Below are 56246 nucleotides of genomic sequence, written 5' to 3' on the forward strand. Positions count from 1 at the left end.
GCCCATGAACGCCTCTTCCGACGGCAAGCCCAGGTACCGCGCGCTGGCGCCGGTGGCGATGATCAGCGCGTCGCAGGTGTAGGTTGCGCTGTCACCCGTCAAGGTGAACGGCTGGGCAGCGAGGTCAACGGCATTGATGTGGTCGAAGACGATTTCGGTTTCAAAGCGCTCGGCGTGCTCGCGCATGCGCTCCATCAGGGCCGGGCCGGTCAGGCCATGGGGGTCGCCCGGCCAGTTGTCGACTTCGGTAGTGGTGGTCAACTGACCGCCTGCCTGCATGCCGGTAATCAGCAGCGGCTTGAGGTTGGCGCGCGCAGCGTACACGGCAGCGCTGTAACCGGCAGGGCCGGAGCCCAGGATGATCACGCGGGAATGACGGGTTTGAGACATGACTAACTCCTGACTGCCGGACGTTGGCGCCGATCCGGTGCGGCTGGAATAAAAAGGACTGGCAAGGCACCTTGGGGAAGGTTCAACGCCGCCAGCCCAGAAACTTGCCCGTGAAATCCAGGCAGGGTCAGCGCTTACAGGCTCTTGGCATTTCCAGCCAGGTAGTCGGCGACGCCCTGGGCATCGGCCTTCATGCCTTTCTGGCCCGGACGCCAGCCGGCCGGGCAGACTTCACCGTGCTGTTCGGTGAACTGCAGCGCTTCGACCAGCCGTACCATGTCGTCGACATCGCGACCCAGCGGCAGGTTGTTCACCACCTGGTGCTGCACGACACCTTGCTGGTCGATCAGGAACGAGGCACGCAGAGCCACGCCATCTTCGTGCTCGACGCCGTAGGCGCGGACGATCTCGTGCTTGACGTCGGCGACCATGGTGAATTCGACCTCACCGATACCGCCCTTCTCCACCGGCGTGCTGCGCCAGGCGTGGTGAGTGAACTGAGAATCGATGGACACCCCGACCACTTCGACACCCAGTTCGCGGAACTTGGCGATGCGGTTGTTGTGGGCGATGATTTCCGATGGGCACACGAAAGTGAAATCCAACGGCCAGAAGAACAGCACCACATACTTGCCACGCAGGGACGACAACTTGAAGCTGTCGACGATCGAGCCGTCGCCCAGTACGGCAGCGGCGTCGAAGTCAGGGGCTTGGCGGTTGACCAGAATGCTCATGAAGAACTCCTTGGAAGCGAAGATGGGAAAGGGTTGAAATTCGATGTGTCCAAGCTTAACGAGGTGGGCCCGATTAGGGAAATACCCTTTGGCAATCCAACCCATAGCCCTCGTCTATACGCGAAGGGCCATTCGTGCAGAGCACGCAAGGTTGTTACCGGCCATTGCCGTGGTTCCCGAGCGTCGGCAAAGCCGGTACTGTCAGCACGTTTCCCCTGTCTCGGAGTTGTCCATGCCTGTCCCTGCACTGTCCGGCCCGCAATACCTGCGCGAGGGCCTGAAAATGGTCTTGTCTCCCGGGCTGCGGCTGTTTGTACTGCTGCCATTGAGCATCAACCTGGTGCTGTTCGTTGGCCTGATCTACTTTGCCGGCCACCTGTTCAGCGGGTGGGTCGACCACTTGATCCAGAGCCTGCCCAACTGGCTTGGTTTCCTCAGCTTCATACTCTGGCCGCTGTTTGCGGTGCTCGTAGCCTTCATGGTGTTCTTCAGCTTCACCATGCTGGCCAACATCATCGCCGCCCCTTTCAACGGTTTTCTCTCCGAGAAGGTCGAGGTGGTCGCGCGGGGCAAGGACGACTTCCCTGCCTTCCGCTGGACCGAACTGTTTGAAATGATCCCGCGTACGCTGGCCCGCGAAGCGCGCAAGCTCGGCTATTTCCTGCCGCGCGCCCTGGCGCTGTTCGTGCTGTCGTTCATCCCGATGCTCAATATCATTGCCGCCCCTCTGTGGTTGCTGTTCGGGGTCTGGATGATGGCTATACAATACATCGACTACCCCGCCGACAACCACAAGATGAGTTGGCAGGACATGCTCGCCTGGCTGCGCCAGAAGCGCTGGCGCAGCCTCAGTTTCGGCGGCATCGTTTACCTGGCACTGCTGATCCCGGGGGTAAACGTTTTGATGATGCCTGCAGCGGTGGCAGGCGCGACATTGTTCTGGGTGCGCGAGCGAGGGTGAGTCCTGGCGGTGCGGCCGACTGCGGCTCGACACGCACTTCACTTGGAACGTAGGTTAACCACGAAAATTTTGCCCTTTCCCAGCCAACTGATACACAAGGCTGGTACACATGGCATTAATTGCACAACCATTCAGGCACCCCGATTCGGGCATCTACTACCTCCGACGCAGGGTGCCGGATGATCTCAGGCACATCATTGGCAAGACCGAGATTCGCCGCTCACTGAATACGCGAAATCACCAGCAAGCAAAGTCGGCGTTTGCTGTTGCATACGCGGAATCAGAACAGCTTTTTCACGATGCCCGCCTTGGACTCTACGTTCCACAACACCAGACGAAGGCTCTGACGTCCCGCCTGCCTATGGTTTCGCAACCGGAGGAAAAAGAAAAACGTTCACTCCTTTCAGAAATACTTACCGTTATATGACACCTGATAAAACCGCCGAAGATCGCATCATAAATCCAGCGTTTACTAATTAATGATACCTTGTTATATTGATACCACCTTAAGTGATACCACGGATCATCCGCCATGTCCCGCACCTTCCTGTATTGCCGTGTCAGCACCTCAAGCCAGTTCACCGAGAACCAGGTTCGAGAAGTGAAAGCCGCAGGCTTCGATGTACAGGCTACTCGGGTAATAGAGGAAACCATTTCAGGGAGCATCGCCGCTAAAGAGCGTGCGGGCTTCCAGAAGCTGCTTGATCGAATGAAATCGGGTGATGTATTGATCGTTACGAAGCTGGACCGTCTAGGCCGCAACGCTATGGATGTCCGTCAGACAGTCGAGCATCTTGCAGCAACAAGTATTCGCGTTCACTGCCTCGCCCTTGGTGGGGTAGACCTCACGAGTGCAGCCGGGAAGATTACAATGCAGGTTCTGGGGGCTGTAGCCGAGTTCGAGAGGGATCTGTTGATAGAGCGTACGCAGTCGGGGCTGAAGCGTGCGAAAGCAGAAGGCAAGAAGCTAGGCAGGCCAGCGGCAAAGGACACAACTAAAGCAGTGCTAGAGCAGAAGGCGCTTAACAAAACACAAGCAGAAGTCGCCAAGGTGCTTGAGATTGGTATCGCAACCGTCAAGCGGCACTGGAACAAGGCCTAACACTTCGTAAAATGAATCAGCCGCCCTCGGGCGGCTTTTTCGTGGGCGTGATATTTTGAAATCTGCCGCTCGGTAGACAGTCTGGCACGGGAATGGCCCTTAACACCGCCCCACATTTTCGGGGTTTCAGCAAACTTCCAGATACCCGCTCTGATATTCCATCGAGGATGCACCGCAGGATATTCTGCATGGTCGATATTTGATTTTGCATATCTTGGCCCGCTGGCGTTTGGTAAAAAGACTTTACCTGCGGCCACGCAGAAAGTGTAGCTGCCCGGAGAGTTGCTACTCCTTGATCCGGTTCACGAACTCCTCCAGACTCTTGAAGGACATGCAGTTGACGCTATGAACCACTAAAGTACCCTCAGCTCAATCTCGACGGAGTTTGAAGCAGTTTCGCCGGATGAGGATGATAAATCACCGCCCCCATCGTTCCCCTACTCTACTTACGCTACAGCGAATCCGACCAACGGATCACTGTCCATTCAGCCAGAATCTTAGATCGCTGCGCAATCGACTTTGGCCCCCAGCTTGACCATTTACTAGCTAAGTCTCTAGGAGTGGTAAACATTGACTCCTTCTGATACCGTTCTTTTTTAACAGCATATGACGAATCCTGAAGTGAAGAGTTCAGCGGGGAAGATAAAGGTATAACATTGGCCAAAAGATCTTTCATATGCTTATGTTGTTCTCTGCTGAATTTTTTTGCCCACTCTGAATGGTCATCGAACGTCTGCGGGAGGATATGCTCTATAGTAGGCACTAACGGCGGATTATCGCCTTTCATGTCACGATCATATTCAACCAGAAGATAACCACATATGTTAGCCCGCGCGAGCGCCCGCTTTTCAACCGCCGCTACAACCTCCCCATCGCTTGGCCATTGAATAGTGGGCCTGACCTTAATTTGCCGCTTGAATTCAGCTACATCGTGCTTCTTCATCTGCATCCAAAGGCCTTTGAATATTGCATGCAAACCTGTCGGCTCCAGCCCCACGATAGCTCTACGAACCAAAAAAGACTCTAATGCATCTAACAGACTCACAACCGTTTTCTCTGCTACGGAAGAACTTTCATACGCAAGCAGCATGGACATAACATATGGGTAAACCGACGCAGGCCGCCGCATTCTGACAAGACGTTCCAGACGTTTCGAGATTTCCTTGCTCTTGGGTTGGTGCCCGGTTTGGTCAATTGCCAAGAATGGCCCTTGAAGCGGCTTCATATCACTAATCATTTGCTCCGGCGTACGGCCTCGCCAAGACGCCCGAAGCTGCATAAACAGCTCTGACTTTTTCGTATTGCTATCTTGTATTAAACAGTAGGGAAAGAAGAAAGCCTCAGCCCTGTCGCCGAATGCCTCTTCAAAAGGTCTCCAAACGTGGTCAAACACACGCTGAGCTTTAGCGGGATCTTCTGCCAAGCTAGAAAAGATCTCATTTCTAACTAAGTCTACTACCCCAACCTTTACTCCTCTGAAATTTAATCTTTCAAAAATCTTTGTTGCGGCAGAAGCATCAGTAAGTTTGAGGTGCACGAACGAGAGGTTACGAGTTACGATGCCAACAGTTTCACGAAAATACTCCGACGCCTCGTCAGGATCAACTTGCGACTCGGCTTTTAAGTGCCTAAGTATACGGTAGTATTGCCCTACTAAATCACCATCCGCCTCGCCACTAGGAGGAGGCAGATGCAGTTGCAATTCCGCCAGTTCGTCTTGCAAAACTGAGGGGCTATTAATCCGGTCCCAGATAACTCTGAATTGACTTCGATCAGCAAACGCAGGCACAATCCTGGTGTTGATGTCGAGACCTCGACGCGGTGAAAGCAACAAATACTCCTGCACTAGCTCGAATGCTTCCTCTTTGTCAAACTGCGCGATGCACTCAACGACTGCCATTACAAAAACATATAATGTAAGCAAGCGTTGCTGCCCATCCACCACCTCCAAGGCACGCATGCGTCCAACAGTGTTCCCTCTTCGTGGTTTCTCATAGGCGACTATGGCACCCATGAACTGTGTTTCCTCGACCTCGGACCTAACCTGATCAATATCAGCCAGAAGTTCTGAGAGCTGCTTACTTTTCCAGACGTAGCTTCGTTGAAATATCGGAATATGTATTTGATCAGCATCTCTTAAGAGACTTTCAAAGTTCTGCTCATCCTGGCTATCCGTTATCCATTCAGACATAAAAAAACCTCATATTAGAATACGTATCACAGTCAATCACCGTAACATTAACCAATTCGTCGGGGCGTCTGCAAGCCGCAAACGGGACAGTTGAGAAGATAGAGAAGCGTCTGAACACTTAGTCCCTCGCGGCATCGAGTATGTCGTGCAGATTCGCCCGAGGCGAGGTTCTGGCATCGTTGATATTGCTGCGACCCGGACCGTGGTCGAAAAGCTGACTGCTCCCCCTCAGAATTTGCCTTCGCTGGCAGTCGCTATAAACAACCTCTCCTGCCATTATCACCCAGCGTATATCCAGGGATATCAGTGATTGGTCTGCATCCATGGTATGGCCTCCCAAGTAAATCAGAAGCGTAACATTGGAACGACGTGGTTGATACGCTCATAACGAAGCACTCGATCAAGGATGGAAAGAGTAAAAATCTGAACCCAATCCAGTCAATCCCAAATCGTAGGCCACAATGGCATGACCCAACAAACAATGTTGGCCCGAGGCAGCCACGGCTATCTCTACGCGAAAAGTCTATCTCAGGCGGTGCTCTCCCTAGACAGCTCGACATCGAGCTCAACATAGGTCAACACACGATAACCCTCGACATAAAACTTAACTATTGAAGGATATCTCGTAACCATTAATGGTACAATCTCAACATTGGCCAAATCAATCTCACTCCGTGAGAATGCTTTATACCGAGCGATTTCAGCAAGATTTTCAGACACCCATTTAATCTTCGATAAGAACTTATCATGATATTTTTTCTGGATGAAGTGATCCTTGAACTGTTGAAACTGACCGCGAGAATCTGTGGCAGGAGCTGAGGCCTTGCACTCCACCACATAAAAAATTTTATTTACTTCATCAAAGGCAATAATATCGATCTCACCACAAGGCAGCGCTACAGACCCTCCATTGTTACTAGTCCACTTTTTCAAACCTTTGATTCCATCATGACTGCACTTAGCAAAAATGTCAAAAACAACAGATTCAAATATGTTCCTCCGATGATATTGCTCTATCTCCTCTAGAGACCTATTGAGAACTGCATCTCCTTTCAAATCGAGTCTTTGGCCAATAGCTGAGCGATGCTTAAATATATCATGCCATTCCGCCACCATAAAGATGTTAACAATCACATGCCAAGACGCTTTTTTAATATGAGGCTTACTTACTGAAGCCTTTGGATAGATTGATGTAAGGTACTTAAGACGATCAAGCCTTATACCCGCAAAATTTATCATTCGGATAGGATCTTTCTTATCCAAAAAATCTCCTCCGACCCTCATGAAGTCTTTGGAGGATAACAGTATGAAGTTTAAGATTTTTACTACCACCGGCTTTGGTATATCACTCTCATCGACCAACCAGTCAACTAGATACTCTCCGGGAATTATCAATACCGCTCCTGAGGAAAGCACCTCTCGGAGCATGACATCAATGAGTTTCTCGATATCTTCCAAAGTAAAACCCTTTGCGACCTGTAACGCGTTACTCAGCTTCTTGTTTAGATACAATTCGTCAGCAGCTCGGCGAGAGGCGCTAAGCCGATTCCAGTGATCATCGTCGGCCATCCGCATATATTCAGCACGTTCTTGCATCGCAACTTTTGACTTCGGCGGCAGTTTCGGCATCAGCATTCCAAACGGGTCCGTTAGATCAAACTCTACATCTCCATACACATCTGGAAAAAAGTGGATAAGGTTGGACCATTCTGCCGCCATCATCATTACTGACAGTATAGTAAAAACTTTGGACACCTCTTCGTAACTTGGCTGTCGTCGCTGTAGGCTATCACCAGCCCCTCCAGACAATATATGTTCTATTACAAACCGCCAGCCAAACCTCCCTACAGGCGCCATCTCTTTCGGGCTGTGAAATGGTTGAGCGAACCCCCCTCTGTATACAGAAGTCCACATAAAAATTTGCTTGTACGCTTCTAGCATCCAGCTGGCAGAGTTACCCTTCAGAATACTGGTACGGAGTTTATCTTGAGCAACCTCAAACATTGAGTTTACAATCGACTTTGCATCCGCATTAGTTTTCCCAGACGGCATGTACGTCTGCTTGAGCGATCTTAAAATCGAGAGCATTGTCTCTTCATGAAATTCCGACACTGGTTCATCTATGGGGGTTCGTTGCTCGTTAATATCCATAACCAACTCTCTGCACAAATTTAACGGATAATCTCACTGTACGACACATCAGCTCAGCGATTAAACAACCTAAGCTGATGGAGCATTCTTTGCGTCACCGGCCCGAAACAATCCCAACTATAAGAATCATGTGTTATTAGAAAGGCACATCATCAAATGAGTCAAAGCCCGGTATGGGTTCGGATTTATAACGCGCCACTGAGTCGAGTTTGGAATAAATATTAGCTTCGATGACATTTCTTTTTTCCTTTCCACATTTTCCTAAAAGGCTCAAGAAATCCTTGATCACCTTCACGCTCATTTTACTTCCTTTACTGTAGTAGTATTCTCCATTCAAAAAGCATCGACCAATTGCCGCATTAGAAGGAACGGACTGTTCGAGCATGACGCCTTGATAGACTTTATGCAAACGCACAGAAAACTCATCCACCTCAAAATACTTTGCATCAGATACAATTTTTGAGACTATTAGAGCAAGCTCTTTTGAAAAGTTTTGATAGATCACTATTTCAGAACCTGAAAACACCACACTGTCAGTGGTATTTGTTAATGCACTTTCTTTGACCTGCGCGAATGATGCAATACGCTCATACGGAGATCGTTTCGCCATGACCTCAAGCAAACCTAAGTACTTGAAAGAAGCGATATCGTTTTCTACAACAATTTTCTCAAATAACTTCCCTACAAAATACACCTCTGTTGCATGTGTATAGATTTTTCTATCAAACTCTGCAGGGCGATCGCACCACCAGTTCAAGGAGATACTTTTATCAAAATCTACATCTTCGAGGATCTTTTTTCCAAAACCAAAATCAATTACTTTTACAACGCCGTCGTTCGTCACCATCACATTGGATGGGCGTACGTCGCGATGGAGAATATTACACGACTCCAAATAAGCAAACGCATCAACTACCTGGATAAATACTTCGTTTACACTTTCAGGATACCGTATCAGGTACTCTTCAATATCGACACCTTCTACATACTCCATAAAAATGTAGCCGCTATATTTTTGCGGATATAACAGATAGTTGAAAACGCGAACAATATTGAAATGGTGCAGCGAATAAAGGAGCTTTATCTCACTTACAAAGCCCTTGTATAGAATCTCCTTCCACTCATCTAGCAGCGGAGAGTATTTCTTACAGACGAAAAGCTCATCTATCATATCATCATGCAAGAGCACTGTTTTCCCACATGCCCCTTGCCCGAGCTCTGACCGAAGTACAAAACTTCTACCTAATGAAAAGTGTATTTTCTTGTCAATTTCCATTCAGCATCCTCGCCAACCAACACATGAGACTAGGTGATGAGCGCTGAATCAAGCCGCCCAAAGTACACCAACTACGCTACCATCAAACTGATGATTCTGGAACGCCACTATGGTGTATATGTTCGTGAGCCACTCAGAAGATTGCCTAAGGTCCAGCAGCGGCTCATCACCTGGTAGCCTCGGCGATGTTAGGGGTCTGTTGAAATGGATGGTGCACTACCTCACCTGCGGTCTTTTCACGATGCCCACTAACCTGATACATTTCCCGCCCACTCCCTTGGGAAAGGGCGTTGATTTACGTTGCCTTCAGACGATGTATCGCGCTTTTGCAGTACATCGACTACCCTGCCGACAACCACAAGATGAGTTGGCAGGACATGCTCGCCTGGCTGCGCCAGAAGCGCTGGCGCAGCCTCAGTTTCGGCGGCATCGTTTACCTGGCACTGCTGATCCCGGGGGTAAACGTTTTGATGATGCCTGCAGCGGTGGCAGGCGCGACACTGTTCTGGGTGCGCGAGCGACAATAGCCTTTGCGGTAGAACCACTGGTCGTTAATGACTGCGACCAGTCCGACATCTACTACTCTCTTTCTACCCAAGCGCTTTCACGGCAGCGACTTTCGTAAAGAAATATTCTTCAACTCTCGCCAACTTTACCCCACACCGCCGTTGATCAAGCCATACCAAAAGACCTTACATCGCTTCTTGAAGATGTAACCTGTGCATTCCAGTAGTCAGGTTGATTTGAAACTATCACCTTGAAATACTGGAGCAATACAACTATGAATCGGAAATTGGCAGCGGAGTTTCTCGGCACATTCTGGTTGGTGTTCGGCGGTTGTGGAAGCGCGATATTCGCTGCCAAATTTCCAGAGCTGGGAATCGGATTTGCTGGCGTATCGCTGGCTTTTGGTTTGACCGTCCTCACCATGGCTTATGCCGTCGGCCCCATTTCAGGTGGACATTTCAATCCTGCCGTTACAATCGGGCTATGGGCGGGCGGCCGGATCTCACCCAGTGAAGTCATGCCCTACGTGGTGGCCCAGGTTGTCGGCGCTGTCGCCGCGGCCGCAGCGCTCTACACGATTGCCTCCGGAGTTCCCCTGTTCGAAACGGGTGGATTCGCCGCGAACGGGTACGGCGATTTGAGTCCCGGCAACTATTCCCTGGCTTCCTGCCTGTTCGCCGAAGCTTTGCTGACATTCTTCTTTTTACTGATCATCATGAAGGTCACCAGCACCAATGCGCCGGCAGGCTTCGCTCCACTGGCCATCGGCCTTGCCCTGACGCTCATCCATCTTGTGTCCATCCCCATCACCAACACCTCTGTAAACCCTGCACGAAGTACCGGGCCAGCCCTGTTCGCCGGCGGGCCGTATATCGCTCAACTTTGGCTGTTCTGGCTTGCCCCCGTGGTCGGTGGGTTGCTGGGTGGATGGGTCGGGCGGGCGATGGGCGAAAAAAATGATCTGAAGATCCCTGCTCATGTATAGGCCTGGTCGGTTGCTCATAAAAATTTGCCAGGCAGCCGTGAACTTGCTTCCACGTCGCAATTGCAACCATCGCGAGGCTGTGATGATTCCGACTCTTTCCGCTGATAAACGATTGAAACACTGGCATGTATCGTGGCACATCCGAGAACGCGAAATCTTCTGTGTGGAATGCGGGGGCCTGCAGACGTATTCAACATCTTCCCAGCCTTTCAATTCGAATCATTTGGCGAAATGCCGCAATGACAGCTGCGAACCTCAACATCCATGGCAAGAATTGCGCGAGATATTGTTCGACTGGAAACTTGAAGTCATAAAAACCTCATGAAAGCGCCACACCTGTGCAATACATGGCGTCGAAAATGAGCCTATGACAGCTCCCTCTCTGCATATCACCCTGGTTACGGAAACCTTTGCCCCCGAGATCAACGGGGTCGCCAGTACGCTCGAATATCTGTGCGAAGGGTTGCGCCGTCGCGGACACCGAGTGGATGTAGTGCGTCCGCGACAGGCGCAGGACACAGGCCTGGCTGACGATCTGATGCTGTGTCGCGGCTGGCCGATTCCCGGGTATCCGGGTCTGCAGTGGGGCGAGTCGTCCAGGCGGCGGTTGGTGCGGCTCTGGCGCTCGAGGCGACCCGACGTGGTGTATGTCGCCACGCCGGGGCCTTTGGGCTTGAGCGCACTGCGCGCGGCACGGCTGCTGGGTATCGCGGTGGTCAGCGGTTTTCATACCAACTTCCAGCAATACGCCGCACAAAGCGGGTTGGGGCTGTTGACGCGTGTGGTGACGCATTATCTGCGCTGGTTTCACAACCGTACGCAGATGACCCTGGTGCCCAGCCACGGCCAACGCCTCGAGTTGCAGCGACGTGGCTTCGAGCGATTGCAGCTACTGGCGCGTGGCGTCGATGCTCAGCTGTTCCATCCTGCGCGGCGCAGGGCCGAGTTGCGCCAACGCTGGGGGCTGGCGGAGGGTGACCTGGCGGTGATCCATGTCGGACGCCTGGCATGGGAAAAGAATCTGGACCTGCTCGCGCGTACCTTCAGCCATCTGCAGGCGCGGCATCCGCAGCGGGTGATGAAGTTGATCGTGGTAGGTGACGGCGGGCGGCGAAGCAACCTGCAGCAGAAGATGCCCGAGGCGATCTTCTGCGGGGCATTGCGCGGCGAGGTGCTGGCTGAACACTATGCCAGCGGTGATATCTTCGTCTTTCCCAGCCTCACTGAAACCTTCGGCAATGTGGTGCTGGAAGCGCAGGCATCAGGGCTGGCCGTGGTGGCCTACGATGAGGCCGCCGCCGCGCAGCACATTCGCCACGGGCACAGCGGCGCGCTGGCCATGCCGGGCGACGAAGCGGCGTTTCTCGACGCAGCGGGCTGGCTGCTGGAAAACGAAGAAAATTTGCGGCGGGTCCGCCTCAATGCGCGTCGACATGCCAACCGTCAGGGCTGGGAGGCCATCGTCGAGCAGTTCGAGAAGCAACTGACGAGTGCGTGCGTCCTGAGGTCTTCTGCGGATCTCGCAAACACCGCGGCACCTCTTCGCGGCCAATGACCGCTCCAACGGATGCTTCGCGCCCATGAGCCTGATCAGTGTGGGAGCGGCCCGTGGCCGCGAAAAGCGCGCCGCGCAGTGCCAGCAGATAACGCATCAACCCTTCGCGGCCGCTGACCGCTCCTACAGGGGTAGCGATGTGGCGGGGCAAAAAAAGGGGCACGTCGCTGACGTGCCCCTTTTTTGCATCTGCGCCTGGCCGCTCGCAAGAGCGCCTTGCTCAGATCAGTGGTGATGACCACCCTCGCCGTGCACGTGGCCGTGCGCGATTTCTTCCTGGCTGGCGTCGCGGATGTCGACGACCTTGACCTTGAAGTGCAGGCGCTGACCGGCCAACGGGTGATTGCCGTCGACGGTGACGTCGTCGCCATCCAGATCGCGGATGGTCACGATCTGCATCTGGCCATCCGGCGCGGACGCGTGGAACTGCATGCCCACTTCCAGCTCGTCGACGCCTTCGAACATGCTGCGCGACAAGGTGCTGACCAGCTCGGCCGCGTACTCGCCATAGGCATCTTCAGGCTCGATGGCCACGTCCAGGTCGTCGCCGACCTGCTTGCCGTCCAGAGCCTTTTCCAGGCCGGGGATGATGTTACCAGCGCCCTGCAGATAGACCAGCGGCGCGCCGCCGGCGGAACTGTCGATAACCTCACCGGCGTCGTTGGTCAGGGTGTATTCGATGGAGACAGCCTTGTTGGCGGCGATCAGCATGAGGTAAGACCTTTTGCATTAAGAATGTAGAACGACCAAGTGTAACCAAGGGTTGGCTTGAAAGCGAACCCACTCGGCCAGTGGTCGACCGGACACAATGCGCGCGGCCTTTAGGCCTGCTGCACGCATCTTGAGGTTATGACTGCCCACGGCGCGATTCGTTTCTACTTGCGGGCTGTGGCGTGATGCTTGTAGCGTGCAGCCCGAAGCTCACCCGAGAAGCTCGCATGCAAACATTTTTCATCGCGCCGACCGATTTTGGCGTCGGCCTGACCTCCATCAGCCTGGGGCTGGTGCGCACCCTGGAACGCGCCGGCCTGAAGGTCGGCTTCCTCAAGCCCATTGCCCAGCCACACCCCGGCGATCAGGGCCCGGAGCGCTCGACCGAACTGGTGGCCCGTACCCATGGCCTGCAACCACCCAAGCCCCTGGGCCTGGCCCATGTGGAACGCATGCTGGGCGATGGCCAGCTCGACGAGTTGCTCGAAGAGATCCTGACGCTGTATCAGCAGGCCTGCGTCGGCAACGACGTGGTCATCGTCGAAGGCATGGTGCCCACCCGCCACGCCAGCTATGCCGCCAGGGTCAACCAGCACCTGGCGAAAAGCCTGGATGCCGACGTGATTCTGGTGTCGAGTGCCGAGAACGAAGTGCTCGCCGAGCTTTCCGGCCGGGTCGAGTTGCAGGCGCAACTGTTCGGGGGCCCGCGTGATCCCAAGGTGCTGGGCGTCATCCTCAACAAGGTCCGCACCGATGAAGGCATGGACGTCTTCGCCGCCCGTCTCAAGGAACACTCGCCCCTGCTGCGTGGCGGCGATTTTCGCCTGCTCGGCTGCATTCCCTATCAGGCCGACCTCAACGCCCCGCGCACGCGCGACGTGGCCGAGCTGCTCGGCGCCCAGGTGATCAACGCCGGTGACTACGAGCAGCGGCGCATGAACAAGATCATCATCTGCGCGCGCACGGTGCTCAATACCGTGCAGCTGCTCAAACCGGGGGTTCTGGTGGTCACCCCAGGCGACCGTGACGACATCATTCTGGCAGTGAGCCTGGCCGCCATGAACGGCATGCCCCTGGCCGGGCTGCTGCTGACCAGCGACACCCTGCCCGACCCGCGCATTCTCGAGCTGTGTCGGGGCGCCTTGCAGGCCGGCCTGCCGGTGCTGTCGGTGAGCACGGGATCCTATGACACCGCCACGCGCCTGAACCAGCTGAACAAGGAAATCCCCATTGATGACCGCGAGCGCGCGGAGATCATCACCGATTTCGTCGCTGGCCATCTGGATGCCCAATGGTTGCACCAGCGCTGTGGTACCCCGCGCGAACTGCGCCTGTCACCGGCGGTATTCCGCTATCAGCTGATCCAACGCGCGCAACAGGCCGACAAGCGCATCGTGCTGCCCGAAGGTCACGACCCCCTGACCATCCAGGCGGCCGCCATCTGCCAGACGCGCGGCATTGCACGCTGTGTGCTGCTGGCCAAGCCAGACGAGGTGCAGGCGGTCGCCAGCGCCCACGGCATCGCACTGCCCGAAGGGCTCGAGATACTCGACCCCGACCTGATCCGCGGTCGCTACGTGGAGCCGATGGTTGCCCTGCGCAAGAGCAAAAGCCTGAACGCGCCCATGGCCGAGCAGCAGTTGGAAGACAACGTGGTGATCGGCACCATGATGCTGGCCCTGGATGAAGTGGATGGCCTGGTGTCGGGCATCGTCCACTCCACTGCCAACACCATCCGCCCGGCCCTGCAGTTGATCAAGACCGCGCCCGGCTGCAGCCTGGTGTCCTCGGTGTTCTTCATGCTGTTCCCCGATCAGGTGCTGGTGTATGGCGACTGCGTGATGAACCCGCACCCCAGCGCTGCGGAACTGGCAGAGATCGCCCTGCAGAGCGCCGACTCCGCCGAAGCCTTCGGCATTGCCGCGCGAGTGGCGATGATCAGCTATTCGAGTGGCAACTCGGCCAGTGGCGAAGAAGTCGAGAAGGTGCGTGAGGCCACCCAGTTGGCCCAGGAGATCCAGCGCGATCTGCTGATCGACGGCCCGCTGCAATACGACGCGGCCGCCAATGAAAACGTGGCGCGCCAACTGGCCCCGGACAGCCGGGTCGCCGGTCGCGCGACGGTGTTCGTGTTTCCCGACCTGAACACCGGCAACACCACGTACAAAGCGGTCCAGCGCAGCGCCGATTGCGTGAGCCTGGGGCCGATGCTGCAAGGACTGCGCAAACCGGTCAACGACCTGCCGCGTGGCGCTCAAGTCGATGACATCGTCTACACCATTGCCCTGACTGCCATCCAGGCCAACCGCACCATCGACCTCTAGGACCCTTCTCTTGAAAACGCTTACCGGCCTGTGCGCCGCGCTGCTGCTGGCGCTGAACACCCTCGTTTGCTGCACGCCGCTGTTCATCGTCAGCCTGATCAAGCTGTGCCTGCCGTTCGCGGCGGCGCAGCGTGTGACCGACGAACTGATGCGCCACATCCACGAAGCCTGGATCAGCAACAACAAGGCCTGGATGAACCTGCTCGGCGGTATCGGCTGGAAAGTCGAGGGCTTGCAAGGCCTGGACTACCAGCACTCCTACCTGGTGACCAGCAACCACCAGAGCTGGGTCGATATCCTGGTGCTGCAATACGTGCTGAACCGGCGCATTCGCCCGCTGAAGTTCTTCCTCAAGCGCGAGCTCATCTGGGTGCCGGTCATTGGCCTGGCCTGGTGGGCGCTCGGCTTCCCGTTCATGAAACGCTACTCCAAGGCCTATCTGGCCAGGCATCCGGAAAAGAAAGGCGAAGACCTGCTCACGACGCGCCGCGCCTGCGCCAAGTTTCGCGGCAAGCCGACCGCCATCTTCAACTTCGCCGAAGGCACGCGCTTCACCCCGGCCAAGCACGCGGCCCAGGCATCACCGTTTCGCCATCTGCTCAAGCCCAAGGCCGGTGGCATTGCTTTCGTGCTCGATGCCATGGGCGAGCAACTGCAGTCGATGGTCGACGTGACGGTGTTCTATCCCAAGGGCGCCCCCGGGTTCTGGGATCTACTGTGCGGTCGGGTAGGCGAGATCCATGTGCTGTTCGAAGAGCTGCCGATTCCGGCGCAATTCATCGGTCACAGCTACGATCAGGACGACGAGTACCGGGCTCGTTTTCAGGCATGGGTCAACGCGCTGTGGACGCAGAAGGACGCGACGCTCGAGCGACTCGAGACACACTGATCACCCATGAAAAATCCCGCTGCCAGAGCGGGATTTTTCATGGCCGAAGCAGTGATTACTGCTGCGGGTATTGCTGGCCTGGAATCGGCTTGAGGTTGACTTCGACACGGCGGTTCTGGGCGCGGCCGTTGGCGTCGGCATTGCTGGCGATCGGCTGGTCGGGACCTGCGCCGCGGACCGACAGGCGCGAGCCATCGACACCCTGTGAGGTCAGGTAGTTGCTGACCGCCTGGGCGCGTTGCAGCGACAGGTCCATGTTGTGCTGGCGGCTGCCGGTGCTGTCGGTGTAGCCGACGATCTCGATGTTGTTCTCGTTGAACTGCTTGAACGAATTGCCCAGGTTGTTCAATGGCGAGTAGAAGCTGCTGGAGATGTTCGACGAGTCGGTGGCGAAGGTGATGTTGCCCGGCATGATCAGTTTGATCTGATCGCCCTGGCGCTGCACTTCGACCCCGGTGTTGGCCATGCTTTCACGCAGCGCGGCTTCCTGGCGGTCGGCGTAGTAGCCATAGCCTGCCGAAGCGGCACCCGCCACGGCAGCGCCGATCAAGGCACCCTTGCCGCGGTTGTTGTGGTCGATGGCGGCACCGGCCACGGCACCGGCCAGTGCACCCAGCCCGCCATACTTGGCGGTCTTGCTGATGCCCGACGAACCCTGGGCCTGGCCCTGGTTTTCATACGGATTCTGCGACGCGCACCCGGACAACAGGGCGATGGCAGCGGCGGCAGTGATCAAGCGACGCGAGGTAAACATGGGCAACTCCTACTACAAGGCGGAAATCTGCAAAACAGAATGCGGCGGGTCATGGACCTCTGACTGCTTTGGACGGCAAAACCCGGGAAAGATTCCCCAGACCGGGCCGACCAGGCTCGACGCCAGCGGCTTGCACAGTGCCGCTTAAAAATGCACGCCGAAGCTGAGTTCGACGAAGTCGCGGTCATCCACCGTGGTGTACTTGCCGTCGAAGAAGTTGGTGTACGACAGGCTCGCCGTGTAGGTGTTCTGGTACTCGGCGTCGAGCCCGAGGCTGACCGCCTTGCGACCTTCCTCGAAATTGCCGCCGGGGCTTGGCGAATAGCCGGACACATCGTGCGACCACGCCACGCTGGGGCGCAGGTCGATCCCAGGGAGCACACTGTTGTAGTCCCAGATGGCGCGCGCGCGATAGCCCCATGAAGTGCTGGTGGTGAAGCCGCCATCGGTGCAGTTGCGCGACAGATTACGGGTCGAGGCACCGGGACCTGCAGCGGCCAGGGTACCGGTGTTGAGGAGCGTTGCGCAGGTGTCCAGGCCATTGGTGGCGGGCAACGCACCGGGACCATGCACCGCGTCGCGACCGTAGCGCCTGCGCGAACTGCTCTCCAGGCCACCGACATGGGTAACGCCCACCTCGCCCACCACGGTCAACCGATCTGCGCCCATGACCTGATCGAAGAAATGCGTCAGGGTGGTCTGCAGCTGGGTGATTTCCTTGCGGCGGTAGCCCTTCAAGTCCTGGCCGGGCGTGCCGTCGAGCAGCGACGCATTGCTGTAGGTGCCGCCCAGCGGGCGCACACCGGCATAGAGAATGTCGGTGGTGTTGAGCTGCACCGGTGCATTGGGCCGGTAGCTGACTTCGCCACTCCAGGCAGTGCCGGTAGGCAGCGTGGTGGAAAAGCTCAGCCCGTAAAGACGAATGTCTTCGGGGTAGTCGTAGAAGTAGCTGGAATTGCCGGCCACCAGCAACGGCGCCAAAGCCCCGGCGCGCGACGCTGATGCATAGGTCGCGGTCGATGCGCCGGTGGCGTTGAACAGCGGCAGGCGGCTGTGGTAATTCATGAAGTAGGCACCGAACTCGGTGTCCAAAGGGTCGTAGTTGTAGTGCAGCGCCACGCCGAACTGGCCACTGTCGCGCGCATCGCGGTCCGCACCGCGGCGCACCAGCACCCCCTCTTCGTTGACATTCACACCGGCAGCGGCAAGCGCTGGAAGATCAGCGGCAGGCAGGCCCGAGCGCTTGCTCAGCAGGCGCAGATTGTCACTGCATCCATCGGCGGCAACGTCTGCCCGGGCGAAGAACGTGCCGCAGTTGTCAGCCACCGTCTGGTCCCATTCGAGCTGGTAGAAGGCCTCGGCCGAGAGGTTGTCGGTCAGGCTCTGCGAGACGTAGAACAGGTTGACCGGGACCAGCCCTTCCTTGATCTCGGCACCGGGTCGGCGCAAGGCCGAGACGTCGATCGGGTTGAGGGCATTGATGCCATTCTGGATGAAGGTGCTCTCGCCCCAACTGACCACCTGCTTGCCCAGGCGAACGCCGCCTGGCTGATCGGCGAGGGCATAGTTGTGGTAGACGAACGCGTCGAGAAGCTGCGCGCCGGAGGACTGCCCGGCCTCCTTGCGGTGGACGTCGCTGATGTCCTTGAAGGGACGGCCTTCGTCCTTGAGTTCGAAGTCGTACCAGTACTTGCCGCGAATGAAGACGCCGCTGTCGCCGTATTTCAGTTCCAGGTCGTGCAGCCCCTTGAAGACCTTTGAAAAGGTTTCGCCCTTTTTGAAGTTCAAGCGACCGTCGTCGGCGGTCTGCGACAGGCCCGAGCCACCATTGTTGACGCCGATCAGGTTGCGGTTCGCCCCGGCCGTGGACCAGCTGGCGCCGACCGACAGCGCGGTATCGAACTGACCCTCGATTTCGCCGATGTTGAAGCTGACGGCAAGCGCCGGCCCGGCAAGCGTCGCCAGACCAACTGCCAGGGGTAATCTGGCCCGGCGACAGGACAGGTGTACTGAGTTCATCGACGCTGATCCATGTTCCGCTGTTCTCTGTTCGTTAGGGTGCTGGCAAGGGGCACTGCGCCGCCATTATAGCCAGCCAGAAGCGTTATCCGACGCCAGCGCGCGGCAGGTTTCAGCGTATTTCACTGAGGGCGATCTTCACACCCAGCGCCACCAGCACCACGCCCATGGCGCGGTCGAACCAATGGCCCATGCGCGCGAAGCCTTCGCGCACCCGGCGCTGGCTGAACAGCATGGCGACCAGGCAGAACCACAGCGCCGTGGCCAGCGCCAGGTACACGCCGTAACCGGCCTGCACCGGCAGCGGCGTGTGCGGACTGATGACCACGGTAAACAGGGAAAGAAAGAACAAGGTGGCCTTGGGGTTCAGGCCATTGGTCATGAACCCGGCCACATACGCGCCCTTGGGCGTGCGCTGGACCGGCGCCGCGCTGCTGGCCTGCACGTCGACCGCGGCCGGCTTGGCGCGCAGGGCCTTGAAACCGATGTAGAGCAGGTACGCCGCAGCGGCCCACTTCAGCACATTGAACAGCACGATGGACTGGGACACGATCAGGCCGATCCCCAGCAGTGAATAGCCCACGTGGACGAAGATCGCCGTGCCCACCCCCAGCGCGGTCCACAGACCGGCCCGGCGTCCGTGGCTGACGCTTTCGCGCACCACCACCGCAAAATCCGGACCCGGGCTGGCCACCGCCAGCAAGTGGATGAAGGCAACGGTGAGAAATTCGGTCCAGTACATGACGGCAGGCTCCAGGCGCGGCAGATGCAAACACGGTGATTGCAAAAAACAGCCCCGGACGCTACCTCAGGTCAGCAGGCCAGGGCCACAAGATTTTCATCCAGCAGCTATGGTAGAACATCCACATCCCCTTCAAGAGGTTCACCCATGCCCGCTACCCGTGCCGCCTTCCTCGACTACAGCTCCCTGGACCTGGGTGACCTGGACCCTGCCGCGCTCAAGGCCTGCTTCGAAGACCTGCAGTTCTACCCCAGCACGACGCCTGCGCAACTGCCCGAGCGCCTGCGCGGCCTGAACGTGGTCATCAGCAACAAGATCGCTCTGGATGCCGCGACCCTGCAGGCCTGCCCGGACCTCAAGCTGGTACTGGTGTCGGCCACGGGCACCAACAACGTCGACCTTGCGGCCGCGCGCAAACTGGGTATCACCGTGTGCAACTGCCAGGGCTACGGCACCCCATCGGTGGCCCAGCACACCTTGATGCTGTTGCTCGCCCTGGCGACCCGACTGCCCGACTATCAGCGCGCCATCGCAGCCGGCAAATGGCAGCAAGCCAAGCAGTTCTGCCTGCTGGATTTCCCCATCGTCGAACTGGAGGGCAAGACCCTCGGCCTGCTGGGCCATGGCGAGCTGGGCGGCGCGGTTGCCAGGCTGGCCGAAGCCTTCGGCATGCGCGTGCTGTCGGGGCAGATTCCCGGCCGCCCGGCACGCGCAGATCGCCTGCCGCTGCATGAACTGCTGCCGCAGATCGACGCGCTGACCCTGCACTGCCCGCTCAACGAGCACACCCGACACATGATCGGCGCACCCGAACTGGCGCTGCTCAAGCCCAGCGCCTTCGTGGTCAACACCGCGCGCGGCGGCATCATCGACGAGCAGGCCCTGGCCGATGCCTTGCGTCGTGGCCACCTGGGCGGTGCGGCCACCGACGTGCTCAGCGTCGAGCCACCGGTAGACGGCAACCCCCTGTTGGCCGACGACATCCCACGCCTGATCATTACCCCGCACAGTGCCTGGGGCAGTGTCGAGGCGCGCCAGCGCATCATTGGCCAACTGGCGGAAAATGCCACGGCCTTCTTCGCTGGCCAGCCCATCCGCAGCGTCTGAAACCGGCCCTGGTCTGCTAGAATCCGCGCTTTTGCCAGGAGCCCTCCCATGGACCCGCGCAGTGAAGTGCTGCTTCGTCAGGCCAACTTGTTTCAAGGTCAACTGCTGCTGGCCGGGCTGCCTGCCGACGACCTCTTCGGCCAGTTGCCGAACGCCGCCGGCTGGTGCTGGCATGCCGGCGACCAGGCAGCGCTGGACGCGCGCTTCGAGGGTCGCAGCCATTTCGGCGTCAACGTCCCCGAGACGCCGTTCGATGGCGCGGTGTTGTTCCTGCCCAAGTCCCGCGACCTGACCAGCTACCTGCTCAATGCCCTGGCCGCTCGGTTGCAGGGGCGTGAGCTGTACCTGGTAGGCGAGAAGCGTGGCGGCATCGAGGGCGCGGCGAAGCTGCTGCATGCCTTCGGCAAGCCGCGCAAGCTGGACAGCGCACGGCATTGCCAGCTGTGGCAGGTGACTGTCGACCAGGCACCAGCGGCCGTGGACCTGGAAAGCCTGGCGCAGCGCTATGAGCTGGAGATCGCCGGTGAGCCGTTGACCGTGATCAGCCTGCCGGGGGTATTCAGCCATGGTCGGCTGGACCGTGGTACCGAACTGCTGCTCGATCACATCGGTGGCCTTCCTCGCGGCCATCTGCTGGACTTCGGCTGCGGCGCCGGCGTGGTCGGCGCCAGTCTCAAGCGGCGCTACCCGGACAACCAGCTGACCTTGCTCGATGTCGATGCCTTCGCCACCGCCAGCAGCCGTCTGACCCTGGCGGCCAACGGGCTGGATGCCGATGTCATTACCGGTGACGGTATCGACGCCGCGCCACTGCATCTGGATGCCATCATCAGCAATCCGCCGTTCCATGCCGGGGTGCACACCAGTTACCACGCCGCAGAGAATCTGCTGGAAAAATCCAGCCAACATCTGAAAAAAGGCGGCGAACTTCGCTTGGTTGCCAATAGTTTCCTGCGTTATCAACCGCTGATCGAGGGCGCTTTCGGGCGCTGCCAGACGCTGTCCGAGGCGCGCGGCTTCAAGGTCTATCGTGCCATCAAATAGCCAAATCTTCGCTTGCCCTATCGTGATTGCCTAGGCAGAATCCGCACCGTCCTAGGGGAGTAGTCTCCCGCGAGCGCCAGCTCGCATGGCACGCGTCAACATACTTGGCCCTCAGGCCATGGCGCGTGCGACCCAGCGGCCGCACAGACGGCCCGGGTTTGACAAGACCTATGACACGCACACCTTACCCGGGGCGGGGAGGCTGTTCGTGTCATAGCCGTGTCGACCCGCCCCCATAGGAACGCTCCTGATGTTGGAATCCCTGCTTGTCCCTACCGGGCTGGTGGCCTTGGCCGAAATTGGCGACAAGACCCAGTTGCTCGCGCTGATCCTTGCGGCACGCTTTCGCAAGCCCTGGCCGATCATCGCCGGCATCGTCGCCGCAACCCTGGCCAACCATGCGGCGGCAGGTGCAGTAGGCGCCTGGTTCAGCGGCTTCTTCTCCGACGCCGCCCTGCACTGGATCCTGGCGGCAAGCTTCGCCGCGACCGCTCTGTGGACCCTGATACCGGACAAGATCGACGACGACGAAGCCAACACCGCGCGGCGCTACGGGCCGTTCATGACCACGCTGATCGCGTTTTTCATTGCCGAGATCGGCGACAAGACCCAGGTCGCGACGGTGATGCTGGCTGCGCAGTACCCGCACTTGCTGATGGTCATCATCGGCACCACGCTGGGCATGTTGATTGCCAATGTACCGGTGGTACTGGCGGGCAATTTTGCCGCCGACAAGCTGCCGCTGACGCTGATCCGCCGGCTGGCCTCGGGGGCGTTTTTCATTCTGGCGTTCGTTGCGGTGTATCAGGCGATGAAGGTCAGCGGCTGGGTGTAAGGTGCTGGGAGCGGCGGCGCGGCTTTCGCGGCCGCTGACCGCTCCTACAGGGGATTCTTGTATGGGAAGTCCCCTGTGGGAGCGGGTCTCTGCCCGCGAATCAGGCGCCGCGGTCCGTCAGGATTTCTTCGCCTGCTCGTACAACGGCATGACTTTGGGAATGGCCGCCTGCAGTGACGATATCCGGCTGGCTGAAGCCGGGTGTGTGCTCATGAATTCCGGTGGCGAATTGCTGCCTGCTGCTGCCGTCATCTTGTTCCACAGGGTGATGGCGGCATTGGGGTCGTACCCTGCACGCGCCGCCAGCTCCAGCCCGAACAGGTCGGCTTCGTTCTCGTTGCTGCGGCTGTTGGGCAAGGTCAGGCTGTAGTTGACCACGGTATCGGCCAGCTTCAGGCTGTCTTCGCCCAGCCCCAGCAGCGCCCCTGCCCCGTTGCGTGCCATCTGGATGCCGTAGGCCTTGGACATCGACTCGCGGCCGTGCTCACGCAAGGCATGCGCGATTTCATGGCCCATCACGGCTGCGATCTCGTCGTCGGTGAGTTTCAGTTTGTCGATCAAGCCGGTGTAGAAGATGATCTTGCCGCCGGGACCGCAGTTGGCGTTGAGCTCGTCGCTCTTGATCAGGTTCACTTCCCATTGCCACTGTGCCGAATCCGGGCGCAGCTTGGGCGCCTGGGCGATCAGCCGATCGGCGATCGCCTGGACGCGCTTGGCTTCGGCGCTGGTCTTGTCGAGCACGCCCTTGCCACTGGCTTCGGTCAAGGTCTGCTGGTAGGACTGGGCGTACATCTTGTTCACCTCATCGGTGGACAGCATGCTGAACATGTATTGCTTGCGCTCCACACCCACAGCGCCCGAGCTGGTGGTGTTGACGGCCTGACAACCGGCCAGCAGAAGGCTGACGGCCAAGGTGGCCGGAATGAAGAACTTGCCCATTGGGACTCTCCTGGGAAACCTGGCGGGTATCCTACACGGTGAGTATCGGACACGACACCTGCGCAAGCACTCCGCCCGATGCACCGCGGTGCCCGTTTCGGGGCCACGGACCGCTCCTACAGCTGCACCGCGCGAACCCGTAGGAACGGTCCGTGGCCGCGAACAGGCGACGCGGTCGGTACAGTTGCACCGCGCGAACCCGTAGGAGCGGTCCGTGGCCGCGAACAGGCGACGCGGTCGGTACAGTTGCTCCGCGCGAACCCGTAGGAGCGGTCCGTGGCCGCGAACAGGCGACGCGGTCGGTACAGTTGCACCGCGCGCGCCCGTAGGAGCGGTCCGTGGCCGCGAACAGGCGACGCGGTCGGTACAGTTGCTCCGCGCGAACCCGTAGGAGCGGTCCGTGGCCGCGAACAGGCGACGTGGTCTGTGCAAAGACTCACGCCGGGGTCAGGCACTCCGGGGCATTGAGTTTGGGGTCGTTGACCAGATTGGCCAGCGGACGCTCGCGCAGGGCGGCCTGGGGCGCGGCGAGCAGCGACTGCAGGGCAGCCAGAGGCGTTGCTGGGTCCAGCCAGGCTGCCTGCCCGGCGGCATCGAGGATCAACGGCCGGCGCTGGCTCATGGCCGGCTGAGTCACCACTGCAGTGCTCAACCAGACTTGCTCCTGCACCGGATAGGCTTCCCAGATACCCGCGAAAAACAATGATGAACCCTCCCCTGGCGTCAGCCAGAAAGGCCGCTTGCGCACATTGCCCCGCCACTCGTAGAAGCCGTTGGCCGGAATCAGGCAACGCCGCAGACGCAAGGCCTCGCGAAACATCGGCTGCTCGGCCACCGTCTCGGCACGCGCATGGGCGGGGGTTCGCGACAGATCTGTCAGCCACGGCGGGGTCAGCCCCCAACGAGCCTTGGCCAGGGTCGAGCGTTCTCCCTCCCGACGCTGGATCAGCACCGAATCACCCGGGGAAATATTCCACTGCGCCTGCTGGCCTTCGGGAAAGCCCTCCTGTGCGGCGAAACCGGGTGACCAGCGAAACAAGGCAAAACGTCCACACATCAGGCAAAAACTCTTGAGGGGTCTAGCACAGCAGAACCCCGGGGAAACTGTCGGGCTCGTCGCCCGACATGGGCAGCGCGGCATTGTACTCACCGATCAGCTGCCGTGCGTAATCGGCCTGCTCGTCGGCCACCAGCAAACCCAGCAGGCCCATCGCGGGCAGGTCGCCCATGCCGCCAACCAGATCCCGGCCAGCCAGATGCACACCCACTCCTTCGTTCTCCAGCATGCCCAAAAGCATCTGCGCTTCGAGCAGGCTTGCAGGCTCGTAGATGCGCTGCATCACTCGTTCTCGCTGCGCACGTGCAGCGACCATTGCTCGCCGTCGGTGTGCAACGCGAACACAATGGGGCGGCAGCACACCGGGCAGTCTTCTATATAGTGCTGATCGCCACCCGACAGGTCGAGTACCGCTTCGGCCGGTTCTCCGCAATAGGGGCAATCGTAATCTTGGGTTTCCAGCATCGCGGCCTCCACGGCTCACTTGTGCGTATAATCGCCACTCTGTTTGCAGGCCGTTGGCTACATGGGCCCCTACCCTTTGCCCACAACCTTGCGCCTGTACCTTTACCTTAGCCGTTTCCAACAAGAGAGCATGATGGGCGAATTCGATGCCATCCGACCGTACGACGACGCCGAAGTACCTGCCGTTCTGGCACGGCTGCTCAGCGACCCGGCATTTCTGGATATCCTCACCCACTTCCGCTTCCCGCGTCAGGCCAAGACCTTTGGCTGGTTGCTCAAGCCGTTGATCGCACGGCGCCTGCGCCGCGAGTTCAAGGATGTCAACAACGTCGCCACCCTGCAGGACAAGGTCGAGTTCTACGTCGACCACACCATCGACCGCGCCACCGACGGTGTGACCTACACCGGTGTCGAGCAGTTCAAGTCCGGCAGTGCGTACCTGTTCCTGGCCAACCATCGCGATATCGTCATGGACCCGGCGTTCGTCAACTACGCCGTGTACCACGCAGGCCTGCCGACGCCGCGTATTGCCATCGGCGACAATCTGCTGCAGAAGCCTTTCGTCAGCGACCTGATGCGCCTGAACAAAAGCTTCATCGTTCATCGCTCGCTGGTTGGGCGGCGTGAAAAGCTGGCGTCCTACCAGCTGCTCTCGGCCTACATCAACCACTCGATCCGCCACGACTGCGCCTCTATCTGGATTGCCCAGGCCGAAGGCCGCGCCAAGGACGGCGACGACCGCACCGACTCGGCGATCCTCAAGATGTTTCACATGAGCCGCAAGGACGAGCCTTTCGGCGAAACCATCAAGGCGCTGAACCTGACGCCGGTGTCGATCAGCTACGAATACGACCCCTGCGATCAGGCCAAGGCGCGCGAGCTGTACATCCGTGCAACCAAGGGCGCCTACAACAAGGCACCTGGCGAAGACGACGTCAGCATTGCCCAGGGCATTACCGGCTACAAGGGCCGCGTGCACATCAACTTTGCCTCGCCCATCACCGAGTCGTTCGAAGACACCAAGCAGCTGGCCATGGAGATCGATCGGCAGATCCTGGGCGGCTATCGCCTGTTCCCGGTGCACTACCTGGCCTACGCGCAGTGGGCGGATGCCGATCCCGAGCTGCAGGTGCCTGTGGCAGCCGATGTATTTCCGGCCGCCGAGCTGGAAAAGGCGCGTGCCGAATGGCTGCGACGGCTGCGCGAGTGCCCGGTGGAACAACGACCGTTCCTGGTGGTGCAATACGCCACACCGGTGCGCAACCAGTATCGCGTCAAGGCAGGGCTGCCGCTCTAGGGTCACTCTGGGCATGGGGTGCCACGCGGCCGTCATGGTTCTGTCATGCGCCCTTCATGCACCCTTCATACAAAACAGGCATCGTGTTGCACCCTCACCCAACACGCTTCGGATGCCCGTCATGCTGCACGCCCTGAACCAGGATCGTCTCTACCACATTACCGCCAGCGACGAGCAGGAAGCCCTGATCGACGCCCTGGCGTTCAATGTCCAGGACCGACAGTGGCTGGTGTATTGCGCCTTAGGCGGTCATCAGCACGGTGACTGGCCCGATCTGGACCTGGGCACGGGCATCAGCGTGCTCGACTTCCACCTGCAGGCGGCCTGAAGCCTGCACGCAGTCGAATCCGGCCCATGAAAAAGCCCGCGAACATCGCGGGCTTTTTCATGGCTGGCAGAGGCTGTCAGAAATTGCTCTGGGACAGGGTCTGGCCGATGGTGGCGTCCTTGAACACGCGCGTCAGCGCATCGCTCAGCACATCGCTGACCAGCTTGGTGTTGGTTTCCTGGTTCGGCGCCATGCCGAAACGCTGGTTCAAGGAAGCGCCATAGCGGCCGCTGTAGTGGCGGCCACCGTTGGTCACGTCGGCCTTGAACGTGGCGCCGATGTTGGCCTCGGTGACGTACATCTTGTCCTTGGGCGACTGGTACTTGAGCTCGGCCAGGGTGATGGTCAACGTGGGTGCGCTGCCGTTGTTGCCGGTGGGCGTGAAGCCGAGCAGGCGCACGGCCGCTTCGGCCTGGGCCTGCAGCTTGGGCAGCACGTCGTTGGCGGCAACGCTGACCGCGCTGGTTTCCGGATACAGGCCGCCACGGGTGCCCAGGGTCGGCGAAGGTCGACCGTCGACCACACGCACGGCCACTGCCTGGCCCTGGCCAACGGCGGCGAACTGCGAGGTCAGGCGCGGCTGAGGGCTGAGTTGTTGCGGGCTGTTGGCACAACCGACCAACGTCAGACTGGTCACAGCGATCATAGCGAACAACAGGCGGTGCAACATGCGCATCTCTCCGGCAACGGGCAGTGGATAAGCCGCGAGTATAGCGGGGCCTGCGGGCAATGGACCAGCCATGAAACGCGTGCAGGCCAGTGCGGTGCGGTCCGTGTCATCAGCCTGTCACCGTCGGCGGGCAGTATCGCGTCTATAGTCCACCGCACGCCACCGCACGGAGAATCGCTCATGGGTTTTCTCAAGTCTCTGTTCAGCGCCAGCCAGCCCTACCGTTGCTACGTCGCGCTCGACCAGCAGGGCCTGTGCCGCGCATTCAAACAGTGCCAGCAGGCGCCCGTCGGCGAGGGTTGGGTCGAGGTTGGCGATATTCGCCCACAATGGCTGGGCCAGCCATTGCCTGCCCATGCCCGCGTCAGCTCCCGTGCTACGGGGGCTGGCGGGATTCGGGCCGTGCACGCTTGACCGGCCGGTCACCAAAAGCCTGTAAATAACGATCAACTCGCCGCGTTTCATCGCTATAATCTTCCCCCGATTATAAGGACGTCTCCTGATCGGGCCTCGCAGCACTGCCAACACACTCGTCTTGGCCTCCGCACCGCCCACAGAGAGCCGCCCACGCAGGTCACGCGCTGGCGTTTCCATTCGCTCGTGCCACCCTGCCGCTGCCGATCCTTCAAGCAGCCTTCTTGAGGTTCACGACTCCAAAAGAGCGTGAAATAAACGGGTTTCACAACTTCACAAGAGTGTGGCGAGCAAATGAAAAGTCTTGGATCTGTACCAGCACTATCTGCGTCCCGAACAGCCCAACGAGGAAGGATCGAACGCTTCGCATGATGGCTCCAGTTCGCTGAACGCACGTATCAACCATGGTCCTATGGCGTTGGCGGGCCGAACGTGAGTTCATGGGCAATGCCCGGCAGACTTGTCGGCACAGGCCATTTCAGCGATGCAGTTGCGAAGATTCGGACATGGCGACCCAGGCCTGCACAGACGTACCGGGGTCCCATGCTGTCAATGGGTGCTGAAGATTTTGGAGACGCGTTAAATGGCGCAAAACGAAGCAGTCGACGTGGTATTGGTAGGGGCCGGCATCATGAGTGCCACCTTGGCCGTACTGCTCAAGGAACTCGACCCGGCATTGAAGCTGGAAGTCGTCGAGCTCATGGACTCCGGTGCCGCGGAGAGCTCCAATCCGTGGAACAACGCCGGGACCGGCCATGCCGGCCTGTGTGAGCTCAACTACACGCCGCAGGCCGCCGATGGCTCCATCGACATCAAGAAAGCCGTACAGATCAACACTCAGTTCGAGGTCTCGAAGCAGTTCTGGGCCTACCTGAGCAGGAAGAGCAGCTTCGGCTCGGCACGTTCGTTCATAAGCCCGGTCCCGCACCTGAGCTATGTCGAGGGTGACAAGGGTGTGGCCTTCCTCAGGAAGCGCTATGAAATGCTCAAGGCCCACCATGCCTTCGCCGACATGGAATACACCGAAGACAAGGCAAAGATGGCCGAGTGGATGCCGCTGATGATGCCGGGGCGTCCCGCCGACCAGCACATCAGTGCCACCCGTGTGATGGGCGGTACCGACGTCAACTTCGGCGCCTTGACCAACAAGCTGCTGGCTCATCTGGCCAGCGCACCCGGCGCGCAGGTGAAGTACTGCAAGAAGGTCACCGGCCTGGCGCGCAAGGGTACTGGCTGGACGGTCAGCGTCAAGGACGTCAACACCGGCAATACCCGCGAGATCGACGCCAAATTCGTATTCCTCGGCGCAGGCGGTGCTGCTTTGCCACTGCTGCAGATGTCCGGGATCGAAGAGGGCAAGGGCTTCGGTGGTTTCCCGGTCAGCGGCCAGTGGCTGCGCTGCGACAATCCCGAGGTGGTCAAGCAGCACCAGGCCAAGGTCTACAGCCAGGCGGCGGTGGGCTCACCGCCCATGTCCGTGCCCCACCTGGACACTCGCGTGGTCGATGGCAACAAGTCGCTGCTGTTCGGCCCTTACGCCGGCTTTACCACCAAGTTCCTCAAGCACGGCTCGTTCCTCGACCTGCCGCTGTCGGTGCGCGCGGCGAACATCGGCCCGATGCTGGCCGTGGCCCGCGACAACATGGACCTGACCAAGTACCTGATGAGCGAAGTGCGTCAGTCCATGGAGCAGCGTCTGGATTCGCTACGGCGCTTCTACCCGCAGGCCCGGGCCGAGGATTGGCGCCTGGAGGTGGCTGGCCAGCGCGTGCAGATCATCAAGAAGGATCCGAAGAAAGGCGGCGTGCTGCAATTCGGCACCGAGTTGGTGTCTGCCGCCGACGGTTCGCTGGCGGCCTTGCTCGGTGCATCACCAGGTGCCTCGGTGACCGTGTCGATCATGCTCGACCTGCTGGAACGCTGCTTCCCCGAGCAGACCCGATCACAGGCGTGGGCGACCAAGCTGGCGGAGATCTTCCCTGCCCGTGAACAGGTGCTGGCGAACGATGCCGAAACCTACCGTCGCGTCAGCCATGACAGCGACGTGGCGCTCGAGCTCGCGGAAAAAGCGGACGGCGTGCAGCATTACGCCTGATACACCGCACGTACCGCCGACGCGGCTCGCGCCGCTGCTACAGGGAATTGCATCGCTCTTGTAGCAGCGGTGCCAGCCGCGTCCGTGCACATTGCCCTTGTAGCAGCGGTGCAAGCCGCGTCCGTGCGCACCGCCCTTGTAGCAGCGGTGCAAGCCGCGTCCGTGCACACCGCCTTTGTAGCAGCGGTGCAAGCCGCGTCCGGGCTCACCGCGTTTCTACAGACACACCGCGCGTGCCGCCGACGCGGCTTGCGCCGCTGCTACAGGGGTCGTTTCAGGCTCGCTGGATCAGGTCGATGTATTCCTGGGCGTTGCGCTGGTCGCGAATCAAGGTGATGAAATCGTTGCCGTGTTCGTCCTTGCCGTCGAACTCGTAACCGGCTTCCTTGAAGAACACCAGAAAGCGTGCGAAATCATCGACGCGCAGGCCACGGTACGCCTTGATCAGCTTGTGCAGCGACGGCGAGGTGGCATCGACCGGCTCGAAATTCAGGAACAGCTTGATCTGCTCATCGCCGATCTCGTCGCCAATCAATTGCTTCTTGTCTTTACGCATTACCGACTCCAACTCGCTATCACGGTCATTCACGGGGCAGGCAGTTTACCCTCGGCTTGGCGATGGGCTCAACGCGCGCGTAGGCTGCCGGTGTGCAGATCGGCCCAGACATGCCCATTGGGGTAGCTGAGGAACTGCACGTAGACGGTGTCGTTGCGCAGCAGGTCGAGCAGGATCCGGTACTGGCTCAGCGGATAGGTCAGGGCCAAGGTGCCAGTGGCCGCATCGAAGGCTGGCCGCTTCAGGCTTTTGCTCTCGCCATCGAAGGTGATCAGCACTTCGGCCAGTTTCGCGTCCTTGCTCAATGCCTTGCCCTTCAAGCGCAACAGCATGGGCGCGGTCACCGGTATGGGCTGCTGGTTGGAAAGGCGCTGATTGCCCATGACCACCGAGTAGCTGGTCACCTGCACCAGTTGCTGCTGCGGATCGCCTTCGCGCAGGGACTGCTCATCGGGCGGCAGGAACTGTTCATGTACGAGCCCATGCACAGGCGCTGCGGCCAGCGGCAGACAGGTCAGCAAGGCAATGGCGGCAACGGTCAGGCGCATGGGCGGCTCCTTGTGGAAGAGCCGCGGACTTTAGCATGTTGCAAGGGGGGCGGGTCTGCGGCGAGGCCGGACGCGGCTCGCGCCGCTGCTACAAGAACGACGCAACCCCTGTAGCAGCGGCGCAAGCCGCGTCCGACAGCGCCCGCAATCCCTGTAGCAGCGGCGCAAGCCGCGTCCGACATCGCCCGCAATCCCTGTAGCAGCGGCGCAAGCCGCGTCCGGCAGCGCCCGCAACCCCTGTAGCAGCAGCGCAAGCCGCGTCGGCAGCGCCCGCAACCCCTGTAGCAGCGGCGCAAGCCGCGTCCGGCAGCGCCCGCAACCCCTGTAGCAGCGGCGCGAGCCGCGTCGGCGGTGCGTGCCATGGGTCTGGAGGAATGCAATAAACCCGGGGTCGGTTTCGGGAGGGAGGCCTTACATCCCCTTGACGGCGAAGATACCCGCAGCGTTGCGCCAGTACCCCTTGTAGTCCATGCCGTAACCGAAGATATAACGGTCGATGCACGGCAGACCCACGAAGTCGGCCTTGAGGTCGGGACTGGCCTTGCGGTCGTGGTCCTTGTCGATCAGCACGGCGGTGTGCACGGCGCGGGCGCCGGCGTGCTTGCAGAAATCGATGATGGCGCTGAGCGTGTGGCCCTCGTCCAGGATGTCATCGATGATCAGCACGTCGCGGTCGATGAAAGAGATTTCCGGCTTGGCCTTCCAGAACAGATCGCCGCCGCGGGTTTCGTTGCGATAGCGGGTGGCGTGCAGGTACGACGCCTCCAGCGGGAAATCCAGATGGGTCAGCAGCTTGCCGGAGAAGATCAGCCCGCCGTTCATCACGCAGAACACCACGGGGTTGCGGTCGGCCAGTTCAGCGTTGATCTGCGCGCCGACCTTGGCGATGGCAGCCTCGACCTGGGCTTCTGTGTACAGGCAGTCGGCCTCTCGCATGACTTGACGGATGTGCTCGAGATCAGCGGACATGACGCTCTCCAAGGGGGGCGGGAAGAAAAGCGGGCAAAGGTACGCACACACCTGGCATGAATCAAGCACAATCCAGGCTTTCATGCACTAACGTGCAGTATGTCTATAGGACAGCCCGATACAATAGATTAATCTACCGCCGTTTTTTTGCCCGTTCGGAGCCTTTCCCCATGCCTATCCGTGAGATCCGCCACCCGCTGATCCGCCACAAGCTCGGCCTCATGCGCCGTGCCGACATCAGCACCAAGAACTTCCGCGAGCTCGCCCAGGAAGTGGGAGCCCTGCTCACCTACGAGGCCACCAAGGATCTGCCCCTGGAAAACTACGAAATTGCAGGCTGGGCCGGCCCGGTGGTGGTCGAAAAGATCGCTGGCAAGAAAATCACCGTGGTGCCCATCCTACGCGCCGGCATCGGCATGCTCGACGGCGTGCTCAGCCTGATTCCGGGTGCCAAGGTCAGCGCCGTCGGCGTTGCGCGCAACGAAGATACGTTGCAGGCGCACACCTACCTGGAAAAGCTGGTCGATGAAATCGACGAGCGCCTGGCGATGATCATCGACCCGATGCTGGCCACCGGCAGCTCCATGGTTGCCACCATCGACCTGTTGAAGAAGGCCGGCTGCAAGGAAATCCGCGCCATGGTGCTGGTGGCTGCGCCCGAGGGCATTGCCGCCGTGGAAAAGGCACATCCCGACGTGCAGATCTACACTGCTTCGATCGACGAGCGCCTGAACGAGCATGGCTACATCATCCCCGGGCTGGGCGATGCCGGTGACAAGATCTTCGGCACCAAGCAGAAGGACGCCTGACCCATGCAGGACGAGTTCAACGATCCGCTCTGGCGGCAGGTGCTGTCAGGCGCGCAAATGCTCTTCGTGGCGTTCGGCGCGCTGGTACTGATGCCGCTGATCACTGGCCTGGACCCGAACGTGGCGCTGTTCACTGCGGGCCTGGGCACGTTGCTGTTCCAACTGGTGACGGGTCGTCAGGTGCCGGTATTCCTGGCATCGAGCTTTGCTTTCATCACACCGATCATTCTCGCCAAGGGCCAGTTCGGCCTGGCCGAGACGATGGGCGGGATCATGGCGGCCGGATTCGTCTACACCTTCCTCGGGCTTGCGGTGAAGATCAAGGGCACCGGCTTCATCGACCGCCTGCTGCCGCCCGTGGTAATCGGCCCGGTCGTGATTTCCATCGGCCTGGCGATGGCGCCGATCGCCGCCAACATGGCGATGGGCAAGGCCGGCGATGGCACCGAACTGATCCCCTACGCCACAGCCATGTGGATCTCCATGCCGGCGCTGCTCACCACCATCGTCGTCGCCGTGTTCGGCAAGGGCATCTTTCGCCTGGTGCCGATCATCGCCGGGGTACTGGTCGGCTTCGCCATGGCATTCGTCTTCGGTGTGGTGGACACGGCCAAGATCGCCGCAGCTTCCTGGCTGGCACTGCCACACTTCACGGCGCCGGCGTTCAACTGGCAGGCCATCCTGTTCATTGTACCCGTGGCATTGGCACCGGCCATCGAGCACATCGGTGGCGTGATCGCCGTGGGCAGCGTGACCGGTCGTGACTACCTGAAGAAGCCCGGCCTGCACCGCACCCTGCTTGGCGATGGCATTGCCACGACTGCCGCCGGCCTGTTCGGCGGACCGCCCAATACCACTTACGCGGAAGTGACCGGCGCGGTCATGCTGACCAAGAATTACAACCCCAAGATCATGACCTGGGCGTCGATCTTCGCGATCAGCCTGGCGTTCGTCGGCAAGTTCGGCGCGCTGCTGCAGAGCATTCCGGTACCGGTGATGGGCGGCATCCTGTGCCTGCTGTTCGGTTCCATCGCAGCGGTGGGCCTGAACACGATGATTCGCCACAAGGTCGACATGGCCGAGGCGCGCAACCTGGTGATCGTCTCGGTAACCCTGGTGTTCGGTATCGGTGGTGTGCTGGTCGGCACCGGGACCGGGCCCGATGACTTCGGCCTCAAGGGCATTGCCCTGTGCGCCGTGGTGGCGATTGCCCTGAACCTGTTGCTGCCGGGGCATGGTGACTGGAAAAAGGACTCGCAGGCCTGAAGCCAGCAGGGAGCGCCATGGCGGCGCTCCCTGCTGGCAGATTCAGCGTCAAAGCATCAAGGGTGCCCGCTCGCACAGGGTATTCAACGCTTCACCCCATTGCGGATGATCATTCAGGCACGGCACCAGCACCAACTCCTCGCCCCCCGCCTCGCAGAACTGCTCGCGCCCACGGTCGCCGATCTCCTCCAGGGTCTCGATGCAATCGGCGACGAACGCCGGGCACATCACCAGCAACTTCTTCACCCCTTGCTTGGCAAGTTCATCCAGACGCGCCTCGGTGTAGGGCTCGATCCACTTGGCCCGGCCCAGTCGCGACTGGAAGGACACCGACCAGCTACCGTCGGCAAGGCCCATGCGCTCGGCGAAGGCACTGGCCGTACGCAGGCACTGCGCGCGATAGCAGACGGCGAGCACTTCAGGCGGGGCATTCTGGCAGCAGTCGGCGGAACGCAGACAGTGGCCGCCGGTAGGGTCGATCTTGGTCAGGTGCCGTTCGGGCAGTCCGTGGAAGCTCATCAACAGATGGTCATGGGGTTGCGCCAGGTAGGGCTTGGCACTGGCCACCAAGGCATCCACGTATTCCGGCTGGTCATAGAAGGGCTGCAGCACGCTGAATTGCATGGCCAGCTTGCGCTCGCGCACCACTTTGCGTGCCTGCTCGATCACCGTGGTCACGGTGCTCTGGGCGAACTGAGGATAAAGCGGAGCCAGGGTGACTTTCTGCACCCCCTGCTCGGCCAGGCGCGCGAGCGCCGTATCCAGCGAAGGCTCGCCATAACGCATGGCGACTTCCACCGGACCATGGCGCCACTGCTCGGCCATGACCGCCTGCAGGCGCCGGGTCAGGACCACCAGCGGCGAGCCGTCCTCCCACCAGATCGAGGCATAGGCGTGTGCCGATTGCACGGGGCGCTTGACCAGAATCAGCGACACGATCAGACGCCGCAGCGGCCATGGCACGTCGATGACATAAGGGTCCATCAGGAACTGGTTGAGATAGCTACGTACATCGGCTACCTGGGTCGATGCGGGCGACCCCAGGTTGACCAGCAGCAGGGCGTGATCGGTCATGCAGCGTCCTATTTCAGGTTCGTCGTTTGAGAGCTCAGAGGCGCCGCGACAGTTCGGTCAGGGCGGCGGATAGTTCGCTGTAGCGGAAATTGAAACCTGCGGCCTGCAGCGCCACCGGGCGTGCGCGCTGGCCACCGAGCAACAGCCCTGACAGCTCGCCGAGCCCTGCCTTGAGCAACAGCGACGGCAGTGGCAGGAAAGCCGGGCGATGCAGGGCACGTCCCAGTTGTCGTGCGAATTCACGGTTGCGCACCGGCTCCGGCGCGCAGGCATTATAGGGACCGCGGCACTGAGTCTGGTGCAAGAGAAAATCAATCAAGGCGATTTGATCGTCGATATGAACCCACGGCATCCACTGCCGGCCACTGCCGATCGGGCCTCCCAGCCCCAGCTTGAACGGCAGCACAAGGCGCTTGAGAAAGCCGCCCTGACTTGCCAGCACCAGCCCGGTGCGTACCAGCACCACCCGCACGCCCAACGCTTCGGCGCGCAGGGCCGTCTCTTCCCAGGCAATGCACAAGTGACTGGCGAAGTCCTCCTTGACCGGTTGCGAGGTCTCGTTCAATTCACGTTCGCCACCATCGCCATACCAGCCTACCGCCGAGCCGGAAATCAACACTTCGGGCCGCTGCGCACGGCTTTCCAGCCATGCCAGAAGGCGCTCGGTGAGGGTGATCCGGCTGCTCCACAGCAACGCCCGGCGCCGCGCCGTCCACGGACGGTCGGCAATCGGCGCGCCGGCCAGATTGACCACCGCATCCACCGTTTCGTCGCCGATTTCCTCGAGCTGCGCCACGCCACGCACGCTGGCTCCGCACAGCTGCTTGACCTGTCCCGGCTGGCGACTGAGCACCGTCAGCCGATGCCCCTGCCCTACCCAGTGCTGGCAAAGCTTGCGGCCGATGAGCCCGGTGCCGCCGGTCAGCAATATGTGCATAAGGTTTCTCCAATGTGGCGTTGCGTCTGCAGCGCTAGTCTATTTTCATGAGACAGGCACTTTCCATCCGCGTGCCTCTCTCATGAACCATAGGACACCTGAGCAAAAAGGATCCCGTTAACTTATACTTATTAAGTCTTTTGTACAGGTTTGTTTTTTCGAACACACGTGTGCATAGCGCTTACGAAGCTGTTACGAGGGCACTATGAGTTTACCTACGCCGAGTTTACCTACGCCGACTTCATCTACGACGACTGGACCTGCAGCGACCGTATCCATTGCAATCATCGGTACTGGCATGGCCGGCCTCTCCGCTGCCCAGGCGTTGCACAAGGCTGGCCATGCCGTGCAGTTGTTCGACAAGGCGCGCGGTGTGGGCGGCCGCATGTCCAGCAAACGCAGCGAGGTCGGTTCCATCGATCTGGGCGCGCAGTATTTCACTGCCCGCGACCGGCGCTTCGTGGCCCAGGTCCAGCAATGGCAGGCCGAAGGTTGCGTGCAGCCGTGGTCGCCGTCGCTGTACAACGCCAAGCAGGGTCGCCTCAGCCCGTCGCCGGACGAGCAGGTACGTTGGGTCGGCGCACCACGCATGAGCGCCATTGCCAAGACCATGGCCGTCGACCTGCCTGCCGCTTTTTCCTGCCGCATCGCCGAGGTGTTCAAGGGCGAGGAATTCTGGGAGCTGCTGGATGCAGAGGGCACCAGCCATGGACCCTTCAGCCACGTCGTGCTCGCTGTGCCGGCGCCCCAGGCCACGGCGCTGCTGGCCAGTGCACCCAAGCTCGCCACGCAGGTGGCCGGGGTCAAGATGGACCCTACCTGGTCGGTGGCACTGAGTTTCGCTACGCCGCTGGACACGCCGATGCAGGGCTGCTTCGTGCAGGACAGTGCGCTGGACTGGCTGGCGCGAAGCGGCAGCAAGCCCGGCCGTGACGACAGCAGCGACACCTGGGTACTGCACGCCACCAGCGCGTGGAGCAAACAGCACATCGACCTGTCCCGCGAGGCAGTGATCGAACAGCTGCATGGCGCCTTCGCCGAGCTGGTGAACTGCCCGATGCCTGCGCCAAGCTTCAGCATCGCCCATCGCTGGCTCTACGCGCGCCCGGCTCAGCCCCATGAATGGGGTGCGCTGGCCGACCCCGACCTGGGCCTGTACGTGTGCGGCGACTGGTGCCTGTCAGGCCGCGTCGAAGGCGCCTGGCTCAGTGGCCAGGAAGCCGCGCGGCGCCTGCTCGAGCACCTGCAATGAATGCCCGGCATCAGCTCAATCCGCGCAAGTTGTTGCTGTCGAAATGGACCGCCGTGCGCCCGCTGAACCGGGAAAAGCATTTCCTGGTCAGCGAAGTGTTCTGCGATGACGAAGGCGTCGTGCTGGAGGTCGAGTTGCAGGCGGTTCTCACACACCGTGCCGAGCGCATGCCCTGGCAGGCTTTGCAGGATATGCAGAACTGGAAAATGGGCTGGCAGTGACATCCTGCCAAGAGCTGTATTTCTGTACAAAGCATTTGACCTGTACAAATACGGACCTAAGATGAAACTATGCTGTACAGCGTTGTCAGTATGTACAGGTTTCAGAAGAGGTCCGTCATGCAAGAGCCCAGCGTCAGCAAACCCAAGATCGGAATCAGCGCCTGCCTGCTCGGCGCACCCGTGCGCTACAACGCCGGGCACAAGGAATCGCGCTGGTGCAGTCGGATCCTGGTCGAGCATTTCGAGTTCGTCCCGGTCTGCCCCGAGGTCGCCATCGGCCTGGGTACGCCGCGCGAGCCGATTCGCCTGGTCGGCGACAAGGATCACACCCAGGCCGTGGGTACCGTACACCCCGACATCAACGTCACCGCGCCCCTGGCCGCCTACGGCGAACGGATGGCCGGCGAGCTGACCGATCTCTGTGGCTACATCTTCATGCAGAAGTCGCCGTCCTGTGGCCTGGAGCGGGTGAAGATCTATCGAGACAACGGCGCTCCCCAGCGCGAAGGTGGCCGAGGCATCTATGCCCAGGCGTTCTGTGCGCGCCACCCCGATCTGCCAGTGGAAGAGGAAGGTCGCCTGTGCGATCCGGTGCTGCGGGAAAACTTCCTCGTGCGCGTCGGCGCCTATGCCCAGTGGCAAGCGCTGCTGGCGGACGGCTTGACGCGCCGCGCCCTGACCGAATTCCACTCGCGCTTCAAATACCAGCTGATGGCCAACAACCCGCTGCAGTACAAGGTTCTGGGCAAGCTGCTGGGCAGCATGGGCCGCGGCGATGCCGCGCAGATCGGCCCGCAGTATTTCAGTGAGCTGATGCAGGCGCTCAAGCGCTGCGCCACTCGCGGCACCCACAGCAATGTGCTGCAGCACATCAGCGGCTACCTCAAGCGCGACATCGATGCGCAGGACAAGCAAGAACTGCAACAACTGATCAATCAGTACCGCGAGGGCATTGTGCCGCTGGTGGTGCCGATGACGCTGCTCAAGCACCTGTTCCGCATCCATCCGGACCCGTACATCGCCCAGCAGACCTACCTGCAGCCGCACCCGGAAAACCTGAGCTTGCGCAATGCCATCTGACGCCAATGGCACCGACTGGCTGCCGATCCGCGAAGTCACCCGGCAAACCGGCGTGCACCCGGTCACCCTGCGGGCCTGGGAGCGGCGCTACGGCCTGATCGTGCCTCATCGCACCGCCAAGGGCCATCGCCTGTACGACGCCGCGCAGATCGCACGGATCCAGCACGTGCTGACCTGGCTCAACCGGGGCGTGGCCGTCAGTCAGGTGAAGCAACTGCTCGACGCTCCTCGCGATGCCCGGCCGCAAGTCCAGAGCGATTGGCAGCAGCTGCGCCAGACATTGATCCAAGCCATCACCGATATGGCCGAGCGTCAGCTGGATGATCTGTTCAATCAAGCGATGGCCCTGTATCCACCCGCCACCCTGTGCGAGCATTTGCTGCTGCCGCTGCTGACCGATCTGGAGCAGCGTTGGGCCGGCCAGTTCGGCGCGCAGATGCAGCGGGTGTTCTTCCATGGCTGGCTGCGCAGCAAACTGGGTGCGCGCCTCTATCACAATAATCGCCAGCTGAACGGTGCGCCCGTGGTGTTGGTCAATCAGGCCGACGTCACTCCGGACCCTTACCTGTGGCTCGGCGCCTGGCTGATCAGCAGCAGCGATTGCCCGGTGCAGGTGTTCGACGCGCCGCTGCCGGCGGGCGAGCTGGCCCTGGCCTGCGACAAGCTTCAGGCACGCGCTCTGGTGCTGTACGCCGACAAGGCCCTCAACCTCGCGACGCTGAGGCGGCTGCTGGTCGGTTGCACGTGCCCCAAATGGCTGGTGGGCTCGGCCGTGCTCATTCACCGCGCCGCCGCAGGCGACGGCCCTTCCCCCATTGCCGATCTGCACCTGGCGACCGATCCGTTGCACGCCCAGCAGTTGCTGCAGGCGTCTGGCGTGTTGGCCAACCGGCAACCCTGAATTCGAATGACGAGGCTTTCATGCAATTGATCTGGCTGCGCAGCGACCTGCGAGTGCACGACAACCCCGCCCTGGCGGCCGCCTGCGAGCAGGGCCCGACCCTGGCCGTGTTCCTGCTGAGCCCCAGGCAATGGCTGGAGCACGACGACTCACCGAACAAGGTCGACTTCTGGCTGCGCAATCTCAAGGAACTGAGCGCCAGCCTCAAGGCCCTGCACATCCCCCTGTTGCTGCGTGAAGCCGATACCTGGGACAAGGCACCGAAGGTCATCAGCGCGCTCTGCGCCGAGCACAAGATCGAGGCCGTGCATTGCAACGACGAGTTCGGTGTCAACGAGAACCGCCGCGACGAGGCAGTAGGAGCGGCCCTGGCCAAGGTGGACATTCCCCTGCACCGTTATCTGGATCAGGCGCTGTTCAAGCCCGGCAGCGTACTGACCAAAGGCGGCACTTATTTCCAGGTCTTCAGCCAGTTCCGCAAGGTCTGTTACGAACGCCTGCACCAGTCCGTCCCGGCGCTGGTAAAAAAGCCCCGCGCGCAGAAACCGGTGCACATTGCCGCCGACACAGTGCCCGATCAGGTGAAAGGCTTCGCCGTCCCCGACAAGGCGCTGATCAAGCTCTGGCCGGCCGGTGAGGAAGAGGCGCACAAGCGCCTGGACACCTTCACCGACCAACCGATCGAAGACTACAAGGTCGAGCGCGATCTACCGGCCCACCCTGGGACCAGCCAGATATCCGCCTACCTGACTTCCGGCGTGGTTTCTCCACGCCAGTGCCTGCATGCGGCGCTCAACAGCAATCGCGGTGAGTTCGAGAGCGGCAACGTCGGCGCCGTGACCTGGATCGGCGAGTTGATCTGGCGCGAGTTCTACCGGCACATCATGGTGGGCTATCCGCGCGTTTCGATGCATCGACCGTTTCGCGAGGAGTACGCCGCCCTGCCCTGGCGCAAGGCGCCCAGCGAGCTGCAGGCGTGGAAAGAGGGACGCACCGGCATCCCCATCGTCGATGCAGCCATGCGTCAACTGGTGTCCACCGGTTGGATGCATAACCGCCTGCGCATGGTTACCGCCATGTTCCTGAGCAAGAACCTGCTGATCGACTGGCGCGAGGGCGAGCGTTTCTTCATGCAGCACCTTATCGACGGCGACCTGTGCTCCAACAACGGCGGCTGGCAGTGGAGTGCATCCACGGGTACCGATTCGGTGCCCTATTTCCGGATCTTCAACCCGGTGAGCCAGTCGCAGCGTTTCGACGAGCAAGGCGTGTTTCTCAAGCAATGGCTGCCCGAGCTGGAAGGACTGGATCGCAAGCAGGTCCATGCGCCGTCAGGTGATGCGCTCAAGCAGAACGACTATCCCCGGCCGATCGTGGATCTGAAGGAAGGACGCGCACGCGCCTTGGCGGCATTCAAGAATCTGCCACGCAAAGCCAAATAGGGAAGAAGGATTGAAGCAATCGCGGGCAGAGAATCCTGCCCGCGCGTCGGCCAATGCTGGCCGAGGGACAGCTTACAGCGGCATGCGGTAGTTCAGTGTGTAGGCTTCGATACCATCGTTTGGCTCTTTGATGCCGGCGTTGGAGTAGTGGATCGCTCTCACACCCAGCTCATGACCGCCACCGAAGCGCAAACCGAAGCCGATACGGTCTTCGAAGTTGAACGACGAACCCAGCTTGTTGCCTTCGATCTGCGTGTGCGCGAAGGCGGCGACACCGATGCCGGCCTCGATGTAGGGCTTGATCGAACCGCCGCCGAATTCGTAGACGAATACTGGCGCGAACGACAGGCTGTGGTTGTCCTTGAAGTCCTTGCCATCCCAGTAGGTATAGCCGGCATCCCAGTAGCCGGTCAGGCGACCGACGTCGGTCTGGAACCAGCTCTTGTCCCAGTTGGATTGCAAGCCAATGCGATAGACCTGGGACGATTCGCCCGTTTCGCCCGCGGAAAACGATAGGTCGGCCGCGTTCGCGGTCACCGATTGCCCCAACATCAAAGCCGCAAGCGCAGCCAAACTGAACAGTCTCTTCATGAGAAACATCCTACCGAATGCAGTTGTAAGAATTTTTGTCGAAAAAATGGACATGCTATGGAATCGGAGTTGGAACGTAAGTTCAGTGTTACATCCCGTTTTTTTCACATTTTTTTTACAACGTGAATACTTGCACATTGTCAGAAAATTTCCACAGCTTCGGTAGGACATTTCGAAAAATATCTATCGATCCGCTGGTCCAGAACTGCGCGGGCCGCGCCGGCCCGTCAGCCAGCTGGTTTCCGGCACTCAGCAATCGCTGTAGCTGACGCGCTACTGCGGCGCCAGTATCGACCAGCGCCACGTGGGCCGGGACCATGGTGGCCAACAGGGGCTTGAGGAACGGATAGTGCGTGCAGCCCAGAATAAGGGTATCGCAGCCAGCGTCCAGTAACGGTTGCACGTACCCCTGCAGCAACAGACGCAGCGCCGGACTGTCCAGATCGCCGGTTTCGATCAGTTCGACCAGTCCGGGACACGGCTGGGTGATGACCTGCACTTCGTTGGCAAAACGATCGAGCAGTGCCACGAATTTGGCGCTGCGCAGGGTGCCGGTGGTGGCCAGCACACCGACGACACCACTGCGGGTCGCTGCCGCGGCAGGTTTGACCGCTGGCTCCATGCCAACGATGGGCCAGTCGGGATAGCGTTGACGCAGATCCGCCACCGCAGCGACCGTGGCCGTGTTGCAGGCCAGCACCAATGCCTTGGCGCCCTGGCCGTGAAAAAAATGCGCAACCTTGGCACAACGCTCGCGGATGAATTCGCTGGATTTCTCGCCGTACGGAATGTGCCCGGTGTCGGCCACGTACAGCAGCGATTCGCAAGGCAGCAGCCGTTCGATTTCGCCAAGCACCGACAAACCGCCGACGCCGGAATCGAACACGCCGACAGGCGCCTCAGACATGCCGGGCGCTGCAGACCGGGCACTTGGGATCGCGCTTGACCCGCATTTCGCGGAAATGGGTGCCCAGTGCGTCGATCAACAGCAGCCGACCGACCAGCACATCGCCGAACTGCGCCAACAGCTTCAACGCTTCCAGTGCCTGCAGGCTGCCCACCAGCCCGACCAGCGGGCCCACCACGCCGGCCTCGCTGCAGGTCAGCTCGGCATCGCTGCCTTCACCGTACAGGCAATGGTAGCAGGGGCTTTCCGGACGCCGTGGGTCGAACACCGACAACTGCCCTTCCAGGCGGATGGCGGCACCACTGACCAGCGGCTTGCCGGCGGCAAAGCAGGCGGCGTTCACCGCCTGGCGCGTGGCGAAGTTGTCGGAACAGTCGAGCACCAGGTCGACGGCGGCAACCGCTGCGCTCAGCGAGTCTTCATCCAGCGCGGCGCGGTGCGCCACCAAGGCGATTTCGGGGTTGATCGCGCCCAGCCGGGCAATGGCCGAATCGACCTTGCTGATACCCACCGAGGTGCTGTCGTGCAGCACCTGGCGTTGCAGGTTGGTCACATCGACGGTGTCGAAGTCTGCCAGATGCAGCTCGCCGACGCCCGCTGCAGCCAGGTACAGCGCCACCGGCGAGCCCAACCCACCCAAGCCGACGATCAGTACCCGGCTGCCCTTGAGCCTCAATTGGCCTTGGATGTCGACCTGCGACAGCAGCACCTGCCGGCTGTAGCGCAGCAGCTCCTGATCGCTCAGCACAGCAACCGCCCCAGCGTGATGCGCTCGTGACCGCCGAGATCGATACGGCTTTCGATCTGCTCGAAATCGTGTTGGGCCAGCAGTTCACGGACCGCCGGTGCCTGGTCGTAGCCGTGTTCGAGCAGCAGCCAGCCGCCCGGATGCAGGTGCGCGGGTGCCTGGCCGATGATCAGGCGCAGGTCGTCGAGGCCGTCTTCGCCGGCCACCAGTGCACTGGCGGGCTCGAAGCGCACGTCGCCGGCACGCAGATGAGGGTCGGCACTGGCGATGTACGGCGGGTTGCTGACGATCAGGTCGAAACGCTCGCCCTGCAGGGCGCTGAACCAGTGGCTCTCGAGCACCCGGGCATTGCCCAGGTTCAGGCGCACCCGGTTGCGCTCGGCCAGGGCCACTGCTTCGGCGACGCGGTCGACTGCGGTGACTTGCCAGGCACTGCATTCGCCGGCCAGGGCCAAGGCAATCGCTCCCGTACCCGTGCCCAGATCCAGTACTCGCGCCGAGCTGGCCGGCAGCAATTGCAGCGCAGCCTCTACCAGCAGCTCGGTTTCGGGACGCGGAATCAATGTGTGCGAGGCCACTTCCAGGTCGAGCTTCCAGAACCCTTGCTGGCCCAGGATATAGGCAACCGGCTCGCCCGCCTGGCGACGCTTTATGAAGGCGGCGAAGGCGTTGGCAGCTTCGCTGGGCACGATGCGCTCGGGCCAGGTGTGCAGGTAGCTGCGCGACTTGCCCAGTGCCGCGGCCAGCAGCAGCTCGATATCCAGGCGTGCGGTCGGGGAATCGGGCAGTTCGACAGCGCGCAACAGGCTGGCAATGATGGTCATGTTCTATTCACCCAACGCGGCCAACTGATCGGCCTGGTATTCAGCCAGAAGCGGCTCTATCACTGCATCGACGCCGCCGGCCAGCACTTCATCCAGACAGTACAAGGTCAGGTTGACACGATGGTCGGTTACCCGGCCCTGCGGAAAATTGTAGGTGCGGATGCGCTCGGAACGGTCGCCCGACCCCACCAGCAGCTTGCGCTCGCTGGCGATGGCATTGGCTGCGGCGCTGCTTTGCATGTCGTTGAGCTTGGCTGACAGCCAGCTCATGGCACGGGCGCGGTTCTTGTGCTGCGAGCGTTCTTCCTGGCATTCCACCACGATGCCGGTCGGCAGGTGAGTGATGCGGATCGCCGAGTCGGTCTTGTTGACGTGCTGGCCACCGGCACCGGAGGACCGGTAGGTGTCCACGCGCAGATCGGCCGGGTTGATCTCGATGGCCACCTGCTCGTCCGGTTCAGGCAATACGGCCACCGTGCAGGCCGAGGTGTGGATGCGGCCCTGGGATTCGGTTTCCGGCACGCGCTGGACACGGTGCGCGCCGGACTCGAACTTGAGCTTGCCGTAGACGCTGTCGCCTTCGACGCGGGCGATGACTTCCTTGTAGCCGCCATGCTCGCCTTCGTTTTCGGAAAGAATCTCCAGGCGCCAGCCACGGCGTTCCGCATAGCGCGAATACATGCGGAACAGATCGCCGGAAAAGATCGCCGCTTCATCGCCGCCGGTACCGGCGCGGATCTCGAGGAACACGTTGCGACCGTCGTTGGGGTCCTTGGGCAGCAGCATGCGCTGCAGCGCGCCCTCCAGTTGCACCAACTGCTCGCGGGCTTCGCGCACTTCCTCGGCAGCCATCTCGCGCATGTCCGGGTCGTTGTCCTTGAGCAACGCCTGCGCGCCCTCCAGGTCAGCCTGCACCTTGGCCCATTGCTGGTAACCCAGCACCACGGGCTCGACTTCGGCGTATTCCCTGGAATAGGCGCGGAAGCGGGTTTGCTCGGAAATGACTTCAGCGTCGCCCAGCAAGGCGGTCAGTTCCTCGAATCGGTCCTGGAGCGTGTCCAGCTTGTTGAGCAGTGACGCTTTCATTGCGGCGGTTTATCCGTTGAGCCCTCATCGAGGGCAAAGAGTTCCTGGGCCATGGCCAGCGCATCGACGCGGCCTTCGGCAGAGAGCTTTTTCATGTGCACGCTGGGTGCGTGCAGCAACTTGTTGGTCAGGCCCCGGGCCAATTGCGCAAGCACCTCTTCGGCGTTGCCGCCGTTGGCCAGCAGGCGCATGGCTTTCTGCAGCTCCTCGTCGCGCAGGCGCTCGCCCTGCTGGCGGTAGGCCTTGAGCACGTCCACCGCCGCCAGCTCGCGCAGACGCAGCATGAAATCGTCGGCACCTACGCTTACCAGTTCTTCGGCGGCCTGGGCGGCACCCTGGCGGGTTTTCAGGTTCTCGGCAACCACTTCATGCAGGTCGTCGACGGTATAGAGGTAGACGTCGTCCAGCTCGCCGACCTCGGGTTCGATGTCGCGCGGCACGGCAATATCGACCATGAAGATGGGCTTGTGCTTGCGCAGTTTCAGCGCGCTCTCGACCGCGCCCTTGCCCAGGATCGGCAACTGGCTGGCGGTGGAGCTGATGACGATGTCGCTGTTGACCAGCTCCTGGGGAATATCGGAAAGCAGCACGGCATGGGCGCCGAACTGCGCAGCCAGGGTACTGGCGCGCTCCAGGGTGCGGTTGGCCACCACGATGCGCTTGACCCCCTGCTCGTGCAGGTGGCGTGCGACCAGGGTGATGGTTTCGCCGGCGCCGATCAGCAAGGCCTGGCTGCGCGCCAGGTCGCTGAAGATCTGCTTGGCCAGGCTGACGGCGGCAAACGCCACCGAAACCGGGTTCTCGCCGATTGCGGTGTCGGTGCGCACCTGCTTGGCAGCGCTGAAGGTCGCCTGGAACAGACGCCCCAGCAGCGGCCCGATGGTGCCGGCCTCGCGGGCCACGGCGTAGGCGGATTTCATCTGCCCGAGAATCTGCGGCTCGCCCAGCACCAGCGAATCGAGCCCGGACGCCACGCGCATCATGTGACGAACAGCCGCATCTTCTTCGTGCACATAAGCGCTCGCGCGCAGCTCTTCCACACTCAAACGGTGGTAATCGGCCAGCCAGCGCAGCACGGCATCGGCAGCCAGGTGATCCTGTTCGATGTACAGCTCGCTGCGGTTGCAGGTCGAGAGGATCGCGGCCTCACGGCTGTCGGTCAGCCGGCAAAGCTGCTGCAGGGCCTCTACCAGCTGCTCCGGGGTAAACGCCACGCGCTCGCGCACGTCTACCGAAGCAGTCTTATGGTTGATACCGAGGGCGAGAAAGGCCATTCAAGGTCGCTGATGATGTCGAGAAGCCGGTAATTGTCCTACTTCGTCCGGCCCAGAACAACCACCGCTATCTATTGTCCTAATAGGCAACCTCGAGTTATGGGTTTGACCTGTGGCTTGTGTCATGATGATCCGACCGCAGGTAAGCCGCCAAAATCCCCTCTATGAATAGAACCTCCACGTTGCTCCTCGCCTTCGCCTTGCTGCAGGGCTGCCAGTCATGGCCACCCAAAGAGCAGGCGACTCCGGTTCCCGTGGCGCAGCCGGCGCCTGCGCCGGACGAGACGCCCAAGGTCTACGGCTCGTTCAGCGAGGAAACCGTGTTCAGCCTGCTCAGTGCAGAGTTGGCCGGGCAGCGTGATCGCTTCGATCTTGCCCTGGGCAACTACGTGACCCAGGCCCGCAAGACGCAGGATCCGGGCATTGCCGAACGCGCTTTCCGCATCGCCGAATACCTGGGCGCCGATCAGCCAGCGCTGGAGACCGCGCAGTTGTGGGCGAAAAACGCCCCCGCCGACCTCGACGCGCAGCGTGCTGCTGCCATCCAGTTGGCGCGCAATGGCAAGTACGACGAGTCGCTGGTGTACATGGAGAAGGTCCTGCAGGGCCAGGGTGACACCCATTTCGACTTTCTTGCGCTGTCGGCGGCCGACACCGACGAAAGTACCCGGCGCGGCTTGCTGCAAAGTTTCGATCGCCTGCTGGGCAAGTACCCCGGCAACGGCCAGCTGATCTTCGGCAAGGCCTTGCTGATGCAACAGGATGGCAATACCGAAGGCGCCCTGGCGTTGCTGGAAGGCAATCCACCCCAGGAAGGTGAAATCGCCCCCATCCTGCTGCGCGCCCGTCTGCTCGCCGCGCTGGATCGCGGCAGCGAAGCCATGCCACTGCTGGAAAAAAACCTCAAGAAAATCCCCGACGACAAGCGTCTGCGCCTGACCTATGCGCGCATGCTGGTCGAACAGAACCGCATGGACGACGCCAAGCTGCAGTTCGCGATTCTCGTTCAGCAATACCCGGACGACGACGAACTGCGCTATTCGCTGGCCCTGGTGTGCCTCGAAGGCAAGGCCTGGGACGAAGCCTACAATTACCTCCAGCAACTGGTGGAGCGCGGCAGCCACGTCGACTCCGCACACCTGAACCTGGGCCGCATCGCCGAAGAACGCGGCGATCCACAGACAGCGCTCGATGAGTACGCCCAGGTGGATGTCGGTACCGACTACCTGCCCGCCCAGCTGCGTCAAGCCGATATCCTGATCGCCAACGGCCGCGCCGACGAGGCTTCACGGCGCCTGGCCGAGGCACGCGATGCCCAGCCCGACTACGCGATCCAGCTGTACCTGATCGAAGCCGAAACCCTGGCCAACAACGACAAGACCCAAGCCGCCTGGCTGGTGCTGCAGAACGCCATCAAACAGAATCCGGACGACCTGAACCTGCTGTACACACGGTCGATGCTGGCTGAAAAGCGTAACGACCTGGTACAGATGGAAAAGGACCTGCGGGCCATTCTGGCCCGCGAGCCGGACAATGCCATGGCGCTCAATGCCCTGGGCTACACGCTGTCCGACCGCACCACTCGCTTCGAGGAGGCCCGCACCCTGATCGAGCGGGCCCACCAGATCAACCCCGAAGATCCAGCCGTGCTGGACAGCCTGGGGTGGGTCAATTACCGACTGGGCAACCTCGACGCCGCCGAGCGCTATCTGCGCGACGCGCTGGAACGCTTTCCCGACCACGAAGTGGCCGCCCACCTGGGCGAAGTGCTGTGGGCCAGCGGCAAGCAGCGCGAGGCGCGCAAAATCTGGGGCAAGGCCCTGCAAGAACAACCCGACAGCCCTGTCCTGCGCAGCACCATCCTGCGCCTGACCGGTTCAGAGAATCTTTAATCCATGTCTTTGCGTCCTACCTCCTACATGATGCGTCACCTGCTGGTTGCCACTTTCATCGCCGTGCTCACCGGCTGCGCCGGCATGGGCTCCCACGAAGCCCTGCAGGGTCAGGGCAACCCGCAACAGTGGCAAGTGCACAAACAGCAACTCACCCAGCTCGACGGTTGGGAGATCAACGGCAAGATCGGCATCCGTGCGCCCAAGGACTCCGGTTCCGGCACCCTGTACTGGCTGCAGCGTCAGGATTACTACGACATCCGCCTGTCCGGCCCTCTGGGGCGCGGTGCGGCGCGCCTGACCGGACGCCCGGGCGATGTCAGCCTGGAGGTGGCCAATCAGGGCCGCTACCAGGCCACGACCCCCGAAGAACTGCTGGAACAGCAACTGGGCTGGAAACTGCCGGTTTCGCATCTGTCCTGGTGGGTCCGCGGCCTGCCGGCCCCCGACAGCAAGAGCCAGCTGACCCTTGATGGCGACAGCCGCCTCGCGGGGCTTGCCCAGGACGGCTGGAAAGTCGAATACCTGAGCTACACCGAACAGAATGGCTACTGGCTGCCCGAGCGGATCAAGCTGCATGGCCAGGACCTGGACGTGACCCTGGTGGTCAAGGATTGGCAGCCGCGCCGGCTGGGGCAGTGACATGAGCGCAGGCACTTCCATGAACCCCGTACTGACCCTGCCCGCGCCGGCCAAGCTCAACCTGATGCTGCACATCCTCGGCCGGCGCGCGGATGGCTATCACGAGCTGCAGACGCTGTTCCAGTTTCTCGACCACGGTGATGAGCTGGATTTCGCCCTGCGCGACGACGGCGTGGTGTGCCTGCACACCCAGATAGCCGACGTACCCCACGACAGCAACCTTATCGTCAAGGCCGCGCGGCAGCTGCAGGCACTGACGGGTACGGCGCTGGGCGCCGATATCTGGTTGCGCAAGGTACTGCCCATGGGCGGTGGTATCGGCGGTGGCAGCTCCGATGCCGCCACCACCCTGCTCGCTCTGAACCACCTCTGGCAGACCGGCTGCAGTGAAGATCAGCTCGCGCAGCTGGGGCTTTCCCTGGGCGCCGATGTGCCGGTGTTCGTGCGCGGCCATGCGGCGTTCGCCGAAGGCGTGGGCGAGAAACTGACCCCGGTCGAACTGCCACAGCCCTGGTATCTCGTGCTTGTACCGCAAGTCTCTGTAAGTACAGCGGAAATTTTTTCGGATCCGTTGTTGACACGTGACTCGGCGCCCATTAAAGTGCGCCCCGTTCTTGAGGGAAACAGTCGTAATGACTGCCAGCCAGTAGTAGAGCGTCGTTACCCGGATGTACGTAACGCACTGAATTTGCTTGGCAAATTCACTGAAGCTCGGCTAACAGGCACTGGAAGTTGTGTGTTTGGGGCCTTCCCAAGCAAAGCGGAAGCTGATAGAGTTTCGCACCTTCTTGCAGACACCCTTACAGGGTTCGTGGCCAAGGGAAGCAACGTTTCGATGTTGCATCGCAAGCTGCAGAGTCTGTAACAGGAAACGAGTGCTGGGCACTCGGAAGTTTCAAGCTACAGGGGCGTCGCCAAGCGGTAAGGCAGCAGGTTTTGATCCTGCCATGCGTTGGTTCGAATCCAGCCGCCCCTGCCATTTTCCTATACTCATCCAGGTATACCCTCAGCCGGCAGGTACTGCGCGTGTCCAAGATGATGGTCTTTGCGGGGAACTCAAACCCCGATCTGGCTCGACGCGTTGTGCGTCAGCTGCATATCCCTCTCGGTGATGTCTCCGTCAGCAAGTTTTCCGATGGTGAAATCAGCACCGAGATCAATGAAAACGTTCGCGGTAAAGACGTCTTCATTATCCAGCCTACATGTGCGCCGACCAACGACAACCTGATGGAACTGGTGCTGATGGCCGATGCCTTCCGCCGCTCCTCGGCTTCGCGAATCACCGCCGTGATCCCCTACTTCGGTTACGCTCGTCAAGACCGCCGTCCGCGCTCTGCCCGTGTGGCAATCAGCGCCAAGGTCGTCGCCGACATGCTGACCGTGGTAGGCATCGACCGTGTCCTCACCGTCGACCTTCACGCCGACCAGATTCAAGGCTTCTTCGATATCCCGGTCGATAACATCTACGGTTCTCCGGTTCTGGTGGACGATATCGAAGACCAGCGCTTCGAGAACCTGATGATCGTTTCCCCCGACATTGGTGGCGTGGTGCGTGCACGCGCCGTGGCCAAGTCGCTGGGCGTCGACCTGGGCATCATCGACAAGCGTCGCGAGAAGGCCAACCACTCCGAAGTGATGCACATCATCGGTGATGTCGAAGGCCGTACCTGCATCCTGGTCGACGACATGGTCGATACCGCCGGCACTCTGTGCCACGCGGCCAAGGCCTTGAAAGAACATGGCGCGGCCAAGGTGTTCGCCTATTGCACCCACCCGGTCCTGTCGGGGCGTGCGATCGAGAACATCGAGAAATCCGTGCTGGACGAGCTGGTGGTGACCAACACCATCCCGCTCTCCGCAGCCGCACAAGCCTGCGGGCGTATCCGTCAACTGGATATCGCCCCGGTTGTTGCCGAAGCGATGCGTCGCATCAGCAACGAAGAATCGATCAGCGCGATGTTCCGCTGAGGGCCCTGCCCTTCACGAACACCGTTCTGACGAAAAGCGCCCCGGCCCGACACTCTTGTCGGGCCGGGGCTTTTTTGCCCGTATCGCCTTGGCGCTGGTCGCAAACGCTGGGCGAACGTGGTTATTTTGGAGAAACACATGAACGATTTCACTTTGAATGCCGAAGCGCGTTCCGACCTGGGGAAAGGTGCGAGCCGCCGCCTGCGTCGTCTCGCCAGCCTGGTACCAGCTGTTGTCTACGGTGGCGAAAAAGCCCCTGAGTCGATCAGCATGCTGGCCAAGGAAGTTGCCAAGCTGCTCGAAAACGAGGCTGCCTTCAGCCACGTGATCGAACTGAACGTTGGTGGCACCAAGCAGAACGTCCTGATCAAGGCACTGCAGCGTCACCCAGCCAAGGGTCACGTCCTGCACGCTGACTTCGTACGCGTGATCGCCGGCCAGAAACTGACCGCCATCGTGCCTCTGCACTTCATGAACCAGGAACCGGCTGTCAAGAAAGGCGGCGAGATCTCGCACACCGAGACCGAGCTGGAAGTCACCTGCCTGCCGAAAGACCTGCCTGAGTTCATCGAAGTCGACATGGCTGACGCTGAAATCGGCACCATCATCCACCTGTCCGACCTCAAGGCTCCGCAAGGCGTCGAGTTCGTGGCACTGGCTCATGGTACCGACCTGGCAGTTGCCAACGTCCACGCTCCGCGTATCGTTGCCGACGAAGAAACCGAAGAAGGCGCTGCCGAGTAATCTTACTCGCACGCCGAGCTGTGGATGACACCCTCGGGTGGCGTCCACGACTCGACAAGGAAGAGCCCCTGCCGTGACCGCCATACAACTGATCGTTGGCCTGGGTAACCCCGGCCCCGAATACGAACAGACCCGGCATAACGCAGGGGCTCTTTTCGTTGAGCGCATCGCCCAGGCACACCGTGTGAACCTGGTAGTCGATCGCAAGTATTTCGGCCTGACGGCGCGTTTCAGCCATCAGGGCCATGATGTTCGTCTGTTGATCCCCACCACCTACATGAACCGCAGCGGTCAATCCGTCGCAGCGATGGCGAATTTCTTTCGCATACCGCCGCAAGCGATCCTGGTGGCCCACGACGAACTCGACCTGCCCCCCGGCGTCGCCAAGCTCAAACTGGGCGGCGGGCACGGCGGGCACAACGGCCTGCGCGACATCATCGCGCAGCTCGGCAATGACAATGGCTTTCACCGTCTGCGGCTTGGCATCGGCCACCCGGGTGACAGCAAGTTGGTGTCCAATTTCGTTCTTGGCCGCGCCCCGCGCGCCGAACAGGAAAAGCTGGATGCCAGTATCGATTTTGCCCTCGGTGTGCTGCCGGATATCTTCGCCGGCGAGTGGAATCGCGCGATGAAAAACCTGCACAGCCAAAAGGCCTGACTCTTCGAAGAGGGATTCACCATGGGATTCAACTGCGGCATCGTCGGCCTGCCCAACGTCGGCAAGTCCACCCTGTTCAACGCCTTGACCAAATCCGGGATCGCGGCCGAGAACTTTCCGTTCTGCACCATCGAGCCCAACAGCGGCATCGTGCCGATGCCCGATGCGCGCCTGGAAGCACTGGCTGCCATCGTCAATCCCAAGCGCGTGCTGCCCACCACCATGGAGTTCGTCGACATTGCGGGCCTGGTGGCCGGCGCTTCGAAAGGTGAAGGGCTGGGCAACAAGTTCCTCGCCAACATCCGCGAAACCGACGCCATCGCCCACGTGGTGCGCTGCTTCGAAGACGAGAACGTGATCCACGTTTCCAACAGCGTCGACCCCAAGCGCGATATCGAGATCATCGACCTTGAGCTGATTTTCGCCGACCTCGACAGCTGCGAGAAGCAACTGCAGAAAGTTGCGCGCAACGCCAAGGGCGGCGACAAGGACGCGGTCGTGCAAAAGGGCCTGTTGGAGCAGTTGATTGCCCACTTCACCCTGGGCAAACCGGCCCGCAGCCTGATGCGCACCATGGGCAACGACGAGAAGGCGGTCGTGCGCGGCTTCCATCTGTTGACCACCAAGCCGGTCATGTACATCGCCAACGTTGCCGAAGACGGCTTCGAGAACAACCCGCTGCTGGACGTGGTACGGGTGATTGCCGAAGAAGAAGGCGCGATCGTGGTGCCGGTGTGCAACAAGATCGAAGCCGAAATCGCCGAGCTCGACGACGGCGAAGAGAAGGACATGTTCCTCGAGGCCCTGGGCCTGGAAGAGCCCGGCCTGAACCGGGTGATCCGCGCCGGCTACGAACTGCTCAACCTGCAGACCTACTTCACCGCCGGCGTCGAGGAAGTCCGCGCCTGGACCGTGAAGATCGGCGCCACCGCGCCACAGGCCGCCGGTGTGATCCACACCGACTTCGAAAAAGGCTTCATTCGCGCGGAAGTCATCGCCTACAACGACTTCATCCAGTACAACGGCGAAGCCGGTACCAAGGAAGCAGGCAAATGGCGCCTGGAAGGCAAGGAATACATCGTCAAGGACGGTGATGTAATGCACTTCCGCTTCAACGTCTGAGCCGACCCGCTACACCGCCTCACGCGCCCCTCGAAAGCCCCGTCATCGCCCTGCGATACGGGGCTTTTTGCATTCAGGCTCCAAGGGCCGCCACGCGCTAAAGATAGCGCATGGCCAGCCGACAACCTGTAGACCAGACACGTGCACGGGTTACCGCGCCCTGGTGACCACCCGCTGCCCTCGACCGCGCCGTAGTTCCCCCTAGCAGACGCCACCCCATGAACGAAAATTCCGATGTGATGTACAGGCTGCTCGTACAGGGCGTGGTGGATTATGCGATCTACATGCTCTCGCCGCAGGGGATCGTTTCGAATTGGAATGCCGGGGCGCAGCGGGCCAAGGGGTATCGTGCGGAGGAGATCGTCGGGCAGCATTTTTCGTGCTTCTACACCCCCGCGGACCGCGCCTGTGGCTTGCCGGCGCAGAGCCTGGCGACGGCGTTGGAGGCGGGGCGTTTCGAATGCGAAGGCCAGCGGGTGCGCAAGGACGGCACGCTGTTCTGGACCCATGTAGTGATCGAGCCCATCCATGACGACAGGGGCCAGTTGCTCGGCTTCGCCAAGGTCACGCGCGACATCAGCGAGAAGCGTGCGCGGGACTTGAGCCTGCTGGAAGCCAAGCGCCTGGCGGAAAGTCACAGCGCCGAAATGGCCTCGTTGTCGATGTTTCTCGATTCGGTCATCGCCAATATTCCGTCCAGCGTCATCGTGCAGGACGCCGTATCGCGGCAGATCCTGCTGGTGAATCTGCAGGCTGAGCGGCTGTTCGGCAATGCCCGTGAGCAGATGATCGGTCGGCAGTTGGAAGAGTGCCTGGCGCCGGCGTTGAGCGGTTATCTGCGCCGGTTGACCGACCAGTGCGTACGTACCGAGGGCTTGCACCATGCCCAGAGCCAGCAGCACACCCTGCTGGGCCTGCGGACCTTGCGCAGCAAGACGGTGACCATACGCGGCAAGGAACTGGGCAGCAGTTACGTGCTGCTGATCGTGGAAGACATCACCGACGAAAACGCTGCCCAGGCGCGCATTCGCCACATGGCTCACCACGACAGCCTGACCGGGCTGCCCAATCGGGCGCTGTTCCGCCAACGTCTCGAAGAGGCCTTGCGTGAAGACGCCAGCCGCGACCGCGTGACGGCGACCCTGTGCCTGGACCTGGACAACTTCAAGAACGTCAACGATGCCCTGGGCCATGAGTTCGGCGACCGTCTGCTGCGCGCCATCGCCACGCGGCTGCGCGACGTGCTGCGGGTCAAGGACACATTGGCGCGCCTGGGCGGCGACGAGTTCGCGGTGATCCTGCCCGAACTCAAGAACGGCGAAGACGCGCAGCTCACCGCGCAACGCCTGATCGACACCATCGAGCCGGCTTTCCTGATCGAGGGGCACAGCCTCTGCGTGGGCTTGAGCGTGGGCATTGCGCTGGCGCCCAGGGATCAGAACACGCCCGAAGAATTGCTGCGCTGCGCCGACATGGCCCTGTACGAGGCCAAGCGCAACGGCCGCCATCGCTACGAATACTTTCATCCGCGCATGGATGCCTTGGCGCAGAAGCGCCGCACCGTGGAAAGCGATCTGCGTCGGGCCATCGTCGACAAACAGCTGCATCTGTATTACCAACCCATCATCGACAAGCGCGACACGCGGATCATTGGCTATGAGGCACTGATGCGTTGGCAGCATCCGCAACATGGCATGATCATGCCGCTGGATTTCATCGCCATCGCCGAAGAAACCGGGCTGATCCACGAGCTGGGTGCGCTGGCTTTGCGCGAAGCCTGCCACGAAGCTCAACGCTGGCCCGGCGAGCTGACCGTGGCGGTCAACCTGTCGCCGGTGCAGTTTCGCAACAATGGCCTGGTGGAGCTGGTGCAGGCAGCGTTGAGCGAGTCGGGCCTGGACGCCGCACGGCTGGAGCTGGAGATCACCGAATCGGTGCTGCTGGACAACAACCAGGCCAACATCAGTATCCTGCAGCGCCTGAAAGCCCTGGGTGTGCGCATCGCCCTGGACGATTTCGGCACCGGTTATTCGTCCCTCAGCTACCTGCGCGCATTTGCCTTCGACAAGATCAAGATCGACAAGTCGTTCGTGCACGACATGGGCGACAGCAACGAAGCCATCGCCATCATCCGCGCGATCACCGGCATGGGCCGCAGCCTGCAGATGCAGGTCACGGCCGAGGGCGTGGAAAGCGACGAGCAGTTCATGCGCCTCAAGGCCGAAGGCTGCTCGCATTTCCAGGGCTACCTGTTCGGTCGCCCGCAGCCAGCCGAGCACCGCGCCCGCTAGCGCTGCCTCACACCGCCTTCTTGGTGCTCGGCAGCAGGATCGTCAGGATGCCGAACAAGGGCAGGAACGAGCACAGCCAGTACACGTACTCGATGCCGTGAATGTCCGCCAGATGGCCGAGCAGCGCTGCGCCAATGCCACCGAAACCGAACATCAGGCCGAAAAACACCCCGGCGATCATGCCCACGTTGCCTGGCACCAGTTCCTGCGCATACACCACGATGGCGGAGAATGCCGACGCCAAAATGAAGCCGATGACCACGCTCAGCACACTCGTCCAGAACAGGTCGACGTAGGGCAGCATCAGGGTGAACGGCGCCGAGCCCAGAATGGAGAACCAGATCACCGCCTTGCGGCCGATCTTGTCGCCGATGGGTCCGCCGAAGAAGGTCCCGGCCGCCACCGCCCCAAGGAACAGGAACAGGTGCAACTGCGAACTGGCCACCGACAGGTCGAACTTCTCGATCAGGTAGAAGGTGAAGTAGCTGGTGAAGCTGGCCATGTAGAAATACTTGGAGAACACCAATAATGCCAGCACCACCAGCGCGGCCTTGACTCGCCCCTTGGACAGACCGTGGCTGGCGCTCTGGCCGGCGCGCGCCTTGAACTGGTTGAGATGGCCACGGTACCAGCGGCTGATGCCGTACAGCAGCGCCACGGCGAACACCGCAATCAGGCCGAACCAGGCCACATGCCCCTGCCCGAACGGAATGACGATGGCCGCCGCCAGCAGTGGACCGAACGCCGACCCGGTATTGCCGCCCACCTGGAATGTGGATTGCGCCAGGCCGAAGCGTCCACCGGAGGCCAGTCGCGCCACCCGCGAAGTTTCCGGGTGAAAGGTCGAGGAGCCGATGCCGATCAGCGCCGACGCCAGCAGGATCATCGGGAAGCTGCCGACC

55 protein-coding genes, 1 tRNA gene, 1 pseudogene and 1 riboswitch (2 of these 58 cut by a window edge) are annotated in these 56246 nt (G+C 60.8%); of the genes and pseudogenes, 31 read left to right on the top strand and 26 right to left on the bottom strand.

Features of this window, described 5'->3' with window-relative positions:
* Window positions 1-390, bottom strand: partial view of a thioredoxin-disulfide reductase gene (gene trxB / locus IFU31_RS07180; RefSeq protein WP_192102609.1) — the 5' end (the start) only. The gene continues 573 nt to the left of window position 1, outside the view; 390 of the gene's 963 nt are visible here — the first part of the coding sequence; its start codon is at window positions 388-390; its stop codon lies off the left edge, out of view.
* Between the two features lie 134 nt (window positions 391-524).
* On the bottom strand, window positions 525-1124 hold the full coding sequence (locus IFU31_RS07185) for a peroxiredoxin (protein ID WP_122475170.1): 600 nt from the start codon (window positions 1122-1124) through the stop codon (window positions 525-527).
* A 232-nt stretch (window positions 1125-1356) separates the two neighbouring features.
* Here IFU31_RS07185 and cysZ point away from each other — a divergent pair, with 232 nt between their 5' ends.
* From cysZ to IFU31_RS07200, 3 genes are all read left to right on the top strand, one after another.
* Window positions 1357-2085: a sulfate transporter CysZ gene (gene cysZ, locus IFU31_RS07190; RefSeq protein ID WP_122715195.1), complete on the top strand. Its 729-nt coding sequence runs from the start codon at window positions 1357-1359 to the stop codon at window positions 2083-2085.
* A 109-nt stretch (window positions 2086-2194) separates the two neighbouring features.
* A complete protein-coding gene (locus IFU31_RS07195) occupies window positions 2195-2512 on the top strand; it encodes a DUF6538 domain-containing protein (RefSeq protein WP_192102610.1) in 318 nt (105 codons plus the stop codon).
* A gap of 105 nt (window positions 2513-2617) precedes the next feature.
* The gene (locus tag IFU31_RS07200) at window positions 2618-3187 is read left to right on the top strand and encodes a recombinase family protein (RefSeq protein ID WP_192102611.1); all 570 of its coding nucleotides are present in this window, start codon (window positions 2618-2620) and stop codon (window positions 3185-3187) included.
* Window positions 3188-3638: 451 nt separating this feature from the next.
* On the opposite strand, the gene IFU31_RS07205 is transcribed toward IFU31_RS07200, so the two are convergent.
* The 3 genes from IFU31_RS07205 to IFU31_RS07215 form a co-directional block, all read right to left on the bottom strand.
* Complete coding sequence (locus IFU31_RS07205; protein WP_192102612.1) at window positions 3639-5378, bottom strand: DUF262 domain-containing protein; 1740 nt, start codon at window positions 5376-5378, stop codon at window positions 3639-3641.
* Between the two features lie 528 nt (window positions 5379-5906).
* Window positions 5907-7529 (bottom strand): hypothetical protein, encoded by a 1623-nt coding sequence (locus IFU31_RS07210; protein WP_192102613.1) that lies wholly within the window; start codon window positions 7527-7529, stop codon window positions 5907-5909.
* A gap of 136 nt (window positions 7530-7665) precedes the next feature.
* A complete protein-coding gene (locus tag IFU31_RS07215; protein WP_192102614.1) occupies window positions 7666-8805 on the bottom strand; it encodes a protein kinase family protein in 1140 nt (379 codons plus the stop codon).
* Between the two features lie 326 nt (window positions 8806-9131).
* On the opposite strand from IFU31_RS07215, the pseudogene IFU31_RS07220 reads away from it, so the two are divergent.
* From IFU31_RS07220 to IFU31_RS07230, 3 genes and pseudogenes are all read left to right on the top strand, one after another.
* A pseudogene (locus tag IFU31_RS07220) lies at window positions 9132-9332 on the top strand (EI24 domain-containing protein); the annotation flags it as partial.
* 254 nt (window positions 9333-9586) lie between these two features.
* Window positions 9587-10297, top strand: coding sequence for an aquaporin Z (gene aqpZ / locus IFU31_RS07225; protein WP_192102615.1), 711 nt, complete (start codon window positions 9587-9589; stop codon window positions 10295-10297).
* 367 nt (window positions 10298-10664) lie between these two features.
* On the top strand, window positions 10665-11852 hold the full coding sequence (locus IFU31_RS07230; RefSeq protein WP_192102616.1) for a glycosyltransferase family 4 protein: 1188 nt from the start codon (window positions 10665-10667) through the stop codon (window positions 11850-11852).
* A gap of 225 nt (window positions 11853-12077) precedes the next feature.
* On the opposite strand, the gene IFU31_RS07235 is transcribed toward IFU31_RS07230, so the two are convergent.
* Window positions 12078-12563 (bottom strand): FKBP-type peptidyl-prolyl cis-trans isomerase, encoded by a 486-nt coding sequence (locus IFU31_RS07235; protein WP_043192958.1) that lies wholly within the window; start codon window positions 12561-12563, stop codon window positions 12078-12080.
* Window positions 12564-12790: 227 nt separating this feature from the next.
* Here IFU31_RS07235 and pta point away from each other — a divergent pair, with 227 nt between their 5' ends.
* Both pta and IFU31_RS07245 read left to right on the top strand, forming a co-directional pair.
* Window positions 12791-14887, top strand: coding sequence for a phosphate acetyltransferase (pta, locus tag IFU31_RS07240; protein ID WP_122475178.1), 2097 nt, complete (start codon window positions 12791-12793; stop codon window positions 14885-14887).
* 10 nt (window positions 14888-14897) lie between these two features.
* Window positions 14898-15776 carry an acyltransferase gene (locus IFU31_RS07245; protein WP_185795024.1) on the top strand — a complete coding sequence of 293 codons (879 nt, stop codon included), beginning with the start codon at window positions 14898-14900 and terminating at the stop codon, window positions 15774-15776.
* Between the two features lie 55 nt (window positions 15777-15831).
* Here the strand turns inward: IFU31_RS07245 and IFU31_RS07250 are convergent, their stop codons facing one another.
* The 3 genes from IFU31_RS07250 to IFU31_RS07260 all read right to left on the bottom strand — a co-directional run bounded on the left by IFU31_RS07250 (window position 15832) and on the right by IFU31_RS07260 (window position 19291).
* Window positions 15832-16530 carry an OmpA family protein gene (locus IFU31_RS07250; RefSeq protein WP_122475182.1) on the bottom strand — a complete coding sequence of 233 codons (699 nt, stop codon included), beginning with the start codon at window positions 16528-16530 and terminating at the stop codon, window positions 15832-15834.
* 144 nt (window positions 16531-16674) lie between these two features.
* Window positions 16675-18549 (bottom strand): DUF1302 domain-containing protein, encoded by a 1875-nt coding sequence (locus IFU31_RS07255; RefSeq protein WP_192102617.1) that lies wholly within the window; start codon window positions 18547-18549, stop codon window positions 16675-16677.
* A gap of 112 nt (window positions 18550-18661) precedes the next feature.
* A complete protein-coding gene (locus tag IFU31_RS07260) occupies window positions 18662-19291 on the bottom strand; it encodes a LysE family translocator (RefSeq protein ID WP_122475185.1) in 630 nt (209 codons plus the stop codon).
* Window positions 19292-19438: 147 nt separating this feature from the next.
* Between IFU31_RS07260 and IFU31_RS07265 the strand changes: the two genes are divergently transcribed.
* The 3 genes from IFU31_RS07265 (at window position 19439) to IFU31_RS07275 (ending at window position 22277) form a co-directional block, all read left to right on the top strand.
* Entirely contained in the window at window positions 19439-20398 is a 960-nt protein-coding gene (locus IFU31_RS07265) for a 2-hydroxyacid dehydrogenase (protein WP_192058607.1), read from the top strand.
* Window positions 20399-20446: 48 nt separating this feature from the next.
* The gene (locus IFU31_RS07270; protein ID WP_192102618.1) at window positions 20447-21442 is read left to right on the top strand and encodes a class I SAM-dependent methyltransferase; all 996 of its coding nucleotides are present in this window, start codon (window positions 20447-20449) and stop codon (window positions 21440-21442) included.
* A gap of 42 nt (window positions 21443-21484) precedes the next feature.
* Window positions 21485-21602: riboswitch (yybP-ykoY riboswitch) on the top strand.
* 90 nt (window positions 21603-21692) lie between these two features.
* On the top strand, window positions 21693-22277 hold the full coding sequence (locus IFU31_RS07275) for a TMEM165/GDT1 family protein (protein ID WP_122475190.1): 585 nt from the start codon (window positions 21693-21695) through the stop codon (window positions 22275-22277).
* A 117-nt stretch (window positions 22278-22394) separates the two neighbouring features.
* On the opposite strand, the gene IFU31_RS07280 is transcribed toward IFU31_RS07275, so the two are convergent.
* The 4 genes from IFU31_RS07280 to IFU31_RS07295 form a co-directional block, all read right to left on the bottom strand.
* A complete protein-coding gene (locus IFU31_RS07280) occupies window positions 22395-23216 on the bottom strand; it encodes a M48 family metallopeptidase (protein WP_192102619.1) in 822 nt (273 codons plus the stop codon).
* Between the two features lie 436 nt (window positions 23217-23652).
* Window positions 23653-24273, bottom strand: a complete 621-nt coding sequence (locus IFU31_RS07285; protein ID WP_122475193.1) for an SOS response-associated peptidase — start codon at window positions 24271-24273, stop codon at window positions 23653-23655.
* A 22-nt stretch (window positions 24274-24295) separates the two neighbouring features.
* A complete protein-coding gene (locus IFU31_RS07290; RefSeq protein ID WP_122475195.1) occupies window positions 24296-24556 on the bottom strand; it encodes a putative signal transducing protein in 261 nt (86 codons plus the stop codon).
* The gene (locus IFU31_RS07295) at window positions 24556-24738 is read right to left on the bottom strand and encodes a CPXCG motif-containing cysteine-rich protein (protein ID WP_122475196.1); all 183 of its coding nucleotides are present in this window, start codon (window positions 24736-24738) and stop codon (window positions 24556-24558) included. Before IFU31_RS07295 ends, IFU31_RS07290 begins: the two co-directional genes overlap by 1 nt.
* Before the next feature lie 130 nt (window positions 24739-24868).
* Between IFU31_RS07295 and IFU31_RS07300 the strand changes: the two genes are divergently transcribed.
* Window positions 24869-26035 (top strand): 1-acyl-sn-glycerol-3-phosphate acyltransferase, encoded by a 1167-nt coding sequence (locus IFU31_RS07300; RefSeq protein WP_185795018.1) that lies wholly within the window; start codon window positions 24869-24871, stop codon window positions 26033-26035.
* A 121-nt stretch (window positions 26036-26156) separates the two neighbouring features.
* On the top strand, window positions 26157-26363 hold the full coding sequence (locus IFU31_RS07305; protein WP_192054690.1) for a hypothetical protein: 207 nt from the start codon (window positions 26157-26159) through the stop codon (window positions 26361-26363).
* Between the two features lie 76 nt (window positions 26364-26439).
* On the opposite strand, the gene IFU31_RS07310 is transcribed toward IFU31_RS07305, so the two are convergent.
* A complete protein-coding gene (locus IFU31_RS07310) occupies window positions 26440-27033 on the bottom strand; it encodes a YajG family lipoprotein (RefSeq protein ID WP_122475200.1) in 594 nt (197 codons plus the stop codon).
* A gap of 180 nt (window positions 27034-27213) precedes the next feature.
* Between IFU31_RS07310 and IFU31_RS07315 the strand changes: the two genes are divergently transcribed.
* Window positions 27214-27447, top strand: coding sequence for a hypothetical protein (locus IFU31_RS07315; protein WP_122475201.1), 234 nt, complete (start codon window positions 27214-27216; stop codon window positions 27445-27447).
* A gap of 583 nt (window positions 27448-28030) precedes the next feature.
* A complete protein-coding gene (mqo, locus tag IFU31_RS07320; protein ID WP_122475203.1) occupies window positions 28031-29542 on the top strand; it encodes a malate dehydrogenase (quinone) in 1512 nt (503 codons plus the stop codon).
* Window positions 29543-29816: 274 nt separating this feature from the next.
* On the opposite strand, the gene IFU31_RS07325 is transcribed toward mqo, so the two are convergent.
* From IFU31_RS07325 to IFU31_RS07335, 3 genes are all read right to left on the bottom strand, one after another.
* Window positions 29817-30098 (bottom strand): PA4642 family protein, encoded by a 282-nt coding sequence (locus IFU31_RS07325; RefSeq protein ID WP_122475204.1) that lies wholly within the window; start codon window positions 30096-30098, stop codon window positions 29817-29819.
* 68 nt (window positions 30099-30166) lie between these two features.
* Window positions 30167-30646: a hypothetical protein gene (locus tag IFU31_RS07330; protein ID WP_122475206.1), complete on the bottom strand. Its 480-nt coding sequence runs from the start codon at window positions 30644-30646 to the stop codon at window positions 30167-30169.
* Window positions 30647-31057: 411 nt separating this feature from the next.
* On the bottom strand, window positions 31058-31615 hold the full coding sequence (locus IFU31_RS07335) for a hypoxanthine-guanine phosphoribosyltransferase (protein ID WP_122475207.1): 558 nt from the start codon (window positions 31613-31615) through the stop codon (window positions 31058-31060).
* Window positions 31616-31785: 170 nt separating this feature from the next.
* Between IFU31_RS07335 and upp the strand changes: the two genes are divergently transcribed.
* Entirely contained in the window at window positions 31786-32424 is a 639-nt protein-coding gene (upp, locus tag IFU31_RS07340) for a uracil phosphoribosyltransferase (protein ID WP_122475209.1), read from the top strand.
* Between the two features lie 3 nt (window positions 32425-32427).
* Window positions 32428-33690 carry a uracil-xanthine permease family protein gene (locus tag IFU31_RS07345; RefSeq protein WP_122475210.1) on the top strand — a complete coding sequence of 421 codons (1263 nt, stop codon included), beginning with the start codon at window positions 32428-32430 and terminating at the stop codon, window positions 33688-33690.
* Window positions 33691-33738: 48 nt separating this feature from the next.
* Here IFU31_RS07345 and hemH read toward each other — a convergent pair whose 3' ends face one another.
* A complete protein-coding gene (gene hemH, locus IFU31_RS07350; protein ID WP_122475212.1) occupies window positions 33739-34764 on the bottom strand; it encodes a ferrochelatase in 1026 nt (341 codons plus the stop codon).
* A 34-nt stretch (window positions 34765-34798) separates the two neighbouring features.
* On the bottom strand, window positions 34799-35701 hold the full coding sequence (locus tag IFU31_RS07355; RefSeq protein WP_185795015.1) for a TIGR01777 family oxidoreductase: 903 nt from the start codon (window positions 35699-35701) through the stop codon (window positions 34799-34801).
* 277 nt (window positions 35702-35978) lie between these two features.
* Between IFU31_RS07355 and IFU31_RS07360 the strand changes: the two genes are divergently transcribed.
* From IFU31_RS07360 to phrB, 5 genes are all read left to right on the top strand, one after another.
* Window positions 35979-36953, top strand: a complete 975-nt coding sequence (locus IFU31_RS07360; RefSeq protein ID WP_342345057.1) for an NAD(P)/FAD-dependent oxidoreductase — start codon at window positions 35979-35981, stop codon at window positions 36951-36953.
* Window positions 36950-37174 (top strand): TIGR02450 family Trp-rich protein, encoded by a 225-nt coding sequence (locus tag IFU31_RS07365; protein ID WP_192102620.1) that lies wholly within the window; start codon window positions 36950-36952, stop codon window positions 37172-37174. Before IFU31_RS07360 ends, IFU31_RS07365 begins: the two co-directional genes overlap by 4 nt.
* A gap of 117 nt (window positions 37175-37291) precedes the next feature.
* A complete protein-coding gene (locus IFU31_RS07370; protein ID WP_122795335.1) occupies window positions 37292-38254 on the top strand; it encodes a YbgA family protein in 963 nt (320 codons plus the stop codon).
* The gene (locus tag IFU31_RS07375) at window positions 38244-39155 is read left to right on the top strand and encodes a MerR family transcriptional regulator (RefSeq protein ID WP_192102621.1); all 912 of its coding nucleotides are present in this window, start codon (window positions 38244-38246) and stop codon (window positions 39153-39155) included. Before IFU31_RS07370 ends, IFU31_RS07375 begins: the two co-directional genes overlap by 11 nt.
* A 20-nt stretch (window positions 39156-39175) precedes the next feature.
* Window positions 39176-40597, top strand: a complete 1422-nt coding sequence (gene phrB, locus IFU31_RS07380; RefSeq protein ID WP_192102622.1) for a deoxyribodipyrimidine photo-lyase — start codon at window positions 39176-39178, stop codon at window positions 40595-40597.
* A 72-nt stretch (window positions 40598-40669) separates the two neighbouring features.
* On the opposite strand, the gene IFU31_RS07385 is transcribed toward phrB, so the two are convergent.
* The 6 genes from IFU31_RS07385 to hemA form a co-directional block, all read right to left on the bottom strand.
* Window positions 40670-41188 carry an acyloxyacyl hydrolase gene (locus IFU31_RS07385; RefSeq protein WP_192054703.1) on the bottom strand — a complete coding sequence of 173 codons (519 nt, stop codon included), beginning with the start codon at window positions 41186-41188 and terminating at the stop codon, window positions 40670-40672.
* A gap of 115 nt (window positions 41189-41303) precedes the next feature.
* Window positions 41304-42095, bottom strand: a complete 792-nt coding sequence (gene murI, locus IFU31_RS07390; RefSeq protein ID WP_192058596.1) for a glutamate racemase — start codon at window positions 42093-42095, stop codon at window positions 41304-41306.
* The gene (locus IFU31_RS07395; RefSeq protein WP_192058594.1) at window positions 42088-42843 is read right to left on the bottom strand and encodes a molybdopterin-synthase adenylyltransferase MoeB; all 756 of its coding nucleotides are present in this window, start codon (window positions 42841-42843) and stop codon (window positions 42088-42090) included. Before IFU31_RS07395 ends, murI begins: the two co-directional genes overlap by 8 nt.
* Window positions 42837-43667, bottom strand: coding sequence for a peptide chain release factor N(5)-glutamine methyltransferase (gene prmC, locus IFU31_RS07400; RefSeq protein WP_192102623.1), 831 nt, complete (start codon window positions 43665-43667; stop codon window positions 42837-42839). Before prmC ends, IFU31_RS07395 begins: the two co-directional genes overlap by 7 nt.
* A 3-nt stretch (window positions 43668-43670) precedes the next feature.
* Window positions 43671-44753: a peptide chain release factor 1 gene (prfA, locus tag IFU31_RS07405; RefSeq protein WP_122475230.1), complete on the bottom strand. Its 1083-nt coding sequence runs from the start codon at window positions 44751-44753 to the stop codon at window positions 43671-43673.
* A complete protein-coding gene (hemA, locus tag IFU31_RS07410) occupies window positions 44750-46027 on the bottom strand; it encodes a glutamyl-tRNA reductase (RefSeq protein ID WP_122475232.1) in 1278 nt (425 codons plus the stop codon). Before hemA ends, prfA begins: the two co-directional genes overlap by 4 nt.
* A 164-nt stretch (window positions 46028-46191) precedes the next feature.
* Between hemA and IFU31_RS07415 the strand changes: the two genes are divergently transcribed.
* The 9 genes from IFU31_RS07415 (at window position 46192) to IFU31_RS07455 (ending at window position 55344) form a co-directional block, all read left to right on the top strand.
* Complete coding sequence (locus IFU31_RS07415) at window positions 46192-47919, top strand: tetratricopeptide repeat protein (protein ID WP_122475234.1); 1728 nt, start codon at window positions 46192-46194, stop codon at window positions 47917-47919.
* Window positions 47920-47946: 27 nt separating this feature from the next.
* Window positions 47947-48561, top strand: coding sequence for a lipoprotein insertase outer membrane protein LolB (gene lolB / locus IFU31_RS07420; protein WP_192058765.1), 615 nt, complete (start codon window positions 47947-47949; stop codon window positions 48559-48561).
* 19 nt (window positions 48562-48580) lie between these two features.
* Window positions 48581-49426 carry a 4-(cytidine 5'-diphospho)-2-C-methyl-D-erythritol kinase gene (ispE, locus tag IFU31_RS07425; RefSeq protein ID WP_185795007.1) on the top strand — a complete coding sequence of 282 codons (846 nt, stop codon included), beginning with the start codon at window positions 48581-48583 and terminating at the stop codon, window positions 49424-49426.
* 39 nt (window positions 49427-49465) lie between these two features.
* Window positions 49466-49540 (top strand) — tRNA-Gln (locus IFU31_RS07430).
* A 47-nt stretch (window positions 49541-49587) separates the two neighbouring features.
* Entirely contained in the window at window positions 49588-50529 is a 942-nt protein-coding gene (locus IFU31_RS07435; RefSeq protein ID WP_043192909.1) for a ribose-phosphate pyrophosphokinase, read from the top strand.
* Between the two features lie 138 nt (window positions 50530-50667).
* Entirely contained in the window at window positions 50668-51273 is a 606-nt protein-coding gene (locus tag IFU31_RS07440) for a 50S ribosomal protein L25/general stress protein Ctc (protein ID WP_122475235.1), read from the top strand.
* A gap of 73 nt (window positions 51274-51346) precedes the next feature.
* Window positions 51347-51931 carry an aminoacyl-tRNA hydrolase gene (gene pth, locus IFU31_RS07445; protein ID WP_192058590.1) on the top strand — a complete coding sequence of 195 codons (585 nt, stop codon included), beginning with the start codon at window positions 51347-51349 and terminating at the stop codon, window positions 51929-51931.
* Between the two features lie 21 nt (window positions 51932-51952).
* Window positions 51953-53053 carry a redox-regulated ATPase YchF gene (gene ychF, locus IFU31_RS07450; protein ID WP_122475237.1) on the top strand — a complete coding sequence of 367 codons (1101 nt, stop codon included), beginning with the start codon at window positions 51953-51955 and terminating at the stop codon, window positions 53051-53053.
* Between the two features lie 218 nt (window positions 53054-53271).
* A complete protein-coding gene (locus tag IFU31_RS07455) occupies window positions 53272-55344 on the top strand; it encodes a putative bifunctional diguanylate cyclase/phosphodiesterase (protein ID WP_192102624.1) in 2073 nt (690 codons plus the stop codon).
* Window positions 55345-55351: 7 nt separating this feature from the next.
* Here the strand turns inward: IFU31_RS07455 and IFU31_RS07460 are convergent, their stop codons facing one another.
* A protein-coding gene (locus IFU31_RS07460; protein ID WP_122475240.1) for an MFS transporter crosses the window boundary here: on the bottom strand, window positions 55352-56246 show its 3' portion. Its footprint extends 320 nt past the window's final position; the window shows 895 of its 1215 coding nt (coding positions 321-1215); its start codon lies beyond the right edge, outside the window — the gene reads right to left on this strand; the stop codon is at window positions 55352-55354.

The sequence above is a fragment of the Pseudomonas sp. CFBP 13602 genome (assembly GCF_014842725.1).
Lineage (GTDB): Bacteria > Pseudomonadota > Gammaproteobacteria > Pseudomonadales > Pseudomonadaceae > Aquipseudomonas > Aquipseudomonas baltica.

Coding starts and splice junctions, on each gene's coding strand:
- IFU31_RS07185 (WP_122475170.1), bottom strand. CDS start 1,124: ATGAGCATTCTGGTCAACCGCCAAGCCCCTGACTTCGACGCCGCTGCC.
- cysZ (WP_122715195.1), top strand. CDS start 1,357: ATGCCTGTCCCTGCACTGTCCGGCCCGCAATACCTGCGCGAGGGCCTG.
- IFU31_RS07195 (WP_192102610.1), top strand. CDS start 2,195: ATGGCATTAATTGCACAACCATTCAGGCACCCCGATTCGGGCATCTAC.
- IFU31_RS07200 (WP_192102611.1), top strand. CDS start 2,618: ATGTCCCGCACCTTCCTGTATTGCCGTGTCAGCACCTCAAGCCAGTTC.
- IFU31_RS07205 (WP_192102612.1), bottom strand. CDS start 5,378: ATGTCTGAATGGATAACGGATAGCCAGGATGAGCAGAACTTTGAAAGT.
- IFU31_RS07210 (WP_192102613.1), bottom strand. CDS start 7,529: ATGGATATTAACGAGCAACGAACCCCCATAGATGAACCAGTGTCGGAA.
- IFU31_RS07215 (WP_192102614.1), bottom strand. CDS start 8,805: ATGGAAATTGACAAGAAAATACACTTTTCATTAGGTAGAAGTTTTGTA.
- aqpZ (WP_192102615.1), top strand. CDS start 9,587: ATGAATCGGAAATTGGCAGCGGAGTTTCTCGGCACATTCTGGTTGGTG.
- IFU31_RS07230 (WP_192102616.1), top strand. CDS start 10,665: ATGACAGCTCCCTCTCTGCATATCACCCTGGTTACGGAAACCTTTGCC.
- IFU31_RS07235 (WP_043192958.1), bottom strand. CDS start 12,563: ATGCTGATCGCCGCCAACAAGGCTGTCTCCATCGAATACACCCTGACC.
- pta (WP_122475178.1), top strand. CDS start 12,791: ATGCAAACATTTTTCATCGCGCCGACCGATTTTGGCGTCGGCCTGACC.
- IFU31_RS07250 (WP_122475182.1), bottom strand. CDS start 16,530: ATGTTTACCTCGCGTCGCTTGATCACTGCCGCCGCTGCCATCGCCCTG.
- IFU31_RS07255 (WP_192102617.1), bottom strand. CDS start 18,549: ATGAACTCAGTACACCTGTCCTGTCGCCGGGCCAGATTACCCCTGGCA.
- IFU31_RS07260 (WP_122475185.1), bottom strand. CDS start 19,291: ATGTACTGGACCGAATTTCTCACCGTTGCCTTCATCCACTTGCTGGCG.
- IFU31_RS07265 (WP_192058607.1), top strand. CDS start 19,439: ATGCCCGCTACCCGTGCCGCCTTCCTCGACTACAGCTCCCTGGACCTG.
- IFU31_RS07270 (WP_192102618.1), top strand. CDS start 20,447: ATGGACCCGCGCAGTGAAGTGCTGCTTCGTCAGGCCAACTTGTTTCAA.
- IFU31_RS07275 (WP_122475190.1), top strand. CDS start 21,693: ATGTTGGAATCCCTGCTTGTCCCTACCGGGCTGGTGGCCTTGGCCGAA.
- IFU31_RS07280 (WP_192102619.1), bottom strand. CDS start 23,216: ATGGGCAAGTTCTTCATTCCGGCCACCTTGGCCGTCAGCCTTCTGCTG.
- IFU31_RS07285 (WP_122475193.1), bottom strand. CDS start 24,273: ATGTGTGGACGTTTTGCCTTGTTTCGCTGGTCACCCGGTTTCGCCGCA.
- IFU31_RS07290 (WP_122475195.1), bottom strand. CDS start 24,556: ATGCAGCGCATCTACGAGCCTGCAAGCCTGCTCGAAGCGCAGATGCTT.
- IFU31_RS07295 (WP_122475196.1), bottom strand. CDS start 24,738: ATGCTGGAAACCCAAGATTACGATTGCCCCTATTGCGGAGAACCGGCC.
- IFU31_RS07300 (WP_185795018.1), top strand. CDS start 24,869: ATGATGGGCGAATTCGATGCCATCCGACCGTACGACGACGCCGAAGTA.
- IFU31_RS07305 (WP_192054690.1), top strand. CDS start 26,157: ATGCTGCACGCCCTGAACCAGGATCGTCTCTACCACATTACCGCCAGC.
- IFU31_RS07310 (WP_122475200.1), bottom strand. CDS start 27,033: ATGTTGCACCGCCTGTTGTTCGCTATGATCGCTGTGACCAGTCTGACG.
- IFU31_RS07315 (WP_122475201.1), top strand. CDS start 27,214: ATGGGTTTTCTCAAGTCTCTGTTCAGCGCCAGCCAGCCCTACCGTTGC.
- mqo (WP_122475203.1), top strand. CDS start 28,031: ATGGCGCAAAACGAAGCAGTCGACGTGGTATTGGTAGGGGCCGGCATC.
- IFU31_RS07325 (WP_122475204.1), bottom strand. CDS start 30,098: ATGCGTAAAGACAAGAAGCAATTGATTGGCGACGAGATCGGCGATGAG.
- IFU31_RS07330 (WP_122475206.1), bottom strand. CDS start 30,646: ATGCGCCTGACCGTTGCCGCCATTGCCTTGCTGACCTGTCTGCCGCTG.
- IFU31_RS07335 (WP_122475207.1), bottom strand. CDS start 31,615: ATGTCCGCTGATCTCGAGCACATCCGTCAAGTCATGCGAGAGGCCGAC.
- upp (WP_122475209.1), top strand. CDS start 31,786: ATGCCTATCCGTGAGATCCGCCACCCGCTGATCCGCCACAAGCTCGGC.
- IFU31_RS07345 (WP_122475210.1), top strand. CDS start 32,428: ATGCAGGACGAGTTCAACGATCCGCTCTGGCGGCAGGTGCTGTCAGGC.
- hemH (WP_122475212.1), bottom strand. CDS start 34,764: ATGACCGATCACGCCCTGCTGCTGGTCAACCTGGGGTCGCCCGCATCG.
- IFU31_RS07355 (WP_185795015.1), bottom strand. CDS start 35,701: ATGCACATATTGCTGACCGGCGGCACCGGGCTCATCGGCCGCAAGCTT.
- IFU31_RS07365 (WP_192102620.1), top strand. CDS start 36,950: ATGAATGCCCGGCATCAGCTCAATCCGCGCAAGTTGTTGCTGTCGAAA.
- IFU31_RS07370 (WP_122795335.1), top strand. CDS start 37,292: ATGCAAGAGCCCAGCGTCAGCAAACCCAAGATCGGAATCAGCGCCTGC.
- IFU31_RS07375 (WP_192102621.1), top strand. CDS start 38,244: ATGCCATCTGACGCCAATGGCACCGACTGGCTGCCGATCCGCGAAGTC.
- phrB (WP_192102622.1), top strand. CDS start 39,176: ATGCAATTGATCTGGCTGCGCAGCGACCTGCGAGTGCACGACAACCCC.
- IFU31_RS07385 (WP_192054703.1), bottom strand. CDS start 41,188: ATGAAGAGACTGTTCAGTTTGGCTGCGCTTGCGGCTTTGATGTTGGGG.
- murI (WP_192058596.1), bottom strand. CDS start 42,095: ATGTCTGAGGCGCCTGTCGGCGTGTTCGATTCCGGCGTCGGCGGTTTG.
- prmC (WP_192102623.1), bottom strand. CDS start 43,667: ATGACCATCATTGCCAGCCTGTTGCGCGCTGTCGAACTGCCCGATTCC.
- prfA (WP_122475230.1), bottom strand. CDS start 44,753: ATGAAAGCGTCACTGCTCAACAAGCTGGACACGCTCCAGGACCGATTC.
- hemA (WP_122475232.1), bottom strand. CDS start 46,027: ATGGCCTTTCTCGCCCTCGGTATCAACCATAAGACTGCTTCGGTAGAC.
- IFU31_RS07415 (WP_122475234.1), top strand. CDS start 46,192: ATGAATAGAACCTCCACGTTGCTCCTCGCCTTCGCCTTGCTGCAGGGC.
- lolB (WP_192058765.1), top strand. CDS start 47,947: ATGATGCGTCACCTGCTGGTTGCCACTTTCATCGCCGTGCTCACCGGC.
- ispE (WP_185795007.1), top strand. CDS start 48,581: ATGAACCCCGTACTGACCCTGCCCGCGCCGGCCAAGCTCAACCTGATG.
- IFU31_RS07440 (WP_122475235.1), top strand. CDS start 50,668: ATGAACGATTTCACTTTGAATGCCGAAGCGCGTTCCGACCTGGGGAAA.
- ychF (WP_122475237.1), top strand. CDS start 51,953: ATGGGATTCAACTGCGGCATCGTCGGCCTGCCCAACGTCGGCAAGTCC.
- IFU31_RS07455 (WP_192102624.1), top strand. CDS start 53,272: ATGAACGAAAATTCCGATGTGATGTACAGGCTGCTCGTACAGGGCGTG.